Source organism: Flavobacterium piscis (assembly GCF_031457575.1).
Classification (GTDB): domain Bacteria; phylum Bacteroidota; class Bacteroidia; order Flavobacteriales; family Flavobacteriaceae; genus Flavobacterium; species Flavobacterium piscis_A.
On record NZ_JAVDWQ010000013.1, the window covers coordinates 1 to 57671 of the forward strand.

At 32.3% G+C, this 57671-nt stretch carries 56 protein-coding genes and 1 tRNA gene (1 of these 57 running past the window's edge); 22 read left to right on the top strand and 35 right to left on the bottom strand.

Annotated features, from left to right (window positions below):
* Positions 1-180: 180 nt before the first annotated feature.
* Both J2W48_RS16845 and rpsA read left to right on the top strand, forming a co-directional pair.
* Positions 181-1431 (top strand): TPR end-of-group domain-containing protein, encoded by a 1251-nt coding sequence (locus J2W48_RS16845; protein ID WP_310282847.1) that lies wholly within the window; start codon positions 181-183, stop codon positions 1429-1431.
* Between the two features lie 362 nt (positions 1432-1793).
* Complete coding sequence (rpsA, locus tag J2W48_RS16850; RefSeq protein WP_310282848.1) at positions 1794-3575, top strand: 30S ribosomal protein S1; 1782 nt, start codon at positions 1794-1796, stop codon at positions 3573-3575.
* 232 nt (positions 3576-3807) lie between these two features.
* Here the strand turns inward: rpsA and J2W48_RS16855 are convergent, their stop codons facing one another.
* From J2W48_RS16855 to J2W48_RS16895, 9 genes are all read right to left on the bottom strand, one after another.
* Complete coding sequence (locus tag J2W48_RS16855; RefSeq protein ID WP_310282849.1) at positions 3808-4332, bottom strand: ExbD/TolR family protein; 525 nt, start codon at positions 4330-4332, stop codon at positions 3808-3810.
* 430 nt (positions 4333-4762) lie between these two features.
* The gene (locus tag J2W48_RS16860; protein WP_310282850.1) at positions 4763-5506 is read right to left on the bottom strand and encodes an acyl-[acyl-carrier-protein] thioesterase; all 744 of its coding nucleotides are present in this window, start codon (positions 5504-5506) and stop codon (positions 4763-4765) included.
* A gap of 59 nt (positions 5507-5565) precedes the next feature.
* Positions 5566-6486, bottom strand: coding sequence for a tRNA (adenosine(37)-N6)-dimethylallyltransferase MiaA (miaA, locus tag J2W48_RS16865; protein WP_310282851.1), 921 nt, complete (start codon positions 6484-6486; stop codon positions 5566-5568).
* Positions 6487-6638: 152 nt separating this feature from the next.
* Positions 6639-7475, bottom strand: a complete 837-nt coding sequence (locus tag J2W48_RS16870; protein ID WP_310282852.1) for an ion transporter — start codon at positions 7473-7475, stop codon at positions 6639-6641.
* Positions 7476-7505: 30 nt separating this feature from the next.
* Entirely contained in the window at positions 7506-8867 is a 1362-nt protein-coding gene (locus tag J2W48_RS16875; RefSeq protein WP_310282853.1) for an exonuclease domain-containing protein, read from the bottom strand.
* A 101-nt stretch (positions 8868-8968) separates the two neighbouring features.
* Positions 8969-9277: a four helix bundle protein gene (locus J2W48_RS16880; protein WP_310282854.1), complete on the bottom strand. Its 309-nt coding sequence runs from the start codon at positions 9275-9277 to the stop codon at positions 8969-8971.
* Positions 9278-9364: 87 nt separating this feature from the next.
* Positions 9365-10024 (bottom strand): YggS family pyridoxal phosphate-dependent enzyme, encoded by a 660-nt coding sequence (locus J2W48_RS16885; RefSeq protein WP_310282855.1) that lies wholly within the window; start codon positions 10022-10024, stop codon positions 9365-9367.
* Positions 10025-10036: 12 nt separating this feature from the next.
* Positions 10037-10930 (bottom strand): 3-hydroxyacyl-CoA dehydrogenase family protein, encoded by an 894-nt coding sequence (locus tag J2W48_RS16890; RefSeq protein WP_310282856.1) that lies wholly within the window; start codon positions 10928-10930, stop codon positions 10037-10039.
* 89 nt (positions 10931-11019) lie between these two features.
* Positions 11020-11985, bottom strand: coding sequence for a Gfo/Idh/MocA family protein (locus J2W48_RS16895; RefSeq protein WP_310282857.1), 966 nt, complete (start codon positions 11983-11985; stop codon positions 11020-11022).
* A gap of 143 nt (positions 11986-12128) precedes the next feature.
* On the opposite strand from J2W48_RS16895, the gene J2W48_RS16900 reads away from it, so the two are divergent.
* Entirely contained in the window at positions 12129-12770 is a 642-nt protein-coding gene (locus J2W48_RS16900; protein WP_310282858.1) for a protein-L-isoaspartate(D-aspartate) O-methyltransferase, read from the top strand.
* Positions 12771-12926: 156 nt separating this feature from the next.
* On the opposite strand, the gene J2W48_RS16905 is transcribed toward J2W48_RS16900, so the two are convergent.
* Entirely contained in the window at positions 12927-13934 is a 1008-nt protein-coding gene (locus tag J2W48_RS16905) for a helix-turn-helix domain-containing protein (protein ID WP_310282859.1), read from the bottom strand.
* A 311-nt stretch (positions 13935-14245) separates the two neighbouring features.
* A complete protein-coding gene (gene smpB, locus J2W48_RS16910; RefSeq protein ID WP_310282861.1) occupies positions 14246-14701 on the bottom strand; it encodes an SsrA-binding protein SmpB in 456 nt (151 codons plus the stop codon).
* 70 nt (positions 14702-14771) lie between these two features.
* Between smpB and J2W48_RS16915 the strand changes: the two genes are divergently transcribed.
* Positions 14772-15005: a VF530 family protein gene (locus tag J2W48_RS16915; protein ID WP_310282862.1), complete on the top strand. Its 234-nt coding sequence runs from the start codon at positions 14772-14774 to the stop codon at positions 15003-15005.
* On the opposite strand, the gene J2W48_RS16920 is transcribed toward J2W48_RS16915, so the two are convergent.
* The 10 genes from J2W48_RS16920 to J2W48_RS16965 form a co-directional block, all read right to left on the bottom strand.
* Entirely contained in the window at positions 15002-15559 is a 558-nt protein-coding gene (locus tag J2W48_RS16920) for a DUF3575 domain-containing protein (RefSeq protein WP_310282863.1), read from the bottom strand. The genes J2W48_RS16915 and J2W48_RS16920 overlap by 4 nt on opposite strands.
* 108 nt (positions 15560-15667) lie before the next feature.
* Entirely contained in the window at positions 15668-16234 is a 567-nt protein-coding gene (locus J2W48_RS16925; RefSeq protein WP_310282864.1) for a GNAT family N-acetyltransferase, read from the bottom strand.
* A 27-nt stretch (positions 16235-16261) separates the two neighbouring features.
* Positions 16262-17992, bottom strand: coding sequence for a sodium:solute symporter family protein (locus J2W48_RS16930; RefSeq protein WP_310282865.1), 1731 nt, complete (start codon positions 17990-17992; stop codon positions 16262-16264).
* Between the two features lie 121 nt (positions 17993-18113).
* Positions 18114-20639, bottom strand: coding sequence for a PIG-L family deacetylase (locus tag J2W48_RS16935; RefSeq protein WP_310282866.1), 2526 nt, complete (start codon positions 20637-20639; stop codon positions 18114-18116).
* A gap of 248 nt (positions 20640-20887) precedes the next feature.
* Positions 20888-21949, bottom strand: a complete 1062-nt coding sequence (arsB, locus tag J2W48_RS16940; protein ID WP_310282867.1) for an ACR3 family arsenite efflux transporter — start codon at positions 21947-21949, stop codon at positions 20888-20890.
* A gap of 1 nt (position 21950) precedes the next feature.
* Entirely contained in the window at positions 21951-22580 is a 630-nt protein-coding gene (locus tag J2W48_RS16945) for an arsenate-mycothiol transferase ArsC (protein ID WP_310282868.1), read from the bottom strand.
* 18 nt (positions 22581-22598) lie between these two features.
* Positions 22599-23072, bottom strand: coding sequence for a DUF6428 family protein (locus J2W48_RS16950; RefSeq protein ID WP_310282869.1), 474 nt, complete (start codon positions 23070-23072; stop codon positions 22599-22601).
* 58 nt (positions 23073-23130) lie between these two features.
* Entirely contained in the window at positions 23131-23697 is a 567-nt protein-coding gene (locus J2W48_RS16955) for a hypothetical protein (RefSeq protein ID WP_310282870.1), read from the bottom strand.
* A 3-nt stretch (positions 23698-23700) separates the two neighbouring features.
* Positions 23701-24027 (bottom strand): ArsR/SmtB family transcription factor, encoded by a 327-nt coding sequence (locus J2W48_RS16960; protein WP_310282871.1) that lies wholly within the window; start codon positions 24025-24027, stop codon positions 23701-23703.
* A gap of 103 nt (positions 24028-24130) precedes the next feature.
* Complete coding sequence (locus J2W48_RS16965) at positions 24131-25000, bottom strand: lysophospholipid acyltransferase family protein (protein WP_310282872.1); 870 nt, start codon at positions 24998-25000, stop codon at positions 24131-24133.
* Positions 25001-25112: 112 nt separating this feature from the next.
* Here J2W48_RS16965 and J2W48_RS16970 point away from each other — a divergent pair, with 112 nt between their 5' ends.
* Both J2W48_RS16970 and J2W48_RS16975 read left to right on the top strand, forming a co-directional pair.
* The gene (locus tag J2W48_RS16970; RefSeq protein WP_310282873.1) at positions 25113-25751 is read left to right on the top strand and encodes a rhomboid family intramembrane serine protease; all 639 of its coding nucleotides are present in this window, start codon (positions 25113-25115) and stop codon (positions 25749-25751) included.
* 53 nt (positions 25752-25804) lie between these two features.
* Positions 25805-26494, top strand: a complete 690-nt coding sequence (locus J2W48_RS16975) for an SIMPL domain-containing protein (protein WP_310282874.1) — start codon at positions 25805-25807, stop codon at positions 26492-26494.
* Positions 26495-26587: 93 nt separating this feature from the next.
* On the opposite strand, the gene J2W48_RS16980 is transcribed toward J2W48_RS16975, so the two are convergent.
* Positions 26588-29302, bottom strand: a complete 2715-nt coding sequence (locus J2W48_RS16980) for a S8 family serine peptidase (protein WP_310282875.1) — start codon at positions 29300-29302, stop codon at positions 26588-26590.
* 554 nt (positions 29303-29856) lie between these two features.
* Between J2W48_RS16980 and J2W48_RS16985 the strand changes: the two genes are divergently transcribed.
* Positions 29857-30687, top strand: coding sequence for a M57 family metalloprotease (locus tag J2W48_RS16985; protein ID WP_310282876.1), 831 nt, complete (start codon positions 29857-29859; stop codon positions 30685-30687).
* 440 nt (positions 30688-31127) lie between these two features.
* On the opposite strand, the gene J2W48_RS16990 is transcribed toward J2W48_RS16985, so the two are convergent.
* Positions 31128-31208 (bottom strand) — tRNA-Tyr (locus tag J2W48_RS16990).
* A gap of 471 nt (positions 31209-31679) precedes the next feature.
* Here J2W48_RS16990 and J2W48_RS16995 point away from each other — a divergent pair.
* The 4 genes from J2W48_RS16995 (at position 31680) to J2W48_RS17010 (ending at position 35929) form a co-directional block, all read left to right on the top strand.
* Complete coding sequence (locus J2W48_RS16995; protein WP_310282877.1) at positions 31680-32606, top strand: LamG domain-containing protein; 927 nt, start codon at positions 31680-31682, stop codon at positions 32604-32606.
* Positions 32607-33340: 734 nt separating this feature from the next.
* Positions 33341-34174 (top strand): 1,4-dihydroxy-2-naphthoyl-CoA synthase, encoded by an 834-nt coding sequence (locus J2W48_RS17000; protein ID WP_310282878.1) that lies wholly within the window; start codon positions 33341-33343, stop codon positions 34172-34174.
* 85 nt (positions 34175-34259) lie between these two features.
* Positions 34260-35222: a 1,4-dihydroxy-2-naphthoate octaprenyltransferase gene (gene menA / locus J2W48_RS17005; protein ID WP_310282879.1), complete on the top strand. Its 963-nt coding sequence runs from the start codon at positions 34260-34262 to the stop codon at positions 35220-35222.
* Between the two features lie 29 nt (positions 35223-35251).
* The gene (locus J2W48_RS17010) at positions 35252-35929 is read left to right on the top strand and encodes a metal-dependent hydrolase (RefSeq protein WP_310282880.1); all 678 of its coding nucleotides are present in this window, start codon (positions 35252-35254) and stop codon (positions 35927-35929) included.
* Positions 35930-36292: 363 nt separating this feature from the next.
* Here J2W48_RS17010 and J2W48_RS17015 read toward each other — a convergent pair whose 3' ends face one another.
* The 7 genes from J2W48_RS17015 to J2W48_RS17045 all read right to left on the bottom strand — a co-directional run bounded on the left by J2W48_RS17015 (position 36293) and on the right by J2W48_RS17045 (position 41598).
* Positions 36293-37225, bottom strand: a complete 933-nt coding sequence (locus J2W48_RS17015; RefSeq protein WP_310282881.1) for a transglutaminase-like domain-containing protein — start codon at positions 37223-37225, stop codon at positions 36293-36295.
* 20 nt (positions 37226-37245) lie between these two features.
* Positions 37246-38097, bottom strand: coding sequence for a substrate-binding domain-containing protein (locus J2W48_RS17020; RefSeq protein ID WP_310282882.1), 852 nt, complete (start codon positions 38095-38097; stop codon positions 37246-37248).
* 56 nt (positions 38098-38153) lie between these two features.
* Complete coding sequence (locus J2W48_RS17025) at positions 38154-38627, bottom strand: DUF4265 domain-containing protein (protein WP_310282883.1); 474 nt, start codon at positions 38625-38627, stop codon at positions 38154-38156.
* A 3-nt stretch (positions 38628-38630) separates the two neighbouring features.
* Complete coding sequence (locus J2W48_RS17030; RefSeq protein WP_310282884.1) at positions 38631-39017, bottom strand: VOC family protein; 387 nt, start codon at positions 39015-39017, stop codon at positions 38631-38633.
* 263 nt (positions 39018-39280) lie between these two features.
* Positions 39281-40150 carry a nucleoside phosphorylase gene (locus tag J2W48_RS17035; protein WP_310282885.1) on the bottom strand — a complete coding sequence of 290 codons (870 nt, stop codon included), beginning with the start codon at positions 40148-40150 and terminating at the stop codon, positions 39281-39283.
* A gap of 87 nt (positions 40151-40237) precedes the next feature.
* Positions 40238-40570: a translation initiation factor gene (locus tag J2W48_RS17040; RefSeq protein WP_310282886.1), complete on the bottom strand. Its 333-nt coding sequence runs from the start codon at positions 40568-40570 to the stop codon at positions 40238-40240.
* A gap of 77 nt (positions 40571-40647) precedes the next feature.
* A complete protein-coding gene (locus J2W48_RS17045) occupies positions 40648-41598 on the bottom strand; it encodes an isopenicillin N synthase family dioxygenase (RefSeq protein ID WP_310282887.1) in 951 nt (316 codons plus the stop codon).
* 164 nt (positions 41599-41762) lie between these two features.
* Between J2W48_RS17045 and J2W48_RS17050 the strand changes: the two genes are divergently transcribed.
* A complete protein-coding gene (locus J2W48_RS17050; protein ID WP_310282888.1) occupies positions 41763-43739 on the top strand; it encodes an alpha-ketoacid dehydrogenase subunit alpha/beta in 1977 nt (658 codons plus the stop codon).
* A 39-nt stretch (positions 43740-43778) separates the two neighbouring features.
* Positions 43779-45521, top strand: coding sequence for a DUF885 domain-containing protein (locus J2W48_RS17055; RefSeq protein ID WP_310282889.1), 1743 nt, complete (start codon positions 43779-43781; stop codon positions 45519-45521).
* A gap of 103 nt (positions 45522-45624) precedes the next feature.
* Here J2W48_RS17055 and J2W48_RS17060 read toward each other — a convergent pair whose 3' ends face one another.
* On the bottom strand, positions 45625-46032 hold the full coding sequence (locus J2W48_RS17060) for a glyoxalase (RefSeq protein ID WP_310282890.1): 408 nt from the start codon (positions 46030-46032) through the stop codon (positions 45625-45627).
* A gap of 70 nt (positions 46033-46102) precedes the next feature.
* Here J2W48_RS17060 and J2W48_RS17065 point away from each other — a divergent pair, with 70 nt between their 5' ends.
* Positions 46103-46486, top strand: coding sequence for an acyl-CoA thioesterase (locus J2W48_RS17065; RefSeq protein WP_310282891.1), 384 nt, complete (start codon positions 46103-46105; stop codon positions 46484-46486).
* Between the two features lie 184 nt (positions 46487-46670).
* Positions 46671-47099 carry a hypothetical protein gene (locus J2W48_RS17070; protein WP_310282892.1) on the top strand — a complete coding sequence of 143 codons (429 nt, stop codon included), beginning with the start codon at positions 46671-46673 and terminating at the stop codon, positions 47097-47099.
* A gap of 98 nt (positions 47100-47197) precedes the next feature.
* Here J2W48_RS17070 and J2W48_RS17075 read toward each other — a convergent pair whose 3' ends face one another.
* Together J2W48_RS17075 and J2W48_RS17080 are read right to left on the bottom strand one after the other, a co-directional pair.
* Complete coding sequence (locus tag J2W48_RS17075; protein WP_409025184.1) at positions 47198-48388, bottom strand: mechanosensitive ion channel family protein; 1191 nt, start codon at positions 48386-48388, stop codon at positions 47198-47200.
* A 40-nt stretch (positions 48389-48428) separates the two neighbouring features.
* Positions 48429-48716, bottom strand: coding sequence for a DUF3817 domain-containing protein (locus J2W48_RS17080; protein WP_310282893.1), 288 nt, complete (start codon positions 48714-48716; stop codon positions 48429-48431).
* 104 nt (positions 48717-48820) lie between these two features.
* Between J2W48_RS17080 and J2W48_RS17085 the strand changes: the two genes are divergently transcribed.
* From J2W48_RS17085 to J2W48_RS17100, 4 genes are all read left to right on the top strand, one after another.
* Positions 48821-49354, top strand: coding sequence for a DUF6155 family protein (locus J2W48_RS17085; protein ID WP_310282894.1), 534 nt, complete (start codon positions 48821-48823; stop codon positions 49352-49354).
* Positions 49355-49461: 107 nt separating this feature from the next.
* A complete protein-coding gene (locus J2W48_RS17090) occupies positions 49462-51000 on the top strand; it encodes a DEAD/DEAH box helicase (protein WP_310282895.1) in 1539 nt (512 codons plus the stop codon).
* Positions 51001-51113: 113 nt separating this feature from the next.
* Positions 51114-52448, top strand: a complete 1335-nt coding sequence (locus J2W48_RS17095; RefSeq protein ID WP_310282896.1) for a DEAD/DEAH box helicase — start codon at positions 51114-51116, stop codon at positions 52446-52448.
* 87 nt (positions 52449-52535) lie between these two features.
* Positions 52536-53795, top strand: a complete 1260-nt coding sequence (locus tag J2W48_RS17100; protein ID WP_310282897.1) for an NAD(P)/FAD-dependent oxidoreductase — start codon at positions 52536-52538, stop codon at positions 53793-53795.
* A 79-nt stretch (positions 53796-53874) separates the two neighbouring features.
* Here the strand turns inward: J2W48_RS17100 and J2W48_RS17105 are convergent, their stop codons facing one another.
* Positions 53875-55104 carry a multidrug effflux MFS transporter gene (locus tag J2W48_RS17105; RefSeq protein ID WP_310282898.1) on the bottom strand — a complete coding sequence of 410 codons (1230 nt, stop codon included), beginning with the start codon at positions 55102-55104 and terminating at the stop codon, positions 53875-53877.
* A 143-nt stretch (positions 55105-55247) separates the two neighbouring features.
* Here J2W48_RS17105 and J2W48_RS17110 point away from each other — a divergent pair, with 143 nt between their 5' ends.
* Complete coding sequence (locus tag J2W48_RS17110) at positions 55248-55664, top strand: hypothetical protein (protein ID WP_310282899.1); 417 nt, start codon at positions 55248-55250, stop codon at positions 55662-55664.
* A 30-nt stretch (positions 55665-55694) separates the two neighbouring features.
* The gene (locus J2W48_RS17115) at positions 55695-56075 is read left to right on the top strand and encodes a hypothetical protein (protein ID WP_310282900.1); all 381 of its coding nucleotides are present in this window, start codon (positions 55695-55697) and stop codon (positions 56073-56075) included.
* A 151-nt stretch (positions 56076-56226) separates the two neighbouring features.
* Here the strand turns inward: J2W48_RS17115 and J2W48_RS17120 are convergent, their stop codons facing one another.
* On the bottom strand, positions 56227-56733 hold the full coding sequence (locus J2W48_RS17120; protein WP_310282901.1) for a DUF2911 domain-containing protein: 507 nt from the start codon (positions 56731-56733) through the stop codon (positions 56227-56229).
* Positions 56734-56925: 192 nt separating this feature from the next.
* Here J2W48_RS17120 and J2W48_RS17125 point away from each other — a divergent pair, with 192 nt between their 5' ends.
* A protein-coding gene (locus tag J2W48_RS17125) for a DUF294 nucleotidyltransferase-like domain-containing protein (RefSeq protein WP_310282902.1) crosses the window boundary here: on the top strand, positions 56926-57671 show its beginning. The gene runs 1171 nt beyond the window's last position; only the first 746 of its 1917 coding nucleotides appear in the window; the start codon lies at positions 56926-56928; the stop codon falls past the right edge of the window.

Genomic DNA, 57671 nt, shown 5'->3' on the forward strand with positions numbered 1-57671 from the left:
TTTACCGTAACTCCTTTTTGCATAAGATTTAGTTTTGTAAAACTAAAATATGAAAATATTTCAATGAACTTATGTCTTCCGAACACCTATGTTTTTAAAAACCTGTCGGGTTTGCTGTTTTTAATGATATTGATTTGAAATAAAAAATAATAACTTAGTACTTATTTTAAGATTTTAATGATGCTGAAATTTAAATTAGTTGTTTTGCTTTTGATTGGAACTTTAGGGTTTGGACAAACGAAAGTTTTGTATAATCAAAGTGTTGAAGCTTACAAAAGCAAAAATTATGTTTTGTTTTTAAAATTAGCCAAACAATTAGATAGTATAAGACCAATGCATCCTGCATATACTTATAATTTGGCTTCAGCCTATGCTTTAAATGGCAAAAAAGAAGACGCTTTATCGGTTTTAAAAAATATGGTTTTAGCCAATAATACGATTGTTTTTGAAGATGATGCTGATTTTGAATTGATTAAAACTGATAAAGGTTTTAAAGATTTGCTGGAATTGAAAGTTTCACAATCTAAAACCATTAAAAATTCGGTTGAAAAACTTCGACTTTCTGAGAAGGATCTGCATCCGGAAGGATTACTTTATTTGGAAAAAGAAAAAGTATGGCTGTCATCAAGTATTCGCAATAAAAAGATAGTTTCTTTTGACACGTCCGGGAAATGCTCAGATTGGTTTACAGATTGTTTGTATTCAGTTTTTGTTTTGAAAGCAGATGAGAACCAGAAATTTCTTTGGGTTGCCTGTTCGGCAATTCCGGAAATGAAAGATTTTACGAAAGAACTGGAAGGAAAAAGTGAAATTTTGAAAATTGATATTGCCACTAAAAAAATGGTCAAACGATATACTGTTGAAGGAACTCACGTATTTGGAGATCTTGTGGTTGCTAAAAATAATGATGTTTTTATTTCGGATAGTGCTGAACCGATTATTTATAAAATTGAAAAGGATAATCTGGTTCTGTGGAAAGACTTGAGAAATCAGGCTTTTAATCTGCAGGGAATCACATTTAATAAAAATGAATCAAAATTGTTTGTTGCTGATTATTTGAAAGGAATTTTAACAATTGATTTAAAAACTAAAAAAGAATCATGGTTAGATTTTTCGAAAGAAGTTTCTAAAAAAGGAATTGACGGATTGTTTTTTTACAAAAATACTCTAATTGCAATTCAGAATGGAGTAGTACCAATCAGAATTGTAAGTTACAAACTGAATAAAACCGAAACAAGAATAATTGATTTTAAGCTTTTGGATAACAATCGGGAGGAATTTAATGAACCTGCATTGGGAACTTTGGTTAAAAATAAACTGTATTTTTTTGCTAACTCACCTTGGAAGTTTTATGATAAAAATTTTCAATTGGATGAAAGTAAAATTGAGAATCCGATGCTGTTCGAACTTGATTTGGAGAAATCCTTATAAGGTTTAAGTTTTACGCACAGTAACCCGACAGGTTTTTAGAGGAGTTTAGAATTCTTAAAAACTACAAACCTTCTAACCTAGCCCCGATTGAGCGGTTATCCTTTTATGGCGGGGTTTGCCATAAAAGATAAGAGCGAAAGCGGGACTTTTGGTCTTGAAATGCCTTAAATCTTCTGCTTCTGGGCAATTGACTGATAATCATGCTGATTTTAGTTTGCTATTACAAATAAATGTATTAATTTTGCAGACCTTTTGGCAAAGAAGAGTTTCCATTAGGTATCAACTATTTATGTAAAACAACTTCTGTTTTTTCTACTGCTTTATGAAACTCGAGGAAAACAGAATACAAATTTTTTATCAGCATGTCTGAACAAATTAAATCACAAGAAGAGTTTTTAGCAAATTTTAACTGGCACAATTTCGAAGAAGGTATTGATGCAGTAGATGAGAAAAACTTACAAGAGTTTGAAGACTTAGTATCAAAAACTTTCATCGCTACAGATCAGGAAGAAGTAGTTGAAGGTGTTGTTGTTAGAATTACAGATAGAGACGTTATCGTTGATATCAATGCTAAATCTGAAGGTGTTATTTCTTTAAACGAATTCCGTTACAACCCAGCTTTAAAAGTAGGTGACAAAGTAGAAGTATTAATCGACATCCGTGAGGACAAAACAGGTCAATTAGTATTATCTCACAGAAAAGCACGTACTATCAAATCATGGGATAGAGTTATTTCTGCAAATGAAACAGGAGAAATCGTTAATGGTTTTGTAAAATGCAGAACTAAAGGTGGTATGATCGTTGACGTTTTCGGAATTGAAGCTTTCTTACCTGGTTCTCAAATTGACGTTAAGCCAATTAGAGACTACGATGTATATGTAAACAAAATGATGGAATTCAAAGTGGTAAAAATTAACCACGAATTCAAAAACGTTGTTGTATCTCATAAAGCGCTTATCGAAGCGGATATCGAAGTACAGAAAAAAGAAATCATCGGTCAATTACAAAAAGGACAAGTATTAGAAGGTGTTGTTAAAAACATTACTTCTTATGGTGTGTTCATTGACTTAGGTGGTGTTGACGGATTAATTCACATTACTGACCTTTCTTGGAGCAGAATCAACCACCCAAGTGAAGTTCTTGAATTAGACCAAAAATTAAACGTTGTAATCCTTGATTTCGATGATGAGAAAACAAGAATTCAATTAGGATTGAAACAATTAAACGCTCACCCATGGGATGCTTTAGATGCTAATTTAACTATTGGTGATAAAGTAAAAGGTAAAGTAGTTGTAATCGCTGATTACGGTGCATTTATCGAAGTTGCTGAAGGTGTTGAAGGTTTAATCCACGTTTCTGAAATGTCATGGTCAACTCATTTACGTTCTGCTCAGGATTTCGTAAAAGTTGGAGATGTTGTTGAGGCTGTTATCTTAACTTTAGACAGAGATGACCGTAAAATGTCATTAGGTATCAAACAACTGACTCAGGATCCATGGACTGATATTACTTCTAAATACCCGGTAGGTTCTAAACATACAGGTATCGTTAGAAACTTTACAAACTTTGGTATTTTCGTAGAATTAGAAGAAGGAATTGATGGATTAATTTACATCTCTGACTTATCCTGGACTAAGAAAATCAAACACCCATCTGAATTTGTAAATGTTGGTGAGAAATTGGATGTAGTTGTATTAGAATTAGATGTTGACGGACGTAAATTATCTTTAGGTCACAAACAAACTACTGCTAATCCTTGGGATCAATACGAAGATTCTTTCGCTGTAGGAACTGTTCACAATGGTGAAATTTCTGAAATCGTTGACAAAGGAGCTACTGTAGAATTCGGAGATGATATCGTTGCTTTCATTCCTACTCGTCACCTTGAAAAAGAAGACGGAAAGAAATTGAAAAAAGGTGATACTGCTGATTTCAAAGTAATCGAATTTAACAAAGAATTCAAAAGAGTAGTTGCTTCTCACACTGCTATCTTCCGTGAAGAAGAAGAGAAAAACGTGAAAGCTGCAACTGAAAATACTTCATCTAACTCTTCTAACACAAATGCACCAGCTGCAACTTTAGGAGATAACAATGATGTATTAGCTGCATTGAAAGCTAAAATGGAAAAAACTGAGAAAAAATAATTCTTAAGTTTTTATAAATAGAAAGTCCCACAGTGATGTGGGACTTTTTTTGTGCTTATTTTTTAGTTTCTCACGTTTGTCAATTCGGGACAGCTTAAGAATGCAATAGATAATTTGAGAGTTCTTTTTAAGAAGCTATTTCCGGCTATCATTCCAAATCTTTTATGGCAAACCCCGCCACAAAAGGATTTTCCCTTCTATCTGGGCTAGGGCATTCTTTTTCAGGAGAAATTTATTTTAGAGCCAGTAATTTAGTTTCTTCGGGTGTGTAATAATCTACAATTGAATAAGAATTAATACCTGTTATTTTCATCTCATCAAGAATATTAACCAAATTACCATAATTGGATTTCTTGCTTGGTTTAATAATTATCGTAACTCCTATTTCAGGTCTACCCATGCCTGCAGAATATTCACGCACCTTTTTATTTATAGATATCAGTTCTTTTCTTATTCCGTTTTTACCATATTGAACGTCCTTAGGATTTTGGATAGGAGAGTATAATAATCCCATGTAAGTAATCATTTTATCATTATCATCAAGTAAGACACTTAAAATACGATTTTCATCTGGCCTATAGCAACCTCCAACCCATTCATTACAACTAGGAACTCCTAAATCCATAATTTTTGGTTTTCTCAATTCTGCCGCCACCATAAAAAATATAATCAACAAAAATGAAACGCTAACCATTGCAGTCAAATCAACTTTTGTTTGTAGCTTTTTGCTTCTAACTTTTTTTGGCAAGTTTTGCATAATAAATGAATTTGTTACTAAAGTAATGATAAAATAGTTACGAAAATGATTATTGTTTTAAAAATATTTAAAAATAAATGGAATTGCGATATCCTTGTTTTGCACACTTTTTTAATGATATTTTATTGTTCTTTATCTTTCTTGATTTTCTTAAAACTATGTTGTAACAGGAAAAATGAATGCTTCTGATATTGCAAAAGCTATAAAAGCAGCAATGGAAAAGCAGCTCTTAAAACTGTTAGCGACGGAACTTTAACTGGATGGATGGATGGAAAAAAGGATTTATATATTTCTGATGAAAGCGGAAATAAAATCCAAAGTGAATCGCAGATGTGAACCAATCGAATGGTGTGATTCATGTTGTAGAGACTGTATTATTACCAAAAAATGGAATTGATATAATAAAAAGCTTCGGGAAATCGAAGCTCTTTTATTTTTTCCAGTTAATCTGTAAGGCAAAACAGGATCTATCTTCTTTTGTAATACTGAAAGTGGTGTCAGTTTCTGTTTCACTTTCGTGGATTATTACCATATCTCTTAAAGATAATTCTTTCATGAAATTCATTTCGAAACTTTCAATTTCCTGATTTAAAATACGTTTTGGATCAACATGATCCAGAGACCATTCCAGATATTTTACATTATTGACGTGATTCACAATATCCAGATCAGATACATAAACGGTTTTTTCAAAAACAGATTCTTTTTCAGGATTGATAGTAATTTTAGAAAAACCTTCTTTGGTGGCTCTTTTTTCGGGAAACAGTTCAAAATGGTCATAGGGCAAAGCCAATCCTTCCGGTCGGCGTGCTTTTGTATTAAAAACAGCCCAATAGGTTTCGCAGCCGACTATTTTTTTCCCGTTGACATGCATTTCCAAAGCACGTACGGAACGTGAGTTCTCTAAACTGTTGATCCAGGTCTTTACAGTTACGATGTCTCCTGATTTTGGTAAATTACTGATTTCTACCCGCATTCGGCTTAAAACCCAGGCCTGGTGAAATTCCTGCATATCATAGAAACTGATCCCGCCAATTTCAGAATGTACTGCAGCAGTAAGTTGTAAAATATTACATAAATCCGTATATTTTAAGTAACCTCCGGGAGTACATTGTGTGAAATTGATTTCCCAGTCTTTGGTTAGAACTGATGTGAAATTTGGCGATACAGGCATTTTTATATTTTTTATTTTAGAATATAGAAAAAAGAGTAAAGAAAATAGATTTACTGAATTTACTTTAAAAGATTTTCAATATAATTTGTAATTTCTTTTCGGTCTACTGAATAATCAAACCATTTTGTAGTTTCATTTCGTTTGAACCAGGTTAACTGGCGTTTAGAAAAACGTCTGGTATTTTTTTTAATTTCTTCGATGGTAAAAGGCAACGAAAATTCTCCATCAAAATAACTGAATAATTCTCTGTAGCCCACCGTTTGAAGTGCGTTCAATTCTTTGTTTGGATATAACGCTTTTGCTTCATCCAATAAACCTTCGTTTATCATAATCTCAACGCGTTGATTGATTCTATCGTAAATAACTTGCCTGTCAGCCTCTAAACCAATTAAAACAGGGGTGAAGTTCCTATTGTTTTTCTTTTGATTTAAGAAAGAAGAATACGGTTTTTGAGTTCCGATACAAACTTCTGTAAAACGCATCATTCGCTGTGGGTTTTGTAATGTCTGCGGGTTTTCTATTGTTATCTTTTGATAATAATCAGGATCTAAGTTTTTTAATTGTTCCTGCAAATAATTAATTCCGAGTTTTTCGTAATTCGAATTAACTTCAGAACGTATTGCAGGATTGATTTCAGGAAATTCATCGAAACCTTTTAAAACGGCATCCACATATAAACCTGAACCTCCAATTAAAATTACAAAATCATTTGTTTGAAAAAGTTCTTCAATTTTATGTAATGCTTCTTTTTCGTAATCACCAACGGTATAATTCTCGAAAATTGATTTGTTTTGGATGAAATGATGTTTTGCAGCTTGCAATTCTTCCTGATTAGGAACTGCTGTACCAATAGTCATTTCTTTAAAAAACTGACGACTGTCACAAGATACTATTTCGCATTTGAAATGTTGTGCCAAAGCAATACTCAGGGCTGTTTTGCCTATGGCTGTTGGTCCGACAATGGTAATTAAGTATTTCATATTTTTTAGCCCGGATGGAAATGGAAACCCCGGACTTATATTTGTTAGTTTTTTTGGAATAAAAAGAGCGACTTTAGAAGCCCGTTTTATGACTTAAAAAAACAACAAAGATAAGGAGGAGTTGCAATGTACAGCCGGATTAGCTTCATAAATTAAGTATGTAATTCACTTCCGCATTCATGACAATATTTTGCATTATCAAAATGAAGTTGTGAACCACATATTTTACATGTGTTTTTTGTACTGACTGTATTGTTTCGGAGATTTTTTTTAGCAAATTCAGCTGTTACGATTCCGGTTGGAACGGCTATAATTCCGTATCCTAAAATCATAACTAAAGAAGCAACAAGTTGACCCAGGGGTGTTCCGGGTGATATGTCACCATAACCAACTGTTGTCAAAGTGACGATCGTCCAGTATATACTTATGGGGATACTTGTGAAACCTGATTCTTTGCCTTCGATTACATACATTACGGAACCAATTATTACCGTACTGATGAGTACGAAATAGATAAAAACCAGAATTTTTTCTTTGCTGGCTTGAATGGCATCCCGTAGTTGTAAGGATTGATGCGAGATTTGCGGAACACGCAATATTTTGAATAATCTAAAGAAACGTAACGCCCTTACAATGGATAAGATACTGGCTCCCGGAAAAAAGATTGAAAAATACATAGGTGTTATTGCAAGCAAATCGATGATACCATAAAAACTAAAAATATATTTAACGGGTTTTTGAATAGAAATGATTCTTAAAATATATTCTATAGTAAAAAAAATAGTAATTACCCACTCGCAGATAAGCAGTTGTGAATGGTATTTTTGGTTGATATCCTGAACGGTTTCCATCATGACTAAAAGAACACTCAGCAATATTAATCCCAGTAAAATCAAATCGAACATTCGTCCTAAAATGGTATTGGTACCATAAATCATTATTTTGATTTTATCTCTGAAGATTTCGTATTTCGATTTGGCTTTTCTCATGTATACGAAGATAATGAAAGTTTGGTTATGTTAAAAGTGAAGTATTTTCAGCGATTTGCTTTTTCGGATGTAATTCTGAATAATATTTTTTACATCACGATTGTTTTGCATCGGTATTAGGATATTTTTCAGAATGCCAATATTGGTAATTTGATAATTCAAATCATAATAGGCATATCCTTTATAAATCCCGTTTTCAATTAGTATGGCACTTCTTTCATTTACATTTCGGCCTCTGTCTAACAAAATCATACTTTTGTTTTCAAAACTGTTTTCAGAAATAAATTGCTGTACCCTCAGATTATAAATATCAGGTGTAACTTCGTTAATACAAGCCCCGTCACATTCTTTAATTTTATATTGAAAACATTCTTTTTTGGTTTGATACAAGCCGGTTAGTTTTTGGCACAAATGATAGTTGGAAGTAAATTTAAAGAGGGCATTTTTTGCTTCCTGTAAAGATGCGAATGATGTAACTTCTTTTTTACGCCCGTCCGCTTTTTCGAGCTTTAAATTCAAATAACCGTTGGAATCTTTTTCGGCATAAACTGCTAACGGAAAAATCGTTTTTTTCTGGGATCGATTGTATTTAGGACGATTTATTTTTACTTCTTCGCTTTCTTTCAAAAGGGCAATTAGCTCGCTTCCGGTTTCATCATAAGTAATGGTAAAAACTTCTGTTTGAATTTTTTTGCTTTTTGTTGTGATTCCCGTAAAATGCTGATTGACCCTTTTTCGAATATTTTGGCTTTTGCCAATGTAAATTAGGGTTCCATTTTCGTTGTGGATGTAATAAACTCCTGTTTTAGAAGGCATTTGACCTACAAGATCTAATAATTTTGGAGCAATACCTTTTTCTACTTCTAGCTTTATAAAATCTTTTACGATTGTTTTTTCTAAGTCTTTTTCGAGAAGCATTTTAAACAACTTTGTTGTTGCCATAGCATCTCCATTTGCACGATGCCTGTCTGCCATCGGGATTCCAAGTGCACGAACCAATTTTCCTAAACTATAGGAAGGCTGTTCAGGAATTAGTTTTTTGGCAAGCTCAACGGTACAAAGTGTTCTGGCTTCAAAATCATACCCTAAACGTCTGAATTCTGTACGCAGGATTCTATAATCAAACGAAGCATTATGGGCTACAATTATACAATCAGAGGTAATTTCAATAATGCGTTTGGCCACTTCAAAAAACTTTGGAGCTGAACGTAGCATGGCGTTATTTATTCCTGTTAATTTCACCACAAAAGGCTGAATCGGAATTTCAGGATTAACGAGACTAATGAATTGGTCGACTACTTCATGCCCATCAAATTTATAGATAGCAATTTCGGTTATTCCTTCTTCATTAAACTGGCCTCCAGTTGTTTCTATGTCTAGTATTGCGTACATTTTCAATGTCAATTTCAAATTTCAAGAATCAATGACAATTTCAAAAATCAATATCAATTTTAAAAATTATTATTGTAATTGCTATTGTCATTGTAATTGAATTACTTTTTATTTATTATCATTTTTGAAGAAATTGCACCTAGTTGCTCAACTTCAATCAAAAGCAAATTTCTTTTTCCGCTATCTCCTTCTTTTATGTAATCTAAAATTTTTAACGAGTTTCTTGATTCTTTTAACTCTTTCACAACTAATGAAACTTTAAAAATAAATTCTTTATCAGTTATAGTACCTTGTGCTTCTTCAAAATTTAATGAAGCACTTCCAGAGGATCTAATTAATTGATTTTTATAATATTCATTTTCAAATAATCTGTCTAAATTGTCTTGTAAAGAAAATACATTCTCCTGCAAAGCGAACTAGTCTATCTTCAAAATTGAATATTTTTCCCATTTAATAGTTTAATTTTTTTTATTTTAAATTGATATTGCCATTGCATTCTATCGTCCTCCAAAAATGCTGCTTCCAATTCTTACCATTGTGCTTCCGCATTCAATAGCAAGTTGATAATCGCCGGACATTCCCATTGAAATAGTATTAAATTCGCAGTTTTCAGTTTTCAGCTTTTTAATTGAATCAAATACAAATTTTAAATGTGTAAATTCTTTTTTAATTTGGTTTTGGGCATCAGTAAAAGTTGCCATTCCCATTAACCCTAAGATACGAATGTTTTTCATGTCTTTGAATTCCGGAGAAGATAATAATTCTTTTAATTCGTTTTCGTCCAGCCCGAATTTACTTTCTTCTTCGGCAATATATATTTGAAGCAGACACTCTATAATTCTATTGTTCTTTAACGCCTGTTTATTAATTTCCTGCAATAATTTTAAACTGTCAACCCCATGAATTAAACTCACAAAAGGGGCCATAAATTTGACTTTGTTCGTTTGAACGTGACCAATCATATGCCATTGAATGTCTTTTGGCATTTGTTCATATTTGTCAGCCATTTCCTGGATTTTGTTTTCTCCAAAAATACGCTGACCTGCTTCGTAGGCTTGCATTAAATCCGAAACAGGTTTGGTTTTAGAAACGGCAACGAGAGTTACATCTTCAGGTAAGCCAGATTTAATTGTATTTAAATTCGATTGTATTGACATGATATTTCTTTTTTATGAAAGAATAAATTGCTTCGAAATTTTCTCTGCTTTTTTACTTTCACTATAATCATAAAACCCTTCACCGGATTTTACACCCAGTTTTCCTGCTCTTACCATATTCACTAATAATGGACAAGGAGCGTATTTTGGATTTTTAAAGCCTTCATACATCACATTTAAAATAGCCAAACAAACATCAAGACCAATAAAATCAGCTAATTGAAGCGGCCCCATCGGGTGTCCCATTCCTAATTTCATGACCGTATCAATTTCGTAAACTCCAGCTACTTTGTTATATAACGTTTCAATTGCCTCATTTAGCATAGGCATCAAAATTCTGTTGGCTACAAATCCAGGATAATCGTTTACTTCAACAGGGGTTTTACCTAATTTTACAGATAAATCCATGATGATTTTGGTCACTTCATCGCTGGTATTATATCCGCGGATGATTTCGACCAGTTTCATAATTGGCACCGGATTCATAAAATGCATTCCGATAACTCGCTCCGGATGGACAACAACAGCTCCGATTTGCGTAATGGAGATTGAAGATGTATTGGTGGCTAAAATTGTATTATGAGAACAGGCTTCGTTTAATTGTTTGAAGATATTCAATTTTAATTCAACATTTTCAGTCGCAGCTTCAACTACTAAATCAACTCCCACGACACCATCTTTAATATCCGTATAGGTAATAATATTGGTAATAGTTTTGGCAACATCTTCTTGAGTGATAGTCCCTTTTGAAAGCATTCTGTCAAGATTAGCAGCAATAGTTGCCATTCCTTTATCTAATGATTTTTCAGAAACATCAATTAGTTTTACAACAAAACCACTTTGAGCAAATGTATGGGCAATTCCGTTCCCCATTGTTCCTGCACCAATTACAGCTATAGTTTTCATTTTTATCTGGTATTATATTTATAATTTAGCCACGAATTCACTAATCAATTGGTGAATTCGTGGCTAATTTTATTTTTAAAATCTTTCAATTATTTTTCGAAACAATTTATAATTTGATATGCCACTCTCAAAGCATCAGTTGCCTGTTCAAGTGTAACAACAGGAGTTGTATCTGTGCTTATTGCATTTGCAAATGACTCTAATTCATCAAGAATTGCATTGTTTTGCTCTACATCAGGATTGGTAAAATAGATTTGTTTTTTTACACCTTCGGCATTTTGAAGGATCATATCAAAATCTCCCGGTACTTCCGGAGCATCTTTCATACGAACTACTTCACATTTTTTCTCTAAAAAGTCAACAGAAATATAAGCGTCTTTTTGAAAAAAACGTGTTTTACGCATGTTTTTCATCGAAATTCTGCTTGCAGTTAAATTCGCAACACAGCCATTTTCGAATTCAATTCGGGCATTCGCAATATCGGGCGTGTCACTTATAACAGAAACGCCACTCGCATTGATGTTTTTAACTTTTGAATTCACAACACTTAAAATAGCATCAATATCATGAATCATCAAGTCCAGAACCACAGGGACATCTGTTCCGCGTGGATTAAATTCTGCTAAACGATGTGTTTCTATAAACATTGGATTTTCGATCATGTTTTTGGTCGCAATAAACGCCGGGTTAAAACGTTCCACATGACCTACCTGACCTTTTACGTTGTATTCTTTCGTTAAAGCAATAATTTCTTCGGCTTCTTCAACGGTATTGGCAATTGGTTTTTCTATAAAAATATGTTTCCCGGATTTAATTGCCACTTTAGCACATTTATAGTGTGAAAGTGTTGGCGTTACAATATCGATGACATCAACAGCGTGGATTAATTTTGCAATAGTATTGAAGTTTTTATATCCAAATTCTTTTGAAATTCTTTCGGCATTTTCTTGATTTTCGTCGTAAAATCCAACTAATTCGTATTTGTCAGATTGTTGTAACAAGCGTAAATGTATTTTACCCAGATGACCAGCACCTAAAACTCCTACTTTTAACATGAGAATGTATTTTAAACAAAAATATAATTAATTTGTTGAATGTAAAAGTGAATGCAATAAAGATTTAGTGATTTAATAATTAAAAATCAATATTTGATTTACTGTTTAGTTTACTAATTTTACCAAAATAAAATAAATCCATTTTGAAAGATACTGCCAAACATCAAGGACTTCGCAATCAATTAGTAAGCACTTTAGAGCAAAAAGGGATTACTGACAGAGCTGTGCTGGATGCGATAAAAAAAATTCCAAGACACCTTTTTCTGAATTCAAGTTTTGAAGATTATGCTTATCAGGACAAAGCTTTTCCGATAGGAGCAGGGCAAACTATCTCGCAGCCATACACAGTAGCTTTTCAATCACAATTGTTAGAAGTAAAAAAGGATCATAAAATTCTGGAAATTGGTACAGGATCAGGCTATCAAACTGCTGTTTTATTCATGTTGGGCGCTAAAGTGTATAGTATTGAAAGACAAAATGAGTTATTTAAACAGACTTCAATTTTATTTCCAAAATTGAATATAAGACCAAAACACCTTTCTTTTGGAGATGGATATAAAGGTTTGCCAAATCACGCTCCGTTTGACAGTATTATAGTCACTGCTGGTGCTCCAATCATCCCTAAGCCTTTGATGGCACAGCTAAAAATAGGAGGAAGGCTTGTTATTCCGTTAGGAGAAGATGTTCAGATTATGACTTTATTGATTCGTAAAAACGAAACACAATTTGAAAAACATGAGTTTGGTGAATTTCGATTTGTTCCTTTATTAGAAGATAAAAATTAAAGTAAAAGTCCATTAAGTTGGGCTTTTTTATTGGTCACAGGTATAGTTTAATACTATGTGTTTAAGTGCATTTTGCTTTAGCTTCTAATAAATAGTGCCAGAATCTTGCAGGCTTCCAGTCTGTCAACCAAATCTATAGGCTTTCAGTCCATAGGTTTAGTTTGAGACTAATTCGATAGCACGAAGTAAATTTTCTTTTTCAATGCGAAGAATATAATTAATGAAAAACGATTTATCATTTTTATTCTGACATTCTTCCAAAACAGATAAATATTCATTTATATGTTCTTCATCTCCAAGTATTGTTGCGAAAACATACCCATTCTGCAATAAAATCCAATTCATTAATAAACTGGCAATTTGCACATTTCCATTCTCAAAAGGGCAAATAGTCATAATTTTCAGATGTGCTTCAGCTGCTAAAAGTATAGGGTGCAAATTGTTTTTATTTGATTCGTACCAACTAAAAAACAATTTCATTTCACGAATAATTAAGGTGTCACTTTTATATTTTCCGGAGTTTTCAGGTTTGATACCACGCAGGATTAAGTTATGAAGAGAAAGAAAATCTTTTTCGTTTACAGTTACTTTTTTCTGATTCAAATCTTTAATAGTTACTATAGCTTCCTGAAAATTAACAGCTTCCAGATGTTCGTGCATATTTTTTCCAGCAATAGTCAGTCCTTCGTTAATTACAGATTTTGTTTCTTCAATAGTTAATGAGTTTCCATTTAAACGATTACTTTCAGAAATAAATTCTAATTCCAGTATTTTAGAAATTCGATGCAAATCAAAATGCTGTAAAGATTTTATTTGGTTTTTTAGAGTTTCTATTTCTTCTAAAATATTTTGTATAGAATGTAAAACAGCAGAATTAATTATTTTTTTATTATTTTGAATTTCCTGCTCAACAAGTAATAATGCTTTGAGAGCAAATTCTTCATCGCCTATTTCATATAAGATTTTTTCTTTCAGCCAGGCAATCATTAAGGTTTCATAATCAATCTCCAATAATTGAGAAAGTTTTGAAATTTGATCTTTTGTGGGCTTTCTGGATCCTGATTCAAATTTGCTGATCAACGCCTGATCAATACTAAGGATTTGAGCCACTTCCCGGGTTTTTAATCCTTTTTTCTCTCTTGCATTTTTTAATAGTGACTTCATTTGACTTTCTTTAAATTGTCTTGACACAATTAGTCATTAAATATAAAATAAAAAAAGCAATATAACTAAATATTGCTTTTTTACCTATAAACAGTTCCACAATCAAAACTTTTTTTGGAGTTTTCCTGAGCAACCGTGATTTCTGGATCACTCCAACTACTAACAATTGATGTATTTGCTGCTGATGTATTTGCTGCTGTAACTTAAAAAGTGAAAAACTGTTAGCAGAAGAATAATATGCTTTTTTGTAATTTAATGTAGTAAAATTAAGTGTAAAATTATAAAAAAGATATAGTTTGTTAAAATTATTATTAATTAAAAGCTTTTTTTATTCTGTCCAGATCGCGTTTAGTATCCTGTTCTTTAAGCGATTCACGTTTATCGTAGTTTTTCTTTCCTTTGCATAAACCAATTTGTAGTTTTGCCAAACCTTTCTCGTTGGTAAATAATTTAAGGGGAACAATAGTTAAACCTTTAGCCTGAACACTCTTTTGAAGATTTTTTAATTCTTTTCTGTTCAGAAGTAACTTTCTTTCACTTCTTGATTTATGATTAAATTGGTTTCCAAAAGTGTACTCTTCAATATAGGTGTTGATAGCAAAAAGTTCATTATTACTAAATTCACAAAAGCTTTCGGTAATATTTGCTTTTCCTAAACGAATAGATTTGATTTCAGTTCCTGATAAAACGATTCCAGCAGTATAAGTGTCGATTATTTCATAATCAAACCGAGCTCTTTTATTAAGTATATTGACAGTTTTTAACATAGGTTGACAAATTTAGGAACAAATAAACGAAAGTGCAATTGTTTTTATATAAATGATATAAATTTGCATTATGGAAAATCAAAAATCAAAAGACCCGTTGCACGGTATTACACTTCAAAGCATTTTGGAAAAACTTGTGGATTACTATGGATTTGATACATTAGGTGAATTAATTCCAGTCAAATGTTTTAATGAAAATCCCAGTATAAAATCCAGTTTAACATTTTTAAGAAAAACAGACTGGGCCCGAAAAAAAGTTGAAGATTTATTTTTGAAATCGCTTTCCAAATTCCCTAAGGATTAATTTAATTTATAGGATATCATAACTCCGCCGCGATAAATTAACCATTCACCACTTTTATTCCAGTTTTTTGCTGTTTCATATCTTCCTGAAGTTCCGTCATTGTAATGACCGTGATAAAATCCTTGGTGCCAGCCACCTCCAATAAATACATCCAAAAGTAATTTGTCGTTTATTTTTAAATTATAACCTACAGTAGCACCTAATCTATACCCAAAACCTTTTTCGTATTTATTAGACTCCCAGTAATTCCATTTTTGTAATTCATAAATGTCCGGGCCTGCATGAGCACCTACATAAAGACCATTATATTTTTCTTTAAAGTGATACCGGACTTCAGGGGTAAAAGTATAAAATTTCATAGGCTTTTTTCCGTCAAATGAATTCCAGAAAGAAGCCATTACATCAAAACTAAAAGTAGTTTTTTCTCCAATACTGGTTTCTATACCAACATTAGGTATTGCTGCTAATGCAGTAAAACCATTTATTTTTATATAAGTTTGACTTTGTGTGGAAATTGAAAAAAGAAGAACAATTGTAATAAGTATTTTTTTCATGCGTAAGGTTTTAAAACAAGACTTATTTTCTTGTTTTGCGTGCAAATATAACACAATAGCTCAATTACTATTATGGAGCCTGATTACTTTTTTGTATTTTATTTTAAGTTAATTGTTTGGAATTTCCTTATTGCTTAATAATGAATAAATTACCTTATCCAGAAATTTGCCGTCATAATACTGACATTCTTTTAAATGTGCTTCTTTGATAAAACCGCATTTTTGCAAAACCTTTTCAGAGGCTAAGTTTCCCGGATCAATTATAGCTTCAATTGAGTGAAGTTTTAAATCATCAAAACCATATCTGATTAATCGGCATACTGCTTCTGGAATAACTCCTTTTCCATGAAATTCAGGCAATAATATATAACCAATTTCAGCACGATAATTTTCAGGCTGTATTCTGTAAAAGCCAATAATGCCTAATAGTTTAGAATTATCTTTCAAAGTTATTCCCCAATTAATACCTTCATTCAGAACAATTTTTTCTTCAATAAGGGCAATATGTTCGAGCGCATCTTCAGGAGTTTTTACCAAAGGTCTCGGAATGTATTTCATTGTTTCCGGATTGGAACGTAATTCAAAAATTTCATTTATATCATCGTTTGTAATTTGTCTTAAAATCAAGCGTTCTGATTCTATAACCGGAAATGGGGTAAAATTGAAATTCAACATAGTTATGAATGATTATTTAAATTGATATTATACTTCATTTAGCTCATTATTATTTCTTCTGAAAAAAGCAATTTGCATAAATAGAGATAATAGGATAGTTAGTATTGCACCAATAAAATTCAGCCATAAATATCCTAATTTTTCCTGTCCGCTCGGATAAATATATATCATAAAGTAATAGATGATAAAAATTGTTATCTGACTAATTATGGCGCTGTAAAACATAGGTTTAGCCTGAACACGTCGCAGATAAAATCCAACTAAAAAGATACCCAAAACTGTTCCGTAAAAAATAGACCCAATAATATTGACCAACTGAATTAAATTTTCAAACAAAGTTCCGACACAGGCAAAAAGGATGGCAACTATTCCCCAGAAAAGCGTGAAGAATTTGGTCGCATTGAGATAATGCTTTTCAGATTTTTCGGTTTTCAGGTTTCGTTTGTAGATATCTATTGCTGTGGTTGATGCTAAGGCATTTAAACCCGAAGCTGTTGAAGACATCGCAGCAGAAATAATTACAGCTAACAATAAACCGATCAGCCCTTTAGGTAAATAATGTAAAATAAAATGGAAAAAGACATAATCCTTATCGTTGGTTTCGCTGTTGCTATCGGCTTTATAAATAATTTCTTTTGCCCGGTCCCGTAAATCTTTTTCCTTGTTGGATAAAGTAACCAATTCCTTTCGGAGAATTGGATTGTCATAATCCTGATTCAATTGTTCGATATATAAAAGATTGATTACTTTTTTATCTTCGGAGAGTTTTTCCAATTTAGTTTCCAAAACATGATATTCTTCTTTAAAAGCAGATTTTTCAATGACAATTTTATTATTCGGATTGAAATTTAAAGGAACAGGATTGAATTGAAAAAAGACAAAAACCATCACTCCTGTTAACAGTATAAAAAACTGCATCGGAACTTTTAAAAGTCCGTTCATGATTAATCCCATTTGACTTTCCTTAACTGATTTTCCTGATAAATAACGACCAACTTGCGATTGATCAGTTCCAAAATAGGCAAGCATCAGAAAAAAACCACCTGTGATTCCGCTCCAAAAAGTATATTTTTCTTCAGGATCAAAAGAAAAATCCACAATATTCATTTTGTCATTGGCACCAGCAATATGCATGGCACTTGAAAAAGTCATATCCTGCGGCAAATAATGCAAAATCAGAAAAAAAGTGATAAACATTCCGGACATGATTACAAACATCTGTTGCTTTTGAGTCACATTTACGGCTTTTGTTCCTCCTGAAAAAGTATAAATGATAACCAACACACCAATAATAATGTTCATAAAAGTTAAATTCCATCCTAAAAGCGCTGATAAGATAATTGCCGGAGCATAAATAGTCAAACCTGTGCCTAATCCTCTTTGGACTAAAAATAAAATAGCGGCTAACGAACGTGTTTTTACATCAAATCGTTTTTCCAGAAATTCATAAGCCGTAAATACTTTATTTTTATGATATAACGGAATGAAAGTGACACAAATCACAACCATGGCAATGGGCAATCCAAAATAGAATTGTACAAAACCCATTCCGTCATGATAAGCCTGTCCCGGAGTAGATAAAAAAGTAATAGCACTGGCCTGGGTGGCCATTACCGAAAGACCTACGGTATACCAGGGTGTTTCGTTGTTTCCTAAAATAAAATCCTCTACATTTTTACTTCCCTTTGTTTTCCAGGAACCATATCCTACAATAAACAGAAGCGTAACAATCAGTACAATCCAATCAAATAGTTGCATAATTTATGAGTATAATTGCATGATTAAGAAAAAAATAACGATGTAAACTGCATTAGCTACTAATACGTAAGTATAGCTTTTTTTCCATTTTTTTTGTTTTTTAGCTTGCATCTTTGACTTTTTAGTTCTTTAATTCTTGTTTTGGAGCTTCTATAGGCTGTTTCAGAGAAATAATATTTGAAAGTAATCGGTAAGCCCCGGAAACACCTTCCGGTAATTCCCTGAAAAAGCTTAAACCAGTGTAAATGTAATATCCTTTTCCGTATGGTGCTACTAACAAAGCGCCATTTTTAGCTGATTCACCTTTATCATGCGAGGATAGGATAGGAGTAAAGGCAGCGTCAAATTGATTTGGATAATATAATCCCTGTTCCTGTGTCCAGCCTTCAAAATCTTTTGTAGTGATTTTGTTTGGCATGTTTAAAACGGGATGATTTGGTGCTAAAAAAGTGATCTTGGCATTTTCTTCCGTAACACGGTCGTTTGAAATTTTAAGTGGATAAGGAGCAATCTTATCGGTTATTAATCGACCATTAGTATTGTATTGGACAATCATGGTTTTTCCCTTTTTCACAAAATCAAAAAGAATGGATTGTTTGTTAGCCAAAGCATTTATAGTGTTGTAAGTACGAACTCCGGTAATCACTACATTAAAAGAATCCAGTTTTTCAGGTGTAATTTCTTCGGGTTTCAAAATAGTGACTTTGTAGCCCATCTGGGTAAGACTTTCCGGGACTTCATCGCCTGCCCCCATAATATAACCAATAGCATCTCCGGTAGTTTTTAAATCGATTTTTAAGAATTTTGATTCAGCAGGTTTTAAAACCATTTGTTTGGTAATATGTTCAAAATCAATTATAATTTCATCTTTATCAAATCGTTGATTGTCAACAATAACAATGCTTTTTGCTACAGCTTCTTCAAAATTTGCCGGAGGGGTAACTTCAAAATAAAAAGTTTGCTCCATTCCCTTTTTACTCAGGGTAAACGGAATCTGCTTTGGAGAAACTATCCAGTTTTTAGGCAATTCTAATTGTAATTTTCCTTTTATATCATCTTTACCGGCACGGACTTTTACCGGAATCATTTTGCTTTTTTCATCCTTGAAAATTAAAACTTTTTCAAGGATTGAACTCGTTACTTCTGGTATAATGTCCGGAAAATTATACATTTCCCCTTTTACTCCGTCATTATATTTATAAACAACAGTTCGCTCAAACGGAATTCCAATATTGTTGATTCTAACATTAAAAATAACTTTTATTTGTCTGATAATATCCGGAACTCCAATGTTTTCCTGATTGGAAACGGTGTACATACCAACAGTTGCATTTTCCTTTAACCAATAGGGTTGTGTATATTCTAATGTATTTGGAAGCTGAATTTCAAGCTTTAATTTCTGATCATTATTATTTTTTAAAACACTATTTTGAACCGTAGTTTTATTATCAGGTGATGAAGTTACACTAACCAACTGCATGTCAACAGCACTTCTGTTGATGGCTTCAAGATTTAATTGGATAGTGCTTCCGGGTGTGGCTTCCTGTTCTTCGGCAACGGCTTCCAGATATAATCCGGAACTGGATGCAATAATACTTTTTATCGCAGCAGATTTTAAAGTTTTCCAATGCGTATCTTCCAGAGACTGAATCATCGAATAAGCTTTTAGCAAATCAGGAATACTGGCTGATGGATTACTGAAGTTGTAATTCGAAATAATTTTTGAAATTAGTTCGCCAATTGGTTTCCCGTTTTTTACACGATTCCACGAAGTATCAATGCCATCAAACAAATCATTACGTTCTTTTGGCTTTTCACCATTTATAAGTTCCAGATATTCAGTTTCATCACCACGTGCTCCTGTACTTCCAAAACCTTGCGACTGGTGACGGCTGCGGCTTAAAGCTGCAATTTCCTGATTAGATTTCCCAATTCCAGCATAATAAACACCCGTTTCTAATGTGGTGAATTTAGACTTGTCAGCTCTTTCAAATTTTTCCTGACTTCCGTAAAACCACCATGATGGATTAAAAAACTGACGTTTTACCTGCCATGGACTTACGTATTTTAGTTGTTCCGGAAATATTTTTGGATTATTTGTTAAATTAAAACTTTCTATACTCAACATGGCTGATGAAGTGTGGTGACCGTGGGTAGTTCCCGGCGAACGATGGTCAAAACGGTTGATAATGACATCAGGCTGGAATTTTCTGATTGTCCAGACTACATCAGCAAGTACTTTGTCTTTATCCCAGATTTGCAGGGTTTCATCAGGATTTTTAGAAAAACCAAAATCATTGGCACGTGAAAAAAACTGTTCTCCACCATCAATTTTTCGGGCTTCAATTAATTCCTGGGTTCTGATAACGCCTAATAATTCACGTAGTTGTGAGCCAATTAAATTTTGCCCGCCATCGCCACGGGTAAGCGATAAATAACCGGTTCTGGCATTTACTTCATTCGATAAATAGGATATCAAACGTGTGTTTTCATCATCAGGATGTGCTGCAATGTATAAAACAGAACCTAAAAAGTTTAATTTCTGAATTTGATTGTAAATTTCAACCGAATTAGGTTTTTGTGGCTGTTGTGCAAAAGAAATTTGAATACTGATAAAGAATATTAAAAATGACTGTATTTTTCGCATAGCGTGATTCGTATTTTTGAAAGAGCTCCAAAAATACTAATTATATCCTTGAACAGTATTTAAATGAAATGTTAATGTTCAATTTTTATCTGGAGCTATTTCCAGCTGCCTGCTATATCTTTTGTGCCAAACCCCGGCACAAAAGGTAATTGCGAGAGCAATTCGACCATCTGGGCTGGGGCTTTAGGTTTCATTAGAAATATTTAAAAAATCACTCAGAACCTTAGCAACTTAGAATCTCAGTACCTCTAATAAAAATACTTTTTCCTAAACCAAAAAGCCACATTCACAAGTGCAATCAAAGCCGGAACTTCTACCAAAGGGCCAATAACACCTGCAAAAGCCTGCCCGCTATTAATTCCGAAAACACCAATGGCAACCGCAATTGCTAATTCAAAATTATTACCTGTGGCTGTAAAAGCAATCGCTGTACTTTTCGAATAATCAGCACCAAAATACTTTCCGGCAAAAAAACTGATTACAAACATGACAACAAAATAAATCACCAAAGGAATCGCAATCCGAATAACATCCATCGGAATCTGAACAATTAATTCGCCTTTCAGGCTAAACATAATTACAATCGTAAACAACAAAGCAATCAGGGTAATTGGAGAAATAAACGGAATATATTTATTCTGAAACCATTCTTCTCCTTTAAGTTTTATCAGACTATAACGGCTTATGATACCAAGCGCAAACGGGATTCCTAAATAAATACCCACGCTTTCTGCAATTTGGGCAATGCTTATATCTACATTAAAACCAGTATAGCCAAAATAGGGAGGCAGAATAGTGATAAAAATATAAGCATAAACGCTATAAAGCAAAACCTGAAAAACACTGTTTAAAGCGATTAATCCTGCAGCATATTCACGGTTTCCATCAGCCAGGTCATTCCAGACAACGACCATTGCAATGCAACGTGCCAAACCAATTAGTATTAAACCAATCATGTATTCCGGATACCCTTTTAAAAACAAAAGTGCCAGTGTAAACATTAAAATTGGCCCGACAATCCAATTTAGAAATAAAGAAGCGCCTAAAACTTTTGTATTCTTAAAAACAGCTCCCATTTTTTCATATTTTACTTTTGCCAAGGGGGGATACATCATCAGAATGAGTCCAATTGCCAGCGGAATATTGGTAGTTCCGCTGGAAAAAGAGTTAATGAAATTTCCGCTCGACGGGATAAAATAGCCAATAGAGACACCAATTATCATGGCAAGGAAAATCCAAAGGGTTAGAAAACGGTCAAGAAAACCAAGTTTTTTTCTTTCTACTACGGGAGCACAATGATTTATAGCCATATTATTTTTTTATTTGAGAGAAAACATAAAACATTTCAGTTGCAATTTGAAGACTGCGTTCCTGATATTTCTCAGCTTGCTGTGGTGTATTATCAAAAGCTTTTGGGTCTTCAAACGTAATCGGGATTCGTTTTTCAGCTCCTGCAATAAAAGGACAACCGCCATCAGCTTGCGAACAGGTCATAATGGCTGCAAAACCACTTTCAGGATTAAATTCATCATCATACGCTTTAGAAAAACCTATAATTGGTGATTGATTTTCAGTGAACTTTATGGCGTAAACCGGATTATTCTCTTCTGAAAGTTTTTGAATTTTAAAACCTGTATTTTTTAAAGTTTCGGCAACTTTCGGAAACATGGCTGTAGCTTCTGTTCCGCCGGAATAGCAAAAAACATTTTTTATTCCGTAATAATACGCCGCTGTTTGCGCCCAAATCTGCGACAAATGACTTCTTCTGGAATTATGTGTACAAATTAGATTCAGTCGGATATCTTCTTGATTATTGACTTTTAGCTGAATAAAATCGACAAGTTGTTGTAATGAGTTTTTACGTTCTTGGGTAATTTCTTCAAAAGAAAAAGTTTGAACTAAAGTTTGAATTTCCGGGAATAAATTGTTTTGGTTTGACATTTTTATTTAAATTAAAGTTTAACAACAACCTCCGCCAGGTGTGCAAGAGTTAGTACTATCGGTATTTAATTGAGTAAGTTTCAATTTTGGTTTTTCAGACGGGATTCCGCATTGGTCCTGTGCCAAACATGCTGTTTTTTTATTCAATAATTGAAAATCTTTACCATTAAAGCCTAAATCATATTTTCCAATTGTAGTATCCTGATATTCAACTTCAATTTCAAAATCTTCAATCCCTAAAACTTTTTCGGAAAGTTCTATAATATGAACTAATTTATTTGGTTTTAAACGATGTTCAAAATCATTGGCATCCCAAAGTTGGAAGTTGACAACTGTTTCTTTACGAACAGTTCCGCCACAATCAATGAAGTTTTTTGTTATTAAACCTACTTCAGTCACATGAAAATGTTCCGGAACAAAGTTCCCGTTTGGCAGTTGAAAATTTACAGTTTCTACTGTTTCTAGTATTTGTTTAATTTCTGAAAGTTTCATAATAATTTATTTAGTTATTTATTGCAATATTGCGATATAATGAATGTAAAAAAGTATTTTAACAACATTTAAATTGTAGTTTTTTAAAATAAAAATTGAATTTTGGTATGTAGACCAGAATATGCAGCAAGCCAGTTAAAATTGAGCCAGGCAAAAGATTTAAAGCAATTATTTTAAAAAGAGTATAATTTTCAAATTGCTCAAAACTATTTTGTAAAACCATACTATCGTTCGTTAAATGGATTTTAATAACTAAAAACACGGTAATACTGGCAAAATGGAACCCGTTTAGAAGAAGGTGAATAATGTATTCCCAACGAGGTAATCCGCCCATAAATTTACGACTGTCTTTTTCTACATATGCATCGGCCATTAATGTGATAATATCGAGAAAAACTAATGTCATTGCAATAAAAAACATACTGTTATTTTCGATTCGGATAAACAAAGAATAAAGAATGCAGGAGAATAAAACGGCTCGTATAGTGTGCGTTAAGTGCTCAAACTTACTTTCTTTTTGTTCGTGTAAACGGTATTTATAAAGATGTAAAAATACACCATCAAATAATGCTAAAACGGAATAGGCAATAAGTAAAGCAGATGAGAGAATAAAAGCTGTTTCCATATTTTAGCAACATTTTTGGTTAGTAACCGTCATAATTATTTTGGAAAAATAATCTTTAAGAATATCAAAAGTCTTTTCATCAATACAATAACAAATGGAATTTCCTTCGATGCTTCCTTTAATAAGTCCTGCGTTTTTTAACTCTTTTAAGTGTTGAGAAATGGTGGGTTGCGCAAGAGGCAATTCGTTTACGATATCCCCACAAATACAAGAGTTTACTTTAAGCAAATATTCAATAATTGCAATTCGGGCAGGATGCCCCAATGCTTTTGCAATTATTGCGATTTGATTTTGTTTGTCTGTAAAATAATCTGTTTTAGTTGCGCCCATTGTTTTATTTTTATATTGCAATATTACGATATTGTTTTTTGTAAAAAAAGAAAATAGCTAAATATTTTCTTTTTTATTGTTTTTGTTTTGGCTTCTGAGTTTTTTATCTACTGTGTTTCCATCTTTTATGTGTCCATAAATAATATTCCGGTGCTTCAAGAATTTGTTTTTCAACTTCTCTCAAATACATTTCTGTAATATCAAAATTTTCATATTCTTTTGGATTATCACAAATTGGGACAAATGTAGCTTCATAATATCCTCTCTTGATTTTTTTTACTTTAATGAACATGACACTTGCATCATACTTTTTGGCTAACATTTCAGCCCCGGTATGAACAGGAACCTCAATACCCATAAAAGTATTCCAATGAAATATACGATCAAACTTAGGAGATTGGTCACTGGCTAAACCATATAATGCCAAAATTCCTTCTCTTTGATTCTGTGCCATAAGCGGAATCGTTTTTTTTGTCTCTACTAATTCTGTACCGTATTTTGAACGTATTTTCCGGACTAGTTTGTCAAAATATGGATTGACAACTTTCTTGTAAACTCCAATTGTTCTAAATTTTAATTTTTTTGTAAGAGATAAAAGCCATTCCCAGCTAGCATAATGGGAAGCAAATAAAACAATACTTTTGCCTTTTTGCTCATAATCTCTTATGACTTCTATATTTGTAACGGTAAATCTTTTTTCCATTTCTTTAGGAGAAATACTCATTGTTTTTATCATTTCCAAAAACATATCACACATATGCTGATAAAATTTTTTTTCGATAATTTTTCGTTCCCCATCACTTAAATGAGGTAAAGTAAGTACCAAATTTGTACGGACAACTTTTTTACGATATCCTAAAATATAATACACAAGAAAGTAAACACAATCTGAAAACCAATAAAATATGCGAAAGGGAAGTATTGAAATAAGCCAAAGAATTGGGTATGCCAAAATATAAACAAGAAATTGCATCTAAACTTTTTTTTACAAAGATAAAGTAAAAATGAATAAATTGATATATTTTAGAGTCTGACTGACTTGATGACATAATCAGTATCTTTACAGTTAAAATAAGATAGAGTTTATGAATAGTATTTTGATAGGAATTATTGTTGCAAATGTTTTGATTAGTTATAAAGGGCTTAACGATCTTGCTTTTTTTAGAAAATATGAGTTTCACGTGGGAAGTATCCGATCCGGAGAGCAAATCAGAATGCTTTCTTCTGGCTTTTTGCATGTTGATATAATGCACCTTGCGTTTAACATGCTAACATTATGGTTTTTTGCTCCAGTAGTTTTTAACTGGTTAGGAAATTTTTCTTTTATTCTGGTTTATTTTGGGAGTTTAATCTTTGGAAGTTTACTAACTATGATTTTTCATAAAAACGATTACAGTTATCGTGCGGTTGGTGCTTCAGGAGCTGTAACTGGTGTGCTGTATTCTGCTATTTTATTACAGCCAGATATGATGTTGGGAATCTTTTTTGTAATTCCGATGCCAGCTTATCTTTTCGGAATTTTATATTTATTATACTCTATTTACGGAATGCGGGCCAAAAATGACAATATAGGACATACGGCACATTTTGGAGGTGCAATAGGCGGGTATTTAATTACTTTGATAAAAGTTCCTTCATTATTTGCTGATCATACGGTAATGGTTGTTTTATTGGCTATTCCTATTTTTATACTTTTTGCAATGGCTAAATTGGGGAAATTGTAATGCTTGGCATAACTTTTGAAATGCCATTATCAAATAACTTAAATATAACAAAAATGAAAAAATTAGTATTCTTTTTAACAATCATGTTTATGACTATGTCTTACAGCCAAGAAACCAAACAAATTCCTCTAATCAATGTAAATGGGGAAGGAAAAATAAAAGTTGCTCCTGATCAGGTTTTGGTCTCAGCAACAGTTGAAACAAAAGGAAATAATGCTAAAGACGTCAAAAAGCAAAATGACGAAAAAATGGATGCGGTCTTAAAATTCATTAAAAAAATGAATATTCCAACAGCTGATTTCAGAACAAAACAAGTTTCATTGAATCCTCAGTATGATTATGAAAAAAAGAAAACAAGTTATAATGCAGTACAAACAGTAGAAATTATAGTTAAAGATTTATCTAAATATGATGAATTGATGGAAGGTTTAGTACAACAGGGAGTTAACCGTATTGATAAAGTTTCTTTTGAATCATCTAAATTAGCGCAACACCAATCAGAAGCTAGGAAATTAGCGATTAAAGATGCTAAAGCTAAAGCAGAAGATTATGTTTCGGTTTTAGGACAAAAAGTTGGTAAAGCTTTTGTAATCTCTGATAATTCGCAAATTTATCAACCACAGCCCATGTACGCTGCAATGAGAATGAAAGAATCTGCAGATGCTGGTGCTTCAAACGAAACTCTTGCTATTGGAGAAATTGAAATTACTATTAACGTAAGTGTGAGTTTTATTTTAGAATAGCAATTATTTATTTTACAAAAAAAAAAGGGGCTGTCTAAAAGTATGGACAGCCCTTTTTTTATAAGGTAGACAGATTAAATATCTAAAAAAAGCTTAAAAAACTGCAATTTTCCCTGTTTGTATTTCGCCTGAGCTTGTAATTATTTTATAGATATAAATTCCTGAGGCAGTATTTTTTAGATTGATGTTATTGGTTTTTGAAAATAACGGGGAAATAATAGTATTTTGTCCACTAGTATTGTACAAATAGAAAATAGCATTTTCTTCTTTTTTGGCTTCAATATTTAATTCTTCATTTTTGCCTAATAGTGTGGGGTGGACAAAAAACAAATCATTGCCTAAATAATTAGTATCAAGAATTGGAGAACTTACTATATTATTGTTTTCTAAAATTATATTTATTTTGTATTTATTACTGCCTTTTATGGGGGCAGCATCTAAAAAAGAGAATGTTTTTGAATTGACATCATTTATTGTGCTAATAACACCTTCGGCATTATTAATTATTTTTACTAACTCAATTCTTTTGATATTATACAAACTGAAAAGACTGGCATTAATCTTTACTTTGTTCTCCTCGTAAACTTCTGCCAAAGTCAACTCAAAATAACAATTTGAGTTTTGAGCATACTGTAATGTTGATTCACTTTTTATTCCTTCGCTATTGTCAAATATAGGAATGACAGTGTAAATTTTTTCATCAGTATAGGTATAAGTAGCGTTTGTTGTTTCTTCTTTAAATTCTAAATGATCTCCTGTCAGTTGATAGATATTAAATGAAGCAACATCGGCAGGTTTGTCCCAATTAATTTCTGTTGTGCCATCACAAACTAAACTGGTACTGATATTCAAATCATAAGAAATTGTAAAGCTATCAGAGATATAATCGGTATTATCAATAGTCATTTTTAATTTTGCTTTTGAAAATTTTTGTTCAGTAGGGGTATACATAAATTGTTCACTATCCAGATTTATACCATTTGCAATAATTTCCCAAGTCTGCCCATTATTGTGACTAATAGACAATTGACCAGTGGTACCAGAAAATGAAGAATCCCATTTGAAAGGGGAAATAGTCTTACCATCATAGGGAAAATTATCATTACTAACAGGGTAATTCCATTCAAATCGATTTTCCAATTCATATTCGTAAGCGATGCTGTATTCCTGAGAAGTATTTGAGACATATGAACCCATAACATTGATAGTATAAGATCCGGATGCAGGGTTTTCGATAGTCACTTGCTCTATAGTATTAATTTTATCTTTTCCTCTTACAGCTGGTTGCTCAGGAATATCAGGATTAAGAACCCATGGTAAAAAAGTGTTGTTGTCAGCCGAAATAACTTCCATATCTAAATCGTTTACCAAACTTATATTACTGTTGATTGCAGCGGGCAAATCGTTCCAGACTAATGTGATTTTTAAGTTTTTCGCATTTACCGGAAGCGTAATAGTATGTGAATTTGTCTGACCAGATGTCAAATTACCGGATATAATTCTATTTTCGCTGATCGTTTTTAAACTTTTATCAGCATTGATATTACCATAACCATAGGTGAAATCCGGACCTGTGTTACCTAAATCTTTTGCACTATTAATTAAAATTGCTTTTGTAAGGGCATTAGTCAAAGAGATATTGTTTATAGTTTTATAATATTGTTTCATAAGAGTAATAATTCCTGTAGCTAATGCTGCAGAATTTGAAGTTCCTTGTGTGCTAAAGGCTACTAACTCTGGTTTTATTCGGCCGTCATAGGCTGGGCCTTTTGAAGAAAACGGCATAATTACTTCGTTTTGGTCAATACAGCCCAATACAATACTATTTTTGGATTGCTTAAAATTACCAGTAATAGATTTATACCCCTGAAGTCCAATATTACCAGAGGAAAAACAATGAGTCAAATCTGTATTTGAGAATAATTGCAAGTCATAAGCATTAGCGAGTGATCCATAAAAATTCTCAATCTCTGTACCGTAGGAATGGTTTTGAGTGGCAGCACCTTGTAAAGTTACTACTTCGTCAGGATAGATATTCAAAAAGTCAGACGATTGTATCTTAGCCTTTTGAGCGACTCCTTTTCCTAATGCAGAACTATTTCCCAATCCGGAAACTATAGTTGCCATAGCAGTTGCATGGCTCGATACAATAGGGGATTGTACTGGGGAAGGAATGTGCTTATTTAACAGATCAATATCATTTACATCAAAAAAATCATCTTTGATCGCTACAATTTGATTTTCGCCTGTTAAAAGAGGAAAATTAGTATTGGCTTTATTTATATAATTGATGCTAAAATTTTGATCTATTATTTTAGATTCACCTTTTGGCTGCAGCGATTCTTGCGAAATAGAAGAAACACTGCTCAAATCTACAATCTCATCAATTATTTTTTTGGAATCACTTTTTATGATTACAAGATGGTTATCTAATATTTTGATATCAGAAATGTTCATTGATTTCAAGTCAGTAATTAACGCTTTGATAGTATCAGTTGCGATTATGTACTGCTTGTCTTCCGTATGACTTGAAAAATTTGATGGTAATTTCCATAAACTATTAACCGGGAGAATTTTTTTTAAAGGCTGATTAGATTTTAAACTTTCATTTTCAACAATACAAAAAGTACTGTCGAGTTTTTTTACAACCTTGTATTTGTTGTGATGCGCATTTTCTAAAGATGTAAAATAGTATTTCTCAAATTTTATTTTGCTTTCTTTTTTGATGTATTGTTTCCATTTCTCAGAGCTTTGTGAGAGACTGATTGTTGTTATCATAAAAAGGAGAAAAGTAATTCGTGTCTTCATTTACTGTAGATGTTAGGTCAATTATAAACATTCTCTTATCAATGGTACAAAAAAACTGGCTGGTACAGCTGTTATCACTCTTAATTTAGATAAGGCAAAGATGAAATTTGTGCTTCATAATTTCTATTGAAAATATTTACCCGTTGTAGGTAAGCCAAAGTTATTAAAATTATTTGTAAAAAAATTATGATTTTTTTTATTCAGAATCTTCAAAATCTGTATGTGTAATATTCTTTTCACATAACCATTTTGTACTTTAAATCCTGCAAAAATTGTAAAACTATTTTTTAACACCTACGAAACAAAATAAAATATTGAAATTATTATTATGTGTAACAAGCTGATTTATATTAACTATTGATTTTACTGGGGCTGTAGTAATAATATGATAATTATTATCTAAAATCCAACATAAAAATTATTTAACAAAAAATGTTAAATCTGTTGAATAAGTATTTTAATATTAAAAAATAATTAAATTTGGGGTATAAATAGTATTAATATTTTGTAAAGACCCCTTATTTATCAACTTATTTAAACAACCAAAACCTATTATGAAAAAAATTAAGTCAATTTTAGCCTTATCATTTATAGCGCTAACACTGTTCTCCTGTAACAAAGAAGAGGAAACAACTCATTCAAATCAGGAATCTCTTAAAGTAACACCAGAAGTGTTAAGTAAAATTAGTTCATTATCACTAAATAACTCAGATGTTCAGGTGATTAAACACACTAAATTAGACGGTACCATTGAAGATGCCTTCTTAGTAGAGGGAGATATTATCATCACACAAGATCAATTAAACAAAATGGATCTTCACGGAGGTATCACCACAGAACAATATCGCACTACTAATTTAGTATCTGCTCCAAGAACTATCAGAGTTGTTGGATTATCAGGGACTGGTACAACAGCTCTGACTACAAATATGCGTGCAGGATTGCAAGCGGCAATAAACAGATACAATAATTTAGGATTGTCTATTAACTTTACATTAACCTTTAGTTCAAGTACTTCAGGTGCAAATATCGTTGTAAGAAGACAGGTCGGATCTGCCGGTGGAGTAGCAGGTTTTCCTTCAGGAGGAGCGCCTTATAATTCAGTTACCTTATATTCCGGATTAGAAAGTTATTCAACAGGTGTAAATGCACACGTAGCTGCACACGAAATAGGCCACTGTATTGGTTTACGTCATACAGACTGGTTCAGCCGTCAAAGCTGTGGACAGAATACAAACGAGGGAACAGCCGGTGTAGGAGCAATTCACATCCCTGGAACACCTACAGGATATGATTCAACATCTTATATGAGAGCATGTTTCGGTTCAAATGAAACTGGAGCTTTCAATGGTAATGATATTACAGCCCTGAATTATTTATATTAGAAGTTGAATTAGTGTTGTCTTTACAAAATACAAGAGGCTGTTTCATAATTTATGAAGCAGCCTCTCTTTTATTAGATGTCCCGTCCTAAATCGTTTGTTATTTCTAATTAATAATCCTGGAATTAGTTTACAATAAGAGTATTGTGAGTTTCTAAAAAGTTAATTCGAAAATCAGTTAGAAAATAAACCCGGAATTTATAAATAGATAAATCCTCGTAAAGTAAAAAATGGCGTCTACTCTCTTAAGTTGGCACCATTTGGCATTTGCGGACGGTAAACTAAAACATCAAATTCGATAATTACTAGGCGATTATAAAGATTGAAAACTGCCTTAAATGCAAAAAAACCTGCGAATCCTAGGATTTGCAGGTTTTACCACGTTTTTTCGGGTTTTTGAAAAGATTGAAAAAGCTGCCTTTTTACTTCTTTTACCCTTTTTGTGGGGAGAGCAGGATTCGAACCTGCGAAGTTTACACAGCAGATTTACAGTCTGCCCTCGTTGGCCGCTTGAGTATCTCCCCGAAGCTGGTATTAATGCGCTTTGTTGTTCTAAGCGGTTGCAAATATATAAACGTTTTTTTTGTTTGCAAATTAAAATTGAACTTAATTTCAAGTTATTTTTTAACTTATTGGTATTGAATAAAATAAAATGAACACTTCTCGGAATATTGTTTTTAAAGTTAAATATGTTTTATTGAGAGGCAGTAAATAGATTAATTATTTTGAATGAATTAAAAAACATCATATTCAGGTTTTTATTGAACTTAATGTATATATACGAAGGAAATTAAATATTTTAATATTAAAAAAATACATATTTAGTAAATTCTTTTAAAATAAAGCAAATTTATCATTATGAAAAATAACGATAAATTTGTTTTTAAACGTCTTTTTAGGTTGGTTAACGAGAAAATTTCTGCTAAAAAAGTTAATAATCTAATTTAGTACCTGTAATCACAGGTGTTTTTATAAAAATCCTACAAACTGTTAGCATGAAAAAATTAATACTTACATTCATAATCATCCTCTCAATAAAAGTGGATGCCCAAGAGCCTATTCAGGAATTTAATTTTAACGGTACACTTGATAATACAAAAAACTCCATATCTTTTATGGGTACTGAAAATTATGTTGCGGATAGGATGGGAGTTGCGTATAGTGCTCAAAGATTAACTAATAGGGCATTAGAAGCAACAATCGATAATTTACCACAGAATAATAACCCCAGAACTATTACAATATGGGTTAAAATGAATGATATTTCATCGGCAAATTATATATGGGGATATGGTACTGCATATAATACCCAATATTTCGGATTATTACATCAGGGAACAACTTCATCAAATTCAGATTTAAGTCTGGCAGGTTGGGGAGCATCAAATGATATTATTGTTAATACACCTTTAGAAATTAATACGTGGTATAACTATAGTATAACTTTTGACGGAAAGGCCTCAAAAATATATAGAAACGGTCACTTGATAAAATCAGTTAAAGGAATTTTACGCAATACAAAAGGATCAATATTCAGGCTGGGTGAAATCAATACAACGGTAGGCATTAAAGCTGACATTGATGATTTGAAAATATACAACGTTGCATTATCAGATTTGGAAATACTGAATTTATATAATTCCTCAAAACCATCATCAAAAGAAATAGTTTTTTTAGAAAATAAGGAAAATATGCCTGTTATAAAGGAAGTTTCTAAACTTGAGACAACTTCTAAGATTGTTCAAAATCCTGGTACACTTATAAAGAGAAAACCTCTAAGACTAAAGAAAATAGAAATATTTTCGCAAGGCGAAAAAGTTTTAAGCAATAATTCTCAGGAAATAAATATGAATGACTTGCCAGAAGGAATTTATTTATTAAAAGTCACTAATGTTCCTTCTAAAAAAGTTTCAACCAAGTGATTTAAAAATATCTCTGAAACTTTCATAAATTTATACAAAAGCAAGAAAGGCTATTCATAATGAATAGCCTTTCTCTTTTTTATTCAAGTTTTAAAAAAATTGTAATTAAAAAAAACAGAAATAAAATAATTCAAATTTATTTAAAAAGTAAAAACCTTACGAATTTTAGAAATTACTTTTTTAAACGGATTGTCTTTAAACAATTAATACATTTATTTCAAAAACAAAAAATTAATTTCACGGCAGACCCTTTGGTTGATAATAGTTTTATAGAAAGTATTCAGTCTTAATTAAAGTCCCCACTTTTGTATCGTTTTTGATAAACTGAAAACATTTCCAGGCTTTAACCGTAGGTGTTACTATCTTTTTTTTGAAGATTCAACAAATGAATGAATCATCTGCTCATTAGTTTTTGTTTTATAATTAAAAACCATAAAAAAATGAGCGACAAATTTTTTAATTTTTCTCAAAAAAACATTTTTTAGGTTAATAAATCAGTGAAAGAAAATCAATCTGAAATACAATAAAATAAAATGTATCTTATTGATTTCTAGTGTATAAAATTACTTATTTTTTTTAAAAGCAACTGTTAAAAAATGTTATTTTTTATTTTAAGAATTTATTATACTGTTTTTATAACTATTTGTAAAGACATACTATCAATTTGAGTAGGTGAAAATGTAAAAAATGATTTATTTTTACACTAAATAATTTATTTAAATCAAACAAAAGAAATGGATTGGATAACTGCAAGAGAATTCGAAGATATAACCTATAAAAAATATAATGGTGTTGCAAGAATTGCATTCAATCGACCAAATGTAAGAAATGCATTCCGCCCAAAAACAACTTCAGAATTATATCAGGCATTTTATGATGCACAAGAAGATACTTCAATAGGTGTAGTGTTGCTTTCTGCTGAAGGACCTTCAACTAAAGATGGGGTTTATTCATTTTGTAGTGGTGGTGATCAAAATGCCCGTGGCCATCAGGGATATGTGGGTGATGATGGTCAACATCGTTTGAATATTCTGGAAGTACAACGTTTAATTAGGTTTATGCCAAAAGTTGTTATTGCTGTTGTTCCCGGATGGGCAGTTGGCGGAGGGCATAGCTTGCATGTTGTATGTGATTTGACACTGGCAAGTAAAGAACACGCTATTTTTAAACAAACAGATGCTGATGTTACCAGTTTTGATGGGGGATATGGATCAGCTTATTTAGCTAAAATGGTTGGGCAGAAAAAAGCACGTGAAATTTTCTTTCTTGGAAGAAATTATTCCGCACAGGAAGCTATGGATATGGGGATGGTTAATGCTGTAATACCGCATGACGAACTTGAAACTACAGCTTATGAATGGGCTCAGGAAATTCTTCAGAAATCGCCAACTTCTATAAAAATGCTGAAATTTGCAATGAATCTGACAGATGACGGAATGGTAGGGCAACAGGTTTTTGCCGGAGAAGCAACCCGATTAGCGTATATGACTGAAGAAGCAAAAGAAGGAAGAAATGCTTTTTTAGAAAAAAGAAAGCCTAATTTTGGCGAGAATAAATGGTTACCATAAAAAAGTTATAAAAATTGTTTCAGTTTCAGGTTTAAAGTTACAAACCTGAAACTTGAAACCTGAAACTAAAAAAACTAAATAAATAATGAAACATTGGATTGAAGCCGCCAGATTACGCACATTACCTTTATCAGTTTCCGGAATTATAGTTGGGAGTATCTATGCATTATCCAATCCAACTGCTGTTATTAATACACCAACAGAAGTTTTTAGCTGGAAAATTTTTGGCTTTGCGCTTTTAACAACACTGGGTTTACAAGTTTTATCCAATTTTGCAAACGATTATGGCGATGGTATAAAAGGTACAGATAATGCTGACAGAGTTGGTCCGCCAAGAGCTATTCAAAGTGGTGTAATTACACCCGCAGCAATGAAAAAGGCTATTATATTTACATCATTATTAACTCTCTTATCAGCCATTACTCTGATTTATTTTGCTTTTGGAAAAACTAATTTTATTTATTCAGTCTTTTTCTTATTACTTGGTATTATGGCAATCGCCTCGGCCATTCGTTACACTGTTGGTAATTCAGCATACGGATATAAAGGTTTTGGCGATATTTTCGTATTTGTTTTCTTTGGTTTAGTAAGTACTTTGGGAGTTAACTTTTTATATTCAAAAGAAATAGATCCGCTTTTAATTTTACCCGCAATTTCAATAGGTTTATTAAGCGTAGGAGTTTTAAACCTTAATAATATGCGTGATGAAGAATCCGACAAAAAATCCGGTAAGAACACAATTGTAGTGCAAATTGGTGGTGATAAAGCAAAATTGTATCATTATTCCTTGATTATTACAGCTATGCTTTTGGTTATTATATTTGCTGTTTTAAGCAAATACCGTTTTGACCAATATTTATTTTTATTGGCATACATACCACTGACCAAACATTTAATTACCGTTTACAAAAATCAGGACCAGAAATTACTGGACCCAGAATTAAAAAAACTGGCTCTTAGTACTTTCTTACTTTCTATATTATTGACATTGTGCATGATATCTTTAATTTCAGATATTATTGTAAATCTTTTCCTTGGTGGAAGATAAATTATTTTTAACTTTTAATATTTATCAAAATGAAAATCACATTTTACGGACACGCTTCATTAGGCATTGAAGTTGGAGGAAAAAACATCGTTGTAGATCCTTTTATTACAGGAAACCCACAAGCTTCTGAAATTGATATAAACACCATAAAAGCAGATTATATACTGTTAACTCATGCCCATGGTGATCATGTTTTAGATGTTGAAGCTATTGCAAACCGAACACAGGCAACAATAGTTTCCAATGCTGAAATTGCAAGTTATTATGCAAAATTAGGCTTTCAGGCACATCCAATGAATCATGGTGGTAGCTGGAGTTTTGATTTTGGAAAAGTAAAATATGTAAACGCTGTTCATTCGAGCTCATTTCCGGATGGAAGTTATGGTGGAAACCCAGGTGGCTTTGTTATCGAAGGTGAACACAAAAACATTTACATTGCCGGCGACACAGCATTAACTATGGACATGAAACTGATTCCGATGCGTACCAAACTTGATTTGGCAATTCTGCCTGTAGGAAACAATTTTACTATGGATGTTGAAGATGCTATTATTGCTTCTGATTTTTTAGATTGTGATAAAATCCTAGGTTACCATTTTGATACTTTTGGTTATATAGAAATTAATCACGAAGAAGCTATCAGGAAGTTTTTTGCAAAAGGAAAAGATTTAATGCTTCTTGAAATTGGTAAATCTATAGAATTATAATTTTTTTTCAGGAGATGTTTCCTACTGTACGCTATATCTTTTTCTGGCAAAAAAAGCCATAAAAAGGATGCCGCTCCATTAGGGCTATATTTCAGTATTCAAAACTAAAACCACGTGAAAGCCATATCTAGTTGACAGACTAAAAGTCTGCTGTAACACTATTTTATTAGCCACAAATTACACGAATTAACACTTATTAATTTGTGTAATTTGTGGCTAATATTTTTTTAGAAGTTTAAGCTAAATGTATTAAAGTACGTATAGTTGTAAACTATATCTGAGACCAATAAATTAAGGACAAAGAAAGATTTCATGATTTTTATTTATGAAATATTTTTCTATTTCAGAAAACAATAAAAGTAATCACTTCAATGTTAAGGCTCCCAAAATTTCTTCGTACATAAAAGGACCTCCTGGGTATTTTGCTGTATAATCAAGGTTTAACCAAACCTGACCACGTTCATCTATATGATAATGAAGCTTTTTACCTTGGCTTTCTTTTACAAAAAGAACATTTTTTATCAGATAATTTACTTTTTCTAAATCTATTAATGAACCAATAAGAATTTCTGGATAGATATGTCCTTTAGTATGAATTAGTCTTGGAGTACCTCCAATAGAGCGAATAGCAGCCGCCATTAAAATCGAATGATCATCGCAATCTCCTGAAAAATACTCTAATGATTCGCTGGCAGTAGCAATATAATCACCCTCTTTAGGATCATTTACATAATTCCAACGACTATTAATTTCCTTAAAAACAGCGAAACATTGGATAATTGTCCTGTAATCAGAATAGCCTTTTATACCTTTAAAATGCTCATTTATTGACATAATGGCAAAATTTCGAACTTTTGGATCCTGATATTCTATCGCATTAATAATTTTTGATTTATTTGGAAACGGCAGCAATTTGGCAACAATAATGTCTTGTGGAAAAGGATTATCAGACATGGTATAAATCATGGAATTGTAATCTTCTGAAATTTCAGTAAAACCGTAATTTCCAATAACACTTCCATAAAATAAAATCAATAAATAAATTGCAATACAAACCAATATAATTGTTCGTAAGAGCATTAAAAGAAAAAAAATAGCAACAAAAATAAATATAAAAATAAATACGCGATCTAAATTGAAAGGCCATTTTAAATCGATTAGGTTTTGATGCAGAATGATAAAAATTGGAATCGTTATTAAAAGACTTAACACCATAATAATGATCCTATCCCAGGGAGATTTCACCTGTAATTTAGATTTTAATTTTGGAAAGTCAATTTTTGGAATTTTTATCATAGCAATAAAAAGCAATATTTTTAAAATGCTTTTACGATTTCAACAAAAGTACTTTTTTTATCAATAATTCCCAGATCAAATAACTGATTTTGAATTTTAATAAAAGTTTTTTCCGTTAAATTTTTTTGTGTCCATTGTGTTAGCTTTAGCCATTCCTGGATATCTTCCAGTTTTTGATTAAAAATATCTGCCAATGTCTTATCTATATCTGGGATTTGAATAAAATCCTGTGTCGTGCTATTAATGATTTCAAGAATTTTTTCAATTATTTTAGGGTTTTTCTTTAAAAATTCATCCCGAACAGCAATTACAAATGAAGGCCATGGGGTAGGGCAATCACCAACACGTCTAAAAATACCCTGATCAACAAGAGGTTTGGTCATAAAATGTTCCCACATAAAATAATCCGCAGTTCCGTTGGTTAAAGCTTCGACAGCGCCATCAATTGTATTAATAGTTTTAAACTCTAAATTATCTGTTTTCCAACCTTGATTATTGGCATTTACATATGCCATTAATTGTGATCCGGATCCTAATCTTGAAATAGCAACTTTTTTATTTTCAAGATCTTTTATAGTATGAAAATTAGATTTTGCAGCAACATGAATTCCCCAAATTAAAGGAGACTGAACATAAATTTGAACAATTTTGCTTGGATTTCCGGCTACAATGTCTTTTACAATTCCTTCTGTCAGAATAACTGCCATATCTGTTTCACCATCACGAAGCATCTGGCACATTTTTCCGGTACCTTCAGGAATATTTTTCCATTGTAAATCTATATTTTCGGCTTCAAATTCGCCATTTTCAATGCAAAGATGCCATGGCAAATTGAAGTGTTCGGGAACACCTGCAATTTTTACTGTTTTCATTATGGTTTTAAGTTTAAGTTAAGTTGTTTGTTTGGATGCGTATTTAAGTTTGTTTTTTAATTTTTTAATAAATCCGTTTTGTGTTTTTCAGAAAGACAAGGTTCTGCAAATTCTATTATCAAAAGCGATTCATATTCATTTAATAGCTTTTTTACAATTGCATAGTCTACGTCTTTTAGAACTTCAACTGCAAATAAGGTTTCATTTAAACCTTCTGATAAACAATTAACGGATTTTAATTTTTCTCTGATTATTTCTTTATCAAAACCTTTTTCTAAAATAACAACCTGAACAATTGAATTTCCTGAAGACTCTATCGTTTTCCTGTAAACCAGACATTCTTCATCTTCATCATATTCTGCAAATAAAATATCGTCTGTTGCAATTAGAGGCCCAAAAAAAGGAATGTTATCTAATTTGAAATATCCTTTTTCCAAATCAATAATTTCTGTCCACATAGTTTCTACAATTATATCTTCTAACAAATCACTATAATATCTAAATAGGATTTTTGTGTGTGTTTCTGCCATTCTCTAATTTAATTTTGTTGCTTTTAAAGGCGAAATCACAATACGATAACCATCCGGATCCAGAAACATTTGTCCATTTTCATTCCAATATGGATTAATTGGAGTTGTTCTTGAGATATTGTTATCTATAAGATTTTGCAATAGCTCATTATATTTTCTAATTGTATCCGGATATAGCACCATAATATCATCTTCATCAAACGTGTGATTGGCTTTAACATCAGATCGTGTAAATTCAAAATGCCAGTCTGAACCTGATTTTCCTATAAAAATGCCATCGTAATTATTGTGGTTCTCAAAACCTCCTAATCGTTCAAAACCGAGTATGTTTACATAAAAATCTTCAATTATTTCTAAATTATTAGTGTGTCGTGCAACTCGTAAAATCATTTCTCTAATTTTTCAATTAAAATTATAAAGCAGATGAAAAGTATAAATCCTGCGAATAAATTTTTCTGTGCTGTAGTGAATCCATTTTTATCAATAATGTCACTATCATTCATTATCCCAGTAATATTCTAAACTTTTTGGATATTTTTCTTCAATAGATACATTTAGAAGTTGAAAAAAGCTCCATCTAAATAAACCTCCCACGCCTAAAGTAAATTTTCTTATTGGTTGAAAAATTATATGATCAATTAAAAAACCGAACATTATTTTTCTGCCAATTTATCCAACGTATACCCAATCAACTCATCAACGGCTTTATACGGATCTTCACTAAAAGTTCCCGAGGCACGATTGGCGATAATGGCATTTAATGATAAAGCATTATGCCCCAGAAGTGCTGAAAGCCCATAAATTGCCGCTGTTTCCATTTCTAAATTAGTAATTCTGTCATCATTAAAACTAAAATTATCCATTTTGTTGTTTAGCCCTTCATCCTGAATATTCAAACGTAAAACACGTCCCTGAGGACCATAAAATCCTCCGGAAGTAGCAGTTATTCCTTTAAATATCTTATCGCTTTCAATTATTTTTTCTAATGTTTCTGAACAGGCAATCGCATATGGTCTTCCTTTTCGGATATCCCAATTAGTATGAACGATAAATGCATCTTCTAAAGCATCTTGCGAAATATCATCAATCAAATAGGAGCGAAGCATATTATCTAAACCAAGCCCAAATTTAGACATTACAAAACTATCCACCGGAATATCTTTTTGTAGAGAACCTGAAGTTCCAATTCTGATAATATTTAGGGAAGTTAGTTCTTTCTTCGGCTGACGCGTTTCTAAATTGATATTTACCAAAGCGTCTAATTCGTTTAAAACAATATCTATATTATCAGGTCCAATCCCGGTTGAAATTACCGAGATTCTTTTTCCTTTGTAAATTCCGGTTTGGGTTTTAAATTCTCTTTTTTGTGTCGAAAATTCGATGGAATCAAAAAACTGAGTAATTTTTTCAACTCTGTTCTGATCTCCAACAAAAATTATATCGTGCGCTATGTGTTCAGGGCGAAGGTTTAAGTGGTAAACACTTCCATCCTGATTTAGTATTAATTCTGATGCTTGTATCATTTTTTTGAGGTGCTAAGTTGCAAAGGTTCTGAGGTTTCGGTTGAAGTGCGCACAGCAGTACGTCTTTCTTTAAAGTTTTAAAATCTGTTAACCTCCAACTCGTTTTGTTTTAAATCCTTTTTCTTTTAAAATAGCCATAATCTTGTCACGATAATCTCCCTGAATGATGATTGAATCATCTTTGAATGTTCCGCCAACACTTAGTTTTGTTTTAATTTCTTTGGCGAGAATTTTAAAATCTTCGTCAGATCCTTCATAGCCTTCGATTATGGTTGTTGCTTTTCCTTTTCGCTTTTCGAATTTGCAAATCATAGGCTCTTTTTGAACATAAAGTACATGTTCATCTTCCTGAGTGTCTTCAGGTTCATTTGATTCAACATGCTCTGGAAATAAATTTTTAAGTTGATCTTTAAAGTCCATTATCTCATTTTTTAAAATTAAAAAGACATTAAGCAGGAAACTCAATGTCTTTTTATTACTTCTCGTAAATTTAAAGATTATTTTTTTATTAAACCTAAATCTACTAAACGTTCGTATAAATAATCTCCTGCTGTAATATCCTCGAATTTCTTAGGATTCTCAGCATCAATACAGTTTTCTAAACAATCCAGACGCATATCGCTGACAGGGTGCATAAAAAACGGAATAGAATAACGTGAGGTACCCCATAATTCTCTGGGTGGATTTACAACCTGATGAATTGTAGATTTTAATTTGTTGTTGGTATGTCTTGACAACATATCACCCACATTAATTACTAATTCATCATCTGCAGCAATGGCATCAATCCATTCTCCATCATGATTCTGAACCTGTAATCCTTTGCCCTGAGCCCCCATTAATAAAGTAATAAGGTTAATATCGCCGTGAGCTGCTGCACGAATCGCATTTTCTGGTTCAGAAGTAATGGGTGGGTAATGAATAGGTCTTAAAATAGAGTTTCCTTCTTTTGCATATTCATCAAAATAAAACTCGTTTAAACCTAAATGCAAAGCCAGCGCTCTTAATACATAAATACCCGTTTTCTCCAGCATTTGATACGCTTCCTTACCTATAATATTAAAACGAGGTAATTCTTTTACTTCAACATTATCAGGATATTCTGAGGCATATTTTGAATCTTTGTCAATATATTGACCAAAGTGCCAAAACTCTTTCAAATCTCCTTCTTTACGTCCTTTGGCATGTTCTTTTCCAAAAGACACATAACCTCTTTGTCCGCCAATTCCGGGAATTTCATAATTATGTTTGGTTTCTATTGGCAAAGCGAAAAATTTTCGAATTTCGCTATAAAGTTCGTTTACCAGCTGATCATCTAAAAAATGACCTTTTAGGGCTACGAAGCCAATGTTTTCAAATGCACTGCCGATTTCATTTACAAATTTTTGTTTACGTTCCGGGTCGCCCGAAAGGAAATCACGTAAGTCTACACTAGGAATGTTTTGCATACTTTACATTTTTATTTAATTGTCAAAAGGCGCTTAAAACCTTTGCCTTACAAATGTAGAGAATATTTTAGATTTGAATTTTAAAAGTTATATTAAAATTTAATAACAATAATCTTTATAACTGTTGTAAAATTTTATCTTTGAAATAACAAAACTGGAAAACAATGATCTTTTACAGACAAGGCCTTACTGATGCTCAATTATTAGATTTATATAAGAAATTACTAAAACCCCGATTAATCGAAGAAAAGATGCTTATCTTAATTCGGCAGGGAAAAGTGTCCAAATGGTTTTCCGGAATTGGGCAGGAAGCAATTTCAGTAGGAGTCACTGCTGTTTTGGATGAATCTGAATATGTATTGCCTATGCATAGAAACCTTGGGGTTTTTACATCCAGAAATATTCCGTTGTACCGGTTGTTTTCGCAATGGCAGGGAAAAGCAAATGGTTTTACAAAAGGAAGGGACCGTAGTTTTCATTTTGGGACACAAGAATATAAAATTATCGGAATGATTTCGCATCTGGGACCGCAATTAGGGATTGCAGACGGAATTGCCTTAGCTAATAAGCTTCAAAACAATAAAAAAATCACCGCTGTTTTTACCGGTGAAGGAGCAACGAGCGAAGGCGATTTTCATGAAGCACTGAATATTGCTGCCGTTTGGAAATTGCCCGTCATGTTTATTATTGAAAACAATGGTTATGGTCTTTCGACTCCAGTGAACGAACAATATTCTTGCGAAAACCTTGCTGATAAAGGCATTGGCTACGGAATGGAAAGCTACATTATTGACGGAAATAATATCCTGGAAGTTTACACGAAATTATCAGAATTAAAAGCTTCAATGCAGGAAAATCCGCATCCTGTATTATTGGAATTTAAAACCTTTAGAATGCGTGGCCACGAAGAGGCGAGCGGCACAAAATATGTTCCGCAGGAATTAATGAATGAATGGGCTGCAAAAGATCCGGTAACAAATTATCGCAATTATTTGATTGATATTGGTGTATTGACTGCTGAACTTGATGGGGAGTTTCACAGTGAAATCAAGAATGAAATCGACGAAAATCTAGCCATTGCCAATGCTGAACCAGAAATAGTTCCAAATTACAGCGAAGAGTTAAATGATGTTTACAAACCTTTTCAATATGAAGAAGTTATTTCTACATTAGAATCTAAAAATATTCGTTTTATAGATGCAATCAGAAATAGTTTAGAGCAGTCTATGCTACATCATAAGAACCTAATAATTATGGGGCAGGATATTGCTGAATATGGTGGGGCTTTTAAAATTACAGACGGGTTTGTTGAGTTTTTTGGAAAAGACAGGATTCGAAATACGCCAATTTGCGAAAGTGCCGTTGTTTCTACAGCAATGGGTTTATCGATTAACGGTTACAAAGCCATTGTAGAAATGCAGTTTGCCGATTTTGTATCAACTGGTTTTAATCCAATTGTAAATTTACTGGCCAAATCGCATTATCGTTGGGGTGAAAAAGCAGATGTTGTGGTTCGGATGCCATGTGGCGGCGGAACTCAGGCAGGACCTTTTCACTCACAGACTAATGAGGCGTGGTTTACTAAAACCCCAGGTTTAAAAGTCGTATATCCGGCTTTTCCTTATGATGCTAAAGGCTTATTGAATACTTCGATAAATGATCCAAATCCTGTTCTGTTTTTCGAACACAAACAATTATACAGAAGTGTGTATCAGGATGTTCCAACCGATTATTATACCATTCCGTTAGGGAAAGCGGCATTATTAAAAGAAGGAAGATCTATAACGATAATTGCTTTTGGAGCTCCTGTACATTGGGCGCTGGATACTTTGGCAAATAATCCTGAAATAGAAGCAGATTTGATCGATTTAAGAACTTTGCAGCCTTTGGATACCGAAACTATTTTTGCATCCGTGAAAAAGACAGGAAAAGTAATCATCTATCAGGAAGATACTATGTTCGGCGGAATTGCCAGTGATATTTCGGCCTTAATTATGGAAGAATGTTTTCAATACCTGGATGCACCTGTAAAAAGGGTAGCCAGTTTAGATTCTCCAATTCCGTTCACAAAAGCACTGGAAGATCAATTCTTGCCAAAAGACCGGTTCGAAAAAGAGCTTATTGCTCTATTAGCGTATTAATAAATTATCATTTACCTTTTTATTCTTTAATAAACATATATGAAAAAACTACTTGTTGCCATTATTACAATCACCTTACTTTTTTCCTGCAACAAAAGCACGAAAACCAACGCAGATGAAGATTTAGATAAAAAATTCGACAAATATAAAGATGGTTTTGTTACTGCTTTATGGAAAATTAATCCTGGCTGGGCTTCTGGCGCTGGTTATCATAAATTAGATAGTGTTTTGGTTGTTCCTGACAATGAAGAGCTAAAAAGGCAATTAGATTTCGCAAATGCGCAGTTAGATTCATTAAAACAATTTGATATCCAGAGTTTGTCGGATAACAACAAAACGGATTTTCATATGATAAAAAATCAAATGGAAAGCAACTTGTTTAGTATTAAAGAATTAAAATCATTTGAATGGAATCCTGCCGAATATAATGTTTGCGGTTCTTTTTCAGAAATTTTAAATGGTAAATACGACTCTTTAGAAGTTCGTCTCCGTGCTTTTAATGCAAAAATGAATACGGTTCCGGCTTATTATGAAGCAGCTAAAAAGAATATCAAAAATCCAACTATTGAACATACTGAATTGGCGATTTTCCAAAATTTGGGTGGTTCTTCCGTTTTTGAAACCGATTTGAATACTGCTTTACAAAAAAGTAAATTAAGTAGTGATGAGAAAAAACAAATATTGGATAAAGCTAAGATTTCTGTCAACGCAATCAAGGAATATGCGAATTGGTTAAAATCTTTGCAGAATAAGGCACCACGCTCTTTTAGATTAGGATCTGAACTATACGCTAAAAAATTTGATTTTGATATTCAATCAGGATATTCAGCTGACGAAATTTACCAAATAGCCCTTGATCATAAAAAAGATTTGCATGATAAAATGTTTGTTTTGGCAGATAAGCTTTGGACCAAATATAAAGGAGATTCTTTAAAACCAACTCAAAAACTGGATTTAATTAAACAGGTAATTGACGAGATTTCGTTGAAACATACTACACCGGAGAATTTTCAATCTGAAATTGAAAAGCAAATTCCCGAATTAACGGCTTATGTAAAAGCAAAAGATTTATTGTATATTGATCCTTCAAAACCTCTTGTTGTTCGTAAAGAACCTGCTTATATGGCTGGAGTTGCGGGTGCTTCAATATCGGCTCCCGGACCTTATGATAAAAATGCCAATACTTATTATAATGTTGGAAGTATGTCAGGCTGGACTCCTGAAAATGCTGAAAGTTATTTACGTGAATACAACGATTATATTTTACAGATTTTAAATATTCATGAAGCAATTCCGGGACATTATACGCAATTAGTGTACAGTAATCAGTCACCGAGTATCATCAAATCTATTTTAGGAAACGGGGCCATGGTTGAAGGCTGGGCTGTTTATGCTGAGAAAATGATGTTGGAAAGCGGTTATAAAAATTCGGATGAAATGTGGTTGATGTACTATAAATGGAATTTAAGAACGACCTGCAATACGATTTTGGATATTAGTGTTCATACTAAAAATATGTCTAAGGAAGCTGCGCTGGACTTACTTACAAAAGAAGCTTTTCAACAGCAGGCAGAAGCAGAAGGGAAGTGGAAACGCGTAACTTTATCGCAAGTACAATTGTGTTCTTATTTTACAGGATATACTGAAATTTATAATTTAAGGGAAGAACTTAAAAAACAACAGGGAGATAAATTTAATTTGAAACAATTTCACGAAAAATTCCTAAGTTTTGGAAGTGCTCCGGTTATGTATATTAAAGAATTGATGCTGCCTAAAGAATAATTAAAGAATAAATTGAATTAAAAAAAAGAAAGATCGCGAGCGCATTAGATTTTAGGATTTAATGCGCTTTCTTTTTTTTGGTTTATACATTATATTTAATCCGCTATTTCGAATCAGATTCCACTTCAAACAATTGAACCTGACTTTTCAATCGGTCAATCAATAAATTCATCATTCTTTTGTTTAAACTTGAGGAGTTCTGGATGTAAGTATTGTATTCCTGAATAGTAAACAATGCCATAATTATTCCTTTTAGGGAATTTCTGAATTTAATATCCTTTTGAATAGAATTTTCAATAGTCTGAATCTTCTTTTCAACAGAATAGGAATAAAAATCAGCTTTGTTTTTATTCACATAATTAATAAAAACAGCTATAAACAAATCATTTTGAAGTTTTAAAATAGGTCTAATCGTCTGATTTTGAAACAGCTCATCAGAAGAAGATTGAGCACTTACGGTTCCTAAAGTTTCGCCTCTGAATTCTTTTAAAAAAGTGTCTCTGTCTGCCATGTTTTTTCTTTAAAATTAAAGAAAAAATCCCATAGTAAAACCCTATTTTTGTTATTATAATATAAAAAACATGAGATTCCATACCAGAAAATGGGTTAAACCCCAAGATTTAAATCCAAACGGAACTTTATTCGGCGGACAGTTATTAGCCTGGATAGATGAAGAGCTGGCTTTATACTCGATTGTGCAATTAGAAAACCCGAGAGTTGTCACTAAACACATGTCTGAAATCAATTTTAAAAGCTCTGCCAGACAAGGTGATATTGTTGAAATTGGAATTGATGTTGTAAAATTTGGCCATACATCATTAGTACTAAAATGTGCTGTAAGAAATATGATGACCCGCGAAATTATCATCACAATTGATCATACGACTATGGTTAATTTGGGTGAGGACGGAAAACCAAAAGCACACGGAAAAACACAGATCGAATTTGTAAAAGATCGGTTGTAAATATCATTTTTACCATATAAGGTATATAAAAAAAATAAGTTTTATTTAAAAGGACATAAGTAATACTTGAAATAATGCCGGTTTTTTTAGAGCAACCTTAGTCGTTACTGCGGATTTGACACTATCAAATGCGACAAAATATCGTTCCTGTTACTTATTATTGCTTAAAACTCATCCCAGATATATGAAATTTTTTTTATTGTTTCTTTCTCTAATATTAGTTCTTTTATTTTCCTGTAATTCCAAAGAAGAAAAGGATAAATACAATCCTGTAGTTTATCGTGCAGTACATAATAAAGACACAGCAATTTTATCAATAAATATTAATGATAAACGTTTTTACGGCCGTTATGAAATATCGCATTATAAGATTGGCAAAGATTCCGGGGATGTCAGGGGAGATATAAAAGGAGATACTTTAAGAGGTGATTTTCATTATATCAGCTATGGCGGCGGCTGGAAAAGAATTCCTTTGGCTTTATTAAAAAAAGACAATAAACTGTTTTTAGGAAGCGGCGTGATAGGTACGTACATGAATCTTCCTTGTTTTATGCCGGGGACACCTATAGATTATGAGAATTCAAAATTTATTTTTGAAGAAAAAAACAATTAAAAAATAGTGAAACAATAAATGGTATAAGTTTAGATTTAAATTTGGTTATAATTTCTTATATCTTATATGGGGCTTATATGGGGCTAAAAAGTTTTTTTTTAACGACCAATTTTCGATGGGAGTTCAAATATTTCAAGATCAAAATAAACTACTGAAGCAATCGTGTGGTCAAAAATATCTGCCATTATGTATTCATAATTGGCCCAGCGTTTATCGCTGGAAAAAGCATAAATTTCTAAAGGAACTCCATGCTCGGTTGGCTGTAACTGACGGCACATAATATGCATATCTTTATTCAATCCTGGATAATTTATCAGGTATTGCATGATATATTTTCTGAACAGGCCTAAATTCGTCATGTTTCGTCCATTCAGTGCCAGCGATTTATCAATTCCTCGTAAATCATTATATTTTTCAATTTCTGTTTGTCTGGTTTCAATGTAAGAACTTATCAATTGCACTTTTTTCATCTGAATCAAATCGTCATCATTCAAAAATCGAATACTACTGCTTTTAATTAAAATGTGTCTTTTAATACGTCTTCCTTCAGATTTTTGCATTCCTCGCCAGTTCTGAAAAGAGTCTGAACTCAAAGCATAAGTGGGAATCGTAGTAATGGTGTTATCAAAATTCCGAACTTTTACTGTCGTTAAATTAATTTCGATTACATCTCCGTCAGCACCAAATTTATCCATTGTTATCCAGTCGCCAATACGGACCATATCATTTATCGCAACCTGAACACTTGATACAAACCCTAAAATAGTATCTCTGAAAATCAGGATGATAATAGCTGAAAGTGCCCCTAAAATTGTTAGTAATTCGCCTTTTTTTATTGCGAATAATGTTGAGATAATCATGGCCACTCCAAAAATCCAAAGGACAATCATAATAACCTGAACGAAACTGTCTATTGGTTTGTCACTATACTCTGGTTTTTGCTTCAGATAATCGCGTAAGGCATTAAAAATTGTTCTGATAATCCATAAACTAATCAAAACTATATAAATGCCAACTATTTTTCCAAACATCAATTCCCAATATTCATATTTATCCAGAATAATTGGAACCGCTTTATAAATAAAGAAAAACGGAATTAAATACGCTGTGTATTTTGTTGTTTTATTGTGTATTAAATAATCGTCAAATTTGGTTTTGGTCCGCTGAGCAAAAATAGCAGTCAGCGTAACCAAAACAAATTTGGCTATATAATAAATGGCATAAGCCAATGCCACCATTATTATAATATTAAAGATGAGGCTGATATAAGAAGCAAAATTGCGGCTCATTCCCCAATCTCTAAAAAGAGGATAAAAAAAGTTAAATATTTTATGCATTATGTGATAAATACTTTTTCTCAATATAAAAAGTTCCAAACGGAATAAGAGAGGCAATCAGGATAATTCCAAAAGTTTTTAAGTCCCAATTTTGAGGTTTTTTTAGTAAAAATGCCAAAATTATGTAACCAATAAATAAGACTCCGTGTGCCATTCCAAACGGACGTACTATTGTATGATAAAGTTCTGGATTATTCGATTTTAGGATCAACATATTAGCGATTAATACTAAATATGAGATTCCTTCTAAAATTGCGGTAACTTTAAAAATCTTGAGCATGTATCTGTTTTTTGAATTTATAACTGGCAAAATTAAGTATTATCGTTGATTATTAGAGTATGAATCACAAAAGTAATTTACTTTTGTGATCTTAAACTTTGATAATGAGTAAGCGTGATTTAAAAAAATATTTAGGAGAATTAAATAAAGAGCAACTCGAAGAGCAAATTATCGAATTGTATGAAAAATTTAGTCCTGTAAAAGTTTTCTATGATTTTGTTTTTAATCCAAAAGAAGATAAACTTTTGCAGGATTACAAATCGAAAATCTCTCATGAATATTTTCCTGTAAAGAAACCCAATGCAAAATGGCGTCCGAAAGCAAAAATGCGACGTTCTGTAGCACAAAAATATATTAAGCATTTTATTTTAATAGGAGTGGATCCCTTTATTATTGCAGATGCCATGTTATACAATATTGAAATTGCACAAACTTTTTCCTCTTCAAATTTCATCAAACAGGAACTTTTTTATAAAAGTATGCTTAATTCATACGAACAAGCTCTAAATTTTATCATCTCAAACGGAATTTTAAATGAATTTAAGTCCCGGATTTACGCTATTAAAGAAGAAACATTTAAGCAAAAATGGAAGAATAAGGATGATTTTGAAGCTATTTTAGAAAAAATTGACTTTTAAAAGTCACTCTCATAAAAAATCTTATTTAAAAAAATCATTTATTTTATGATAAAATAAGACGAATAACTGTTTTTTAGGTGTATTTTTGCAAAAATCCAAAAATCACAATGTCTCAAAACACTTTAGAAATAGAAAGAGAAGAGAAAAAAGAACTTTATGCATACCAAAAAGGTGACATCGATGCCATTTTTGAACGTTTAGACAATGCTCCTCCGCAACATCATTTATTATATCAATTGCCTACAGGAGGTGGAAAAACAGTGATTTTTTCCGAAATCGTTCGTCGTTATTTAGCCAATAATGATAAAAAAGTTGTAGTTCTGACACACCGTATTGAGCTTTGTAAACAGACTTCAAAAATGTTGAAAGGCTTCGGGGTTTCCAATAAAATCATCAATAGTAAAGTAAAAGAACTGCCTGATCAGAACGAATATTCTTGTTTTGTTGCGATGGTGGAGACTTTAAAGAACCGTATCAATGATGAGAAATTGCATCTTGATAATATTGGTTTGGTTATTATTGATGAAGCACACTACAATTCATTCAGAAAATTATTGAGCTCGTTTAAAAATGCCTTCATTTTGGGCGTAACAGCAACTCCTTTAAGTTCGAACATAAAATTGCCAATGCACCAAAGTTATGATGAACTTATTGTGGGTGACACAATCAGTTCGTTAATAAACAAAGGCTTTTTGGCAAAAGCCACAACATATAGTTATGATGTTGGTCTAACATCTCTAAAAGTTGGTATTAATGGAGATTACACCGTAAAATCATCAGATGATTTATACACCAATACCGTAATGCAGGAAAAATTACTGCATGCCTATACCGAGAAATCTTTAGGCAAAAAAACCTTGATTTTTAATAATGGTATTCATACTTCGTTATATGTGTATGAAACTTTCAGGGAAGCAGGTTATGACATCAGACACCTTGATAATACAAGCAGTTCAGAAGAACGTAAAGATATTTTGGCATGGTTCAAAAAGACTCCGGATGCAATTTTAACATCTGTCGGAATTTTAACAACTGGATTTGATGAGCCAACTGTAGAAACTATTATCCTGAACAGAGCAACAAAATCGTTAACGTTATACTACCAGATGATTGGTCGCGGATCCCGTAAATTACCCGGTAAAGATGAATTTACCGTTATCGATTTAGGTAATAATGCCGCACGTTTTGGTTTGTGGAGTGAGCCTGTCAACTGGCAGCATATCTTTAAATCACCCGAATTTTATTTGGAAAACCTTCGTGATGATACTGAAATTGAGTTATACTTCAAATACAGCATGCCACCGGAATTACGTGCAAAATTCAGTAAAACTGCCGATGTGAGTTTTGATGTTGATGAAGAACATAAGTTAATTATCAAACAAAATTTACGATCTAAAGTAGTATTAGACAAATCATTAGAACAACATGCAGCAATGTGCGTAGATAATACTGAAACATTGCAAGAGGCAAAATCATTAGGAAAAGAACTGGATGACGATATCGAATGCCGAATTAAGCGTTATGCAAAATGTTTAAGCCAATGCAGTAAAAACTACCGCGAATGGCTTGTTGATGATTACAAACTAAAAATGGTTTTATTGATTGGTAAAAAGTATCGTGAAAAAATCATGAACGAACCAGATTGATTTTCTGAATTATAAAGTCTGATAATCAAGGCCAGGGAACCGGATTTCAATACCTAAAATAAAATAATGAGAAATTTTTCAATTTTTCAATTTTAAATCTTTAAATAAAAAATATGTTAAATCAATTCTCATCATTAGGAATTTCAGCGCCAATTTTAAAAGCATTAGGTGAATTGAATATTGTTGAACCAACAGAGATTCAACAAAAAACGATTCCCTTACTTTTATCTGAAACCCATGATTTAGTAGGTTTAGCCAAAACCGGAACCGGAAAAACTGCTGCTTTCGGATTACCATTATTGCAATTAATTGATACCGGATCCCCAATTGTTCAGGCCGTAATTCTGGTGCCAACCAGAGAACTTGGGCAGCAGATATTCAGGAATTTAGAAGATTTTGGAAGGCATATTTCAAATATTGCAATAGCTGCAACTTGTGGCGGAATTCCAATAAAACCACAAATTGAAAGATTAAAGCAACCAACCCATATTGTAGTAGCAACACCGGGACGTTTAATCGATTTAATTCAGCGTAAAGCAATCGACTTAAAACAAACTCAATATTTAGTTTTAGATGAAGCCGATGAAATGGTTTCTATTCTAAAGGAAAGCCTGGACGAAATTGTTGCTGAACTTCCTAAAAAACACCGTACTTTATTGTTTTCAGCTACTTTACCGGGAATCATAAAACAACTGATTCAAAATTACTTAAATAAAAACGTCCTTCAGGTTAGTGCCAATATGGAAACAGTTGGGAACCAGGGGATAGATCACGAATATATTGTAGTGGATCCAATTGAAAAGCTGGATGTTTTAATGCATTTCCTAAATTCAAAAGACGGAGAACGCGGAATTATTTTTTGTAAAACCAAAGCCGCAGTTAATAAATTAGCAAAAAATCTGGCTATTAATCGTTTTTCATCAGGAGCCATTCACGGTAGTTTATCCCAGGGAATTCGAGACAGGATTATGGAGCAATTCCGTGAAGGGCATATCAATATTTTAGTGGCTACAGATTTGGCCGCCAGAGGAATTGACGTAAAAGAAATATCTTATGTGGTGAATTATCATTTGCCTGATGTTTACGAAACGTATGTTCACAGAAGCGGAAGAACAGCAAGGGCAGGAGCAAAGGGGCTCTCATTAACTGTACTTCAACAAGAAGAAGTAATAGAAATTCCTGAGTTCGAAAGAGAACTTGGACTCAAATTTACTGAATTTAAGAAACCTTCTGTAGCAAGTCTTGAGGAAAATAATACCCTTTTATGGGCAAAACAAATTTTTAAAACAAAGCCCAATCACGATATTTCAACTGATTTGAAAACAAAAGTAAAAACAGTTTTTCATCATCTTACCAAAGACGAATTAATTGAAAAATTGTTAGCCAATTACGTTTTGCAGAACAAAGTTGAAGTGACTGAAAAACCTGTTAAAAAATTCAAAAAGTAGTAATTCTAACTTTTGACTTTGAAAATTATTGTTGTACTTTTATGAGGTATTTATTTTTGAATAAAACCTACTAATAAACAATACTATATGAAAATAGTCATCATCGGAGGGGGGTTTGCAGGATTAAACCTGGCAAAAGAACTTGTAAACCATCCAGATATACAAGTAACACTCGTCGATAAAAACAATTACAACTTTTTTCCACCACTTATATATCAGGTTGCAACAGCTTTTTTAGAGCCTTCGAGTATTAGTTATCCTTTCAGAAAATTTTTTGCCGGAAAAAAAAATCTACAATTTCGTTTAGGCGAATTACTTTCTGTAGTTCCTGCCGAAAATAAAATCATACTTAATAACGGTGAACTGGATTATGATTATTTAGTTTTTGCTACAGGTGCAGAAACAAGTTATTTTGGTATGGAGAACGTGATGAAAAACGCTATTCCGATGAAAACCTTAAATGATGCCATCGAAATGCGAAATACCCTGCTTAAAAACCTTGAGAAAGCCGCTATTTGCAAGGACATCCGCAAACGTCGTAAGTTATTGACAATTGTGGTAGCCGGAGGAGGCCCAACAGGAGTAGAGGTTTCAGGAATGTTTGCCGAAATGAGGAAAAATATTCTGCTAAAAGAATATCCGGAACTTGAAACATCAGCAAGCAATGTTTATTTAGTAGATGGAGGTGATGCTTTACTGGCACCAATGAGCGAAGCTTCTCAAAAAGACACTTTAGAAGCCTTAACCAATTTAGGCGTAATCGTCAAATTAAACAGTCGTGTTATTGATTATGTGGATGACACCGTACATTTTGAAAATGGAGAGACTATCAAAACCAAAAATTTAATCTGGGCTGCAGGTGTTACAGCAAAAATATTTGAAGGAATCCCAAAAGAAAGCTATGGCCGCGGAAGACGCATGGCAACTGACGAGTATAATAAAGTGAATGGCCTGACAAATATTTATGCTATTGGCGATACCGCAATTTCAGCCGGTGACAAAAATTTTCCGGACGGACATCCTCAGGTTGCTCAGGTTGCCATTCAGCAAGGACTAAATCTGGCCAAAAACTTTAAAGCAATGTTTCAGAAAAGACCTCTGAAACCATTTGTTTACAAAGACAAAGGCTCTATGGCTATTATAGGAAAAAACAAAGCTGTGGTAGATTTGCCAAGCCCAAAATGGCACTTTAAAGGTTTTTTCGCCTGGATTATATGGTTATTTATTCACCTTATATCATTAATAACATACCGCAATAGAATAAACACTTTCTATAATTGGATGGTAGCCTATTTTGCACGGGATCAATCTCTCAGAATGATTATCAGACCTGATAAAAGATCATAATAAAAAGCCGGAATTTTGTTCCGGCTTTTTTATACTATTTAGATTTCTAAATGGTATTATTATAACGATAAGATTTGTTTTAATGTCCCATCATAGTATCATCATCTGTAGATAATGCTACTTTTTGTATAATAAAACGTTTTCCAATATTCAGGACAATAAAAGCGATAATAGTAGTTGATGCCATAATTATTACCATTGGGGTTACTGAATCTATTACAAAAATTCCGACAGCAAACGAAGCCAAAGCCCCTAAACCTAACTGAATAGCGCCCATTAAAGCAGACGCACTTCCGGCATTTTTGGCAAAAGGAGCCATAGTAAGCCCTGCAGTATTAGGGTTTGAAATACCTAAGCACCCTAAAAATAAGAATAACATTCCGATAGTCCCATATAATCCCAATAGATTGTTTAAAGAAAATATCAGGAAGACAATACTTATTATGGACTGGGTAATTAAAGCTGCAAAAATCATTTGCTCGCTGGAGAATTTTTTCAATAAAAGAGAATTCAATTGACTCGATCCAATAAAACTGACCGACATAAAAGCAAAAATCCATCCGTAAGTTTTGGCATCTACATGATAAATATCCATAAAAATTATAGGAGAGGCCGCAACATAGGTAAATAAGCCGGAAAATGCAATTGAACCGGTAAAAGCGTAAGTATAAAATTGTGGTTCTTTCAGCACCTTTACAAAATTAGAAATAATAGGTTTTGGTTTAAGTGAAATAGTGGTGTCAGGTTTATAACTATTTGGCAAACCTATTTGGGATGCAAGTAAAATAGCAATCCCCATACACATCAATATTAAAAACACAGTGTGCCAACCATAATCTTCTGTTACATAACCTCCAATTGTTGGCGCTAACATTGGCGAAAGTCCAAGAACGAGCATTAATAATGAAAATACTTTAGGAATATCCTTGACAGGGAACAAATCCCGAACCATTGCTACAGACGCTACAGTTGCGGCACAACTGCCAATGGCCTGAATAAAACGTAATAATATAAAGGAATCAATATCAGTAACATAGACACATCCCAAAGAAGCAAGAATGTAAACCATTAAACCAATGAACAATGGCTTTTTTCGTCCAAAACGGTCTAATAAAGGCCCATAAAGCAATTGTCCGGCTGAAATTCCTATAAAGTAACTCGATAAACTCATAGAAACTTTGGCGACTGTTGTATTTAAGTCTTTTGCAATACCTGAAAAACCTGGCAAATACATATCAATAGAAAATGGACCTAAAGCTGTTAATGAACCTAAAATAAGAATGAGTTTAATATATTTCCTTGTTGTCATTTTCTTAAAAAATTGCCTTTTATTTTTTGCAAAGATAAAGATTTCGTATCTTGTTAGATATTAAAAACAACTTTTATCAAAAAAGTTAGTTGTTTTACAAATTAAATAATTTATTAGAAGCATTTAATCTAAAAAATAAAATTATGAAAAAACACATTTTACTCTTATCGCTTATAGTTACATCAATGTCATTTGCCCAGACAATCACGTCAAAACTTGAAAATGTAAGTACGGCACAATATGAACTTCTTAAAAAGGTAAATGAGTTTTATCCCGATATTACTTTAAACAAACAAATTAATAATTTTTATGCTGATGGAAAAATAATTGATTCACAACAAGAATTTGATTTGAGAAATACTAAATTTTCAAGCTATAAATTAGGTATTGAGCCAGATAATAAAAAATTGCTGTTTGAATACGTTTCTGATGAAACCGGGAAAGTATATGGAGATGTCTCTGTTTTTAAAGGAAATGTTTTGAGAACCACTTTTTCAGATTCAAAAAACGAAATTGAAGTTTCCTTAAACGGAAAAGCAGTTTATCAGAATAAATTATAAAAGAAAAAGCATCAAATTAAATTTTTTAAAATGAAGAAAATTACTTTTTTGCTTATTCTGTTTATTGTTTTTTCGGGATTTTCTCAAACCAATAAATTTACAGGAACATGGAGTAATGAAAATTGTATTGATTGTATTAATGCGGATATTTTAATTATTAATATTGCTCAATCATACAGCAAAATTTATGGATCGGTTAAAATCATTCATAAAGAAAATTACCAAAAGATTGATTCATTAGACATTACTGGTTATGTGAATGGTGATAAAGCATATGTTTTATTAAAAGGAAATGAGGGTAAAGACTTTAACGTAGTATTATTGGCAAACGAAACTACCTTACAATTTAATAAAAGAAGCGGATCAGATAAACTTCCTAAAGAAGCGATTCTGGAAAAATTATATGAATAGTCGCAATTTTAGTATAATATATATTGAACTATAATTTATATTATGTAAAATAGAAAATTTCAGGATTACTACATTTGCTTAAGCTTTTCCAATAAAAAAAACAGCATTACAATTATTTTGCAATGCAGTTTTTATTTGTGACTAAAACTTATTATTTTACAGAAAACGGAATTTTCCATTTTTCCCAACTTAAAACAATAGAATTTTTATTAATTATGTATGTTAGGCTTTCTGTATTTGTGTCAGCTATTTTTTGTTGAACCTTTACACGCAGCTGATCTTCTTTTTCATCATAATTATGAGTTCCGGATTGCTTGGCAACTTTATTAAAAATTAAAATACTTTCTTTCTCACTGGGAATCACAAAAAAAGAATATTTACCAGCAGGTAATTTTGAGCCTTCAATTGTAAGATCTTTATCTGTTTCAATTGTTGTTGCTTCATTAGCACCTGCACGCCATATTTTATCAAATGGTACCAATTCACCCCAAATTTTTCTGCCTTTTACAGATGGACTACTGTAACTGATTGTAATTGTGGCATCATTTATTTTTCCTGTTGTAACAGCTGGCGGACTGGCGGGTTTTCCTTGTGCATTGCTAATTGCAACTGTAAAAAGAGCCATAAGTAAGAATAAAAATTTGTCTTGTATTTTCATGATTTCAAAATATTTATGTTTAAATAATGAAATTATAATTTCTTACCTTAAAATGTGCCATTTCTTAATAATTTTAAGAAAAAATTAAGATGTACAGAAATTAATTATTATACAATACAATAAGGTAGTATTATGATTTATTATTTTATTATTTTTACATTCGATACTTTAAAAAAAAAATATCAAACAATTATGAATACTATAGCTGAACATATTGCAGATTTTTTAAAAGAATACCCTCCATTTAATAATCTGACTTTTCAGGAATTATCTCATATTGCGACAAATATTCGTGTTTTAAATTTAGAAAAAAATGCTATATTATTTCAAAACAATGATATGCTTCATGACAGCTTTTATGTTGTGTCATCAGGTACAATAAATTTAACCACAATAGCTGATGCCGAAGAGACAATTATCAATAAATGTCATGAAGGTGATATTTTTGGTTTGCGTCCTTTTTTCGCAAAAAACAATTACATGATGACTGCGAAAGCTCGTGAAGAAAGTATTGTTTATGCTATTCCAATTGCTGTTTTCAGACCATTTGTAGCCAACAATTCAGATGTTTTAAATTTTCTGCTAGAAAGTTTTGCTACCAATTCACGACATACTAAAGATAGCGTGGGTTCTGGAAATAAATTGATTTCTGATGCTTCATATTATGTAGATCCGCAATCAGAAATGCAATATATTCAATCTCTTAATTATAATAATTCGCCATTAACAACCACTGCAGATCAAATTGTAAAAGACGTTGCTATTTTAATGACGAATTCAATGGTTGATAACATTGTGGTTTGTGAAAACAATAATCCTATTGGTATTTTAACAGATGCTGACTTATCTTCAAAAATAGCAACTGGACGATACCCTATTACCGAAACAATTGATAAAATCATGTCCTCTCCTGTTGTTACGGTTATAGAAAACGTATC

Bases quoted from the DNA above. Each gene is read 5' to 3' on its own strand.
- J2W48_RS16915 (WP_310282862.1), top strand. From the start codon at position 14,772: ATGGAAAATCAAAAATCAAAAGACCCGTTGCACGGTATTACACTTCAA.
- J2W48_RS16895 (WP_310282857.1), bottom strand. From the start codon at position 11,985: ATGTTAAAAGTAGGAGTTTTAGGTGCTGGTCATCTGGGTAAAATACAT.
- J2W48_RS17100 (WP_310282897.1), top strand. From the start codon at position 52,536: ATGAAAATAGTCATCATCGGAGGGGGGTTTGCAGGATTAAACCTGGCA.
- J2W48_RS17030 (WP_310282884.1), bottom strand. From the start codon at position 39,017: ATGATTTTACGAGTTGCACGACACACTAATAATTTAGAAATAATTGAA.
- J2W48_RS17115 (WP_310282900.1), top strand. From the start codon at position 55,695: ATGAAGAAAATTACTTTTTTGCTTATTCTGTTTATTGTTTTTTCGGGA.
- J2W48_RS17060 (WP_310282890.1), bottom strand. From the start codon at position 46,032: ATGGCAGACAGAGACACTTTTTTAAAAGAATTCAGAGGCGAAACTTTA.
- J2W48_RS17085 (WP_310282894.1), top strand. From the start codon at position 48,821: ATGAGTAAGCGTGATTTAAAAAAATATTTAGGAGAATTAAATAAAGAG.
- J2W48_RS16920 (WP_310282863.1), bottom strand. From the start codon at position 15,559: ATGAAAAAAATACTTATTACAATTGTTCTTCTTTTTTCAATTTCCACA.
- miaA (WP_310282851.1), bottom strand. From the start codon at position 6,486: ATGAAATACTTAATTACCATTGTCGGACCAACAGCCATAGGCAAAACA.
- J2W48_RS16875 (WP_310282853.1), bottom strand. From the start codon at position 8,867: ATGTACGCAATACTAGACATAGAAACAACTGGAGGCCAGTTTAATGAA.
- J2W48_RS17105 (WP_310282898.1), bottom strand. From the start codon at position 55,104: ATGACAACAAGGAAATATATTAAACTCATTCTTATTTTAGGTTCATTA.
- J2W48_RS17070 (WP_310282892.1), top strand. From the start codon at position 46,671: ATGAAATTTTTTTTATTGTTTCTTTCTCTAATATTAGTTCTTTTATTT.
- rpsA (WP_310282848.1), top strand. From the start codon at position 1,794: ATGTCTGAACAAATTAAATCACAAGAAGAGTTTTTAGCAAATTTTAAC.
- J2W48_RS16890 (WP_310282856.1), bottom strand. From the start codon at position 10,930: ATGAAAACTATAGCTGTAATTGGTGCAGGAACAATGGGGAACGGAATT.
- J2W48_RS16925 (WP_310282864.1), bottom strand. From the start codon at position 16,234: ATGTTGAATTTCAATTTTACCCCATTTCCGGTTATAGAATCAGAACGC.
- J2W48_RS17080 (WP_310282893.1), bottom strand. From the start codon at position 48,716: ATGCTCAAGATTTTTAAAGTTACCGCAATTTTAGAAGGAATCTCATAT.
- J2W48_RS17000 (WP_310282878.1), top strand. From the start codon at position 33,341: ATGGATTGGATAACTGCAAGAGAATTCGAAGATATAACCTATAAAAAA.
- smpB (WP_310282861.1), bottom strand. From the start codon at position 14,701: ATGTTAAAAACTGTCAATATACTTAATAAAAGAGCTCGGTTTGATTAT.
- J2W48_RS16985 (WP_310282876.1), top strand. From the start codon at position 29,857: ATGAAAAAAATTAAGTCAATTTTAGCCTTATCATTTATAGCGCTAACA.
- J2W48_RS17110 (WP_310282899.1), top strand. From the start codon at position 55,248: ATGAAAAAACACATTTTACTCTTATCGCTTATAGTTACATCAATGTCA.
- J2W48_RS16960 (WP_310282871.1), bottom strand. From the start codon at position 24,027: ATGGGCGCAACTAAAACAGATTATTTTACAGACAAACAAAATCAAATC.
- menA (WP_310282879.1), top strand. From the start codon at position 34,260: ATGAAACATTGGATTGAAGCCGCCAGATTACGCACATTACCTTTATCA.
- J2W48_RS16945 (WP_310282868.1), bottom strand. From the start codon at position 22,580: ATGTCAAACCAAAACAATTTATTCCCGGAAATTCAAACTTTAGTTCAA.
- J2W48_RS16950 (WP_310282869.1), bottom strand. From the start codon at position 23,072: ATGAAACTTTCAGAAATTAAACAAATACTAGAAACAGTAGAAACTGTA.
- J2W48_RS17025 (WP_310282883.1), bottom strand. From the start codon at position 38,627: ATGGCAGAAACACACACAAAAATCCTATTTAGATATTATAGTGATTTG.
- J2W48_RS16905 (WP_310282859.1), bottom strand. From the start codon at position 13,934: ATGAAGTCACTATTAAAAAATGCAAGAGAGAAAAAAGGATTAAAAACC.
- J2W48_RS17075 (WP_409025184.1), bottom strand. From the start codon at position 48,388: ATGAGCCGCAATTTTGCTTCTTATATCAGCCTCATCTTTAATATTATA.
- J2W48_RS17035 (WP_310282885.1), bottom strand. From the start codon at position 40,150: ATGATACAAGCATCAGAATTAATACTAAATCAGGATGGAAGTGTTTAC.
- J2W48_RS17095 (WP_310282896.1), top strand. From the start codon at position 51,114: ATGTTAAATCAATTCTCATCATTAGGAATTTCAGCGCCAATTTTAAAA.
- arsB (WP_310282867.1), bottom strand. From the start codon at position 21,949: ATGGCTATAAATCATTGTGCTCCCGTAGTAGAAAGAAAAAAACTTGGT.
- J2W48_RS16855 (WP_310282849.1), bottom strand. From the start codon at position 4,332: ATGCAAAACTTGCCAAAAAAAGTTAGAAGCAAAAAGCTACAAACAAAA.
- J2W48_RS17120 (WP_310282901.1), bottom strand. From the start codon at position 56,733: ATGAAAATACAAGACAAATTTTTATTCTTACTTATGGCTCTTTTTACA.
- J2W48_RS16860 (WP_310282850.1), bottom strand. From the start codon at position 5,506: ATGCCTGTATCGCCAAATTTCACATCAGTTCTAACCAAAGACTGGGAA.
- J2W48_RS17065 (WP_310282891.1), top strand. From the start codon at position 46,103: ATGAGATTCCATACCAGAAAATGGGTTAAACCCCAAGATTTAAATCCA.
- J2W48_RS17055 (WP_310282889.1), top strand. From the start codon at position 43,779: ATGAAAAAACTACTTGTTGCCATTATTACAATCACCTTACTTTTTTCC.
- J2W48_RS16935 (WP_310282866.1), bottom strand. From the start codon at position 20,639: ATGCGAAAAATACAGTCATTTTTAATATTCTTTATCAGTATTCAAATT.
- J2W48_RS16870 (WP_310282852.1), bottom strand. From the start codon at position 7,475: ATGAGAAAAGCCAAATCGAAATACGAAATCTTCAGAGATAAAATCAAA.
- J2W48_RS17050 (WP_310282888.1), top strand. From the start codon at position 41,763: ATGATCTTTTACAGACAAGGCCTTACTGATGCTCAATTATTAGATTTA.
- J2W48_RS16965 (WP_310282872.1), bottom strand. From the start codon at position 25,000: ATGCAATTTCTTGTTTATATTTTGGCATACCCAATTCTTTGGCTTATT.
- J2W48_RS16980 (WP_310282875.1), bottom strand. From the start codon at position 29,302: ATGAAGACACGAATTACTTTTCTCCTTTTTATGATAACAACAATCAGT.
- J2W48_RS16845 (WP_310282847.1), top strand. From the start codon at position 181: ATGCTGAAATTTAAATTAGTTGTTTTGCTTTTGATTGGAACTTTAGGG.
- J2W48_RS17020 (WP_310282882.1), bottom strand. From the start codon at position 38,097: ATGAAAACAGTAAAAATTGCAGGTGTTCCCGAACACTTCAATTTGCCA.
- J2W48_RS17040 (WP_310282886.1), bottom strand. From the start codon at position 40,570: ATGGACTTTAAAGATCAACTTAAAAATTTATTTCCAGAGCATGTTGAA.
- J2W48_RS16970 (WP_310282873.1), top strand. From the start codon at position 25,113: ATGAATAGTATTTTGATAGGAATTATTGTTGCAAATGTTTTGATTAGT.
- J2W48_RS16885 (WP_310282855.1), bottom strand. From the start codon at position 10,024: ATGTCAATACAATCGAATTTAAATACAATTAAATCTGGCTTACCTGAA.
- J2W48_RS16955 (WP_310282870.1), bottom strand. From the start codon at position 23,697: ATGGAAACAGCTTTTATTCTCTCATCTGCTTTACTTATTGCCTATTCC.
- J2W48_RS16995 (WP_310282877.1), top strand. From the start codon at position 31,680: ATGAAAAAATTAATACTTACATTCATAATCATCCTCTCAATAAAAGTG.
- J2W48_RS16930 (WP_310282865.1), bottom strand. From the start codon at position 17,992: ATGCAACTATTTGATTGGATTGTACTGATTGTTACGCTTCTGTTTATT.
- J2W48_RS17045 (WP_310282887.1), bottom strand. From the start codon at position 41,598: ATGCAAAACATTCCTAGTGTAGACTTACGTGATTTCCTTTCGGGCGAC.
- J2W48_RS17010 (WP_310282880.1), top strand. From the start codon at position 35,252: ATGAAAATCACATTTTACGGACACGCTTCATTAGGCATTGAAGTTGGA.
- J2W48_RS16975 (WP_310282874.1), top strand. From the start codon at position 25,805: ATGAAAAAATTAGTATTCTTTTTAACAATCATGTTTATGACTATGTCT.
- J2W48_RS17090 (WP_310282895.1), top strand. From the start codon at position 49,462: ATGTCTCAAAACACTTTAGAAATAGAAAGAGAAGAGAAAAAAGAACTT.
- J2W48_RS17015 (WP_310282881.1), bottom strand. From the start codon at position 37,225: ATGATAAAAATTCCAAAAATTGACTTTCCAAAATTAAAATCTAAATTA.